Genomic DNA, 57,671 nt, shown 5'->3' on the forward strand with positions numbered 1-57,671 from the left:
ATCCCAATCATATCGCGGCCCGTATCAATCTGACCCTGCCGTTTTACCGTCCGATTCAGCAGGCGCAGCATATCCGCTGTCCGGTGCTTCTCTGTATTTGTGAACAGGATCGCATTACTTCGCCACAGGCCGCGATAAAGACCGCACGCCGTATTCCTGCCGCCGAAGTCCGCACCTACCCGGGCGACCATATTGACATCTATCACGAGCCACTTTTCTCACAGGTGCTCAATGATCAATGCGACTTTCTCAGCCGGCATGGGCTGACCACAGCGTAACAGCGAGACAAAAAGAGGCGCAGCCCCTGTTGCCGCGCCTCTCAGACCTCTATTTTTCCAAAGTACTTTTACTGTTTCTCTCGCCATCATAGGACAACAGGATACGCTTGCCATCGAACACCGTCTCCAGGTGCACAGGACGGCCCCACAGATGATAGATATGCTGCAAGGTCTTCTCCGCGTACGGCATATCGAGATCCTGTCCCTCATGCATATGCTTCAGGTAGAGCTCGCGGTTCCCTCGATAGTCCCCATCATCGACCACAATGTAGGGATACCCGAAGTTCGTCATATTGGAAACGATGGTATCGCGAACCTTGCGCCAGTCCTTTTCAACAATCACCCACTCATCGCCCTCTTTCTTGTAGAGGTAGAGGTCCAGATCCTTGACCAGATCCTCGGTCAGGTAATTGCGCAAGAACGAGACATCATTATCCAGTTCACGCACCTCGAAGAGCTTCTCACGCCCCTTGCCGGGCTGGCGACCCAGACGTTCCCGCTCCTCGCGGGTTGGATTATCCCAACGCCGTTCAATATCTTCGAGGATCTTAAAGCCAATATAATAGGGATTCAGCGACGTTCGTGAGGGTGACAGCACCGAAGAATGCAACTGAGCAAACTCGATCGTCTCCGCATCAGAAATCACGTTTTGCTCTCCCAACGCCCGCATAATGCGCGCATGCCAGAAACTATTATGGTGCAACATACCATTTGCAATGTAGCGATGCGACCGCTGTACTGTGATATCATAGACATCTGCCACGGTTCGCTCGATACGCACTACCTCATCAAATGGAGCTTCATCGGGCGCATTGCGCAGATAGGTTTGAACCTCCTGCACGTGCGTTAGCCCGATTGCCTCCGCGAACACGCGAGACGAGTTACCGGTTATGCGCAGTATCGCCCCATCACGCCACGAGAGCGCTCCATAGTTGAGCAGGATGCACTGAAGCGTGCGCGCTGCCTGCTCCGAGGGTGCCGTCAATACAAGCCCTTCAGAAATCTGCCCGGTCAGCGCGAAGCAGGCTTTCAGGAACGCGTTGACTACCAGCCGGGGAGAACGCAGAATGACCTCGGGCACCCCGTTCTGCATCTCAAGCGAGTGTACCAGTTCCAGCGCCTCAGGCGAGCGGAAGACACTATACCAGCGATTGGTCTCCGGTCCCGTGAAATGAATGGTCTCCGGATCAACCGAGAACAGCGTGGTCACCAGTTCCACATAGCGTCTGGCAACTGCTTCATCCTGACAGGTAAAGCAGACCCGCCCCGTTAGCGGATCCACCCTGCCGCCATAGCAGAGATAGCCCAGAAACTCGGCAAACCCGGCAGTAACCGTTGTCGGCAGACCGAGAACAGCGGTCTGTGTGCCTCCTTGCCGAGCGACCAGCCGGGGTGCGCTTCCCGACAGAGCCACCTCTTCCTGTGGCCAGATGTTTTCTCCCACTGCCAGAGGAACACGCTGTCCTACGCGCACCGATTGAAGCGACATCCACTGCTCGGGGCCAACACTCAGCTTATGCTCCTCAGCTCCCTCCAGCACCAGCCCACGGCGTGTATGGAGCCGAATGACCGGGGCATTGCGACGCACATGACGATCAGTGATTCGATCGCAGATGCCCTCACCGCTCGCTACCTGCACCGTTTGCCCCCGAGCGAGGAGCCGATGCAGAGCATCATAGCGCATCAGGCCATACTCTGTCTGGACCAGACTATCTGCCACAAGACAGGCCCACCCCTCATTCATAATCTTGGTCTGCATCTGTGGCACAAAGTACAACATTTCCTGCCGCACGATTTCCAGAATATCGCGCTGCCAGGGCTGCAAGTACGGTGCATGATTGATCAGGAAGAGCATAATATCTTTCTCGGGCTTCTCAGGGAATCTGGGCGGTTTTCCAGGGCGCATACTGCGCTCTTCCTCGGCCCGTTCGGCCCGCTCATCGAGGTTCCAGAGATCATCATACTCGGTAGTCCGCATTACAGCATTGCTCGGCTTTGACTCCCCCCCTTCACGGCGCAGGAGCAGGTTATAGTCAACATGCTCCTGAATCGCTAATGCCGCATCGAGGAAGCGTTCGACCTCTTCGCGTCCATGATCGAACTCATATTTCGCAATCCGTTCAGCATGAATACTGGCCTTATCAATCATGCGCCGTGAGGTATGCTGAAAGTAGACATTATTCTTGAAGAAGTCGGTATGGCCGAACACGTGTGCGGCAACAAAGGTATTTTGCAGGAGATTGTTCATCTCCATCAAGAAGGCATAACTGGGATTGGTGTTTACCACCATCTCATAGATCTTGCTCAAACCGAGGTCATACTGCATCTTCTGACGATAGTATGCCTTCCCGTGTGTCCAGTGACTGAAGCGGCCCGGCAGCCCATAGGATGCAAACTCATACATGATCGAGGCTGGAACCATCTCAAAATGAGTCGGGAACGGATCAAGTCCGAATTTGTGAGCTTGCTCCCAGGCAGCATCGATCGCATCACGCAATCGCTCAAGATCGCTATTGGAATCAAAGCCGATCATAGCATACTCTCCTTACACGATTACCGGGAAGCCTCCCGGAGAGCCAAAAGTACTCTAGCGGGAGGGAACAGGGTCACGTTGAGCAAAGAACTTACGCAAAGCGGGGTAAACATCCTTTTTATCAGAAATGGTTACAGCGATAAACTTCTTGTCGTTTATCTTGCTATAAGCCGACATGAGCGTACTGGGAGAACGATAATGGCCTTCACGAATCTCACCATAGCCAAAGATGTTGCACTGCGCCATCAGGCGCTGCACGAGCTGCACACAGCGGTCATTATCCCAGGGCAGGTTATCCCCATCAGAGAAGTGAAAGGGATAAATGTTCCAGTCCTGCGGGTTATACCGCTCCTGAATGATCTTCAGGGCCAGTTCATACGCCGAGGAAACCTGTGTGCCGCCACTCTCGCCTTTATGGAAAAACTCCTCTTCCGTCACCTCACGCGCCTCGGTATGGTGACTGATAAAGACGATCTGTACATTGTTATACTTTGTGCGCAAAAAGCGGACCATCCAGAAGTAGAAGCTCCGCGCAATGTATTTCTCAAATTCGCCCATTGAGCCCGAAACGTCCATCATCGCCAGCACGACCGCATTGGACTGATAGCGGATGGTTGGCTCCCAGACTTTAAAGCGCAGGTCTTCGGTTTTAATATCTTTAAAGCGTGGCTCGCCTTTTGCGGCATTGCGCTTGATGTTTTCCAGGATCGTGCGTTTTTTATCCAGATTGGGCATCGGGCCTTTTTTACGCACATCAGTGAAGCGAACGGCGTCGGTCTGCATTTCCTGCTGGCGCTTCTCCTCAAGGTTCGGGAGACTCAGATCCTCAAAGATAAGCTGTGCCAGTTCCTCGATAGAGATTTCCGCCTCATAATAGTCATAGCCAGGATCTTTGCCGGCATCGCCCTTTTTCCCCTTGCCCTGTTTTGGTTCCTGGGCAACCACATCGCCAACCTTACTCTTTCCGTTCCCCTGCCCGGCATGCGTCTGGCGGCCAGGATCAAAGCGAAAGCGATATTCTTCAAGGGAGCGAATAGGAATGCGAACTGTTTTCTTGCCGTCCGAGAGGATGATGCTTTCCTCGCTAACAATCTCCCCCAGATTTTTCTTGACTGCCTCGCGGATCTTCTCTTTATGGCGCTCCTGATCTACCTGCCCTTTGCGGTGCAAAGACCAATCATGCTGAGAAACAGACATCGTCTTTCTCCTTCTCAAAAACAAGGAAACGGAGATGAGATGGCATAGCAGATCCCATGCCGAGGCAACATCAGAGCGGTAGGAAATCTACCCTGCGCTACTGGAACGCAGGGCAGAACAACCGTATACGATCACAGAGATGCTATGCACCCACATCTTCGTGCAACTTATCGATTTAAGAGACTACCCACATACTGGAGAATCTCATTTGCGCACACATGACAGTAGCCGTGCTCCGTCATCAGGCGGTTAACCACCTCATTGATCTTGCGCAACTGCTCTTTATCCGGTGTGCGTGTTGATGTGGTGATCTTGACGACATCCCGTAAATCAGCAAACAGCTTTTTCTCGATAGCTTCCTTCAGGCGCTCGTGGCTGGTATAGTCAAAGGTTTGTCCTTTGCGTGCCAGCGACGAAATGCGGATCAGGATCTCTTCACGGAAGGAGCGCTTCGCGTTTTCCGAGACGCCAATCTGCTCTTCAATCGAGCGCATCAGGTGCTCATCAGGCTCCATCTCTTCATCAGTGATCGGATCGCGCAATTTGGTCTTGTTGCAGTACGCCTCGACGTTATCCAGGTAGTTGTTCAACAGCGTTCGTGCCGACTCCTCATAGGAGTAGACAAAGGCTCGCTGAACCTCTTTCTTCGCCATCTCGTCGTACTCTTTGCGTGCCTCATTGATAAAGTTCAGGTAGCGCTCCCGCTCTTCTCGTGTGATGCTGGTATGCTGATCCAGGCCGTCACGCAAGGCACGAAGGGCATCGATCGGGTTAATACAGGTGACATTCTGTTTGACCAGCGCATTTGACAGGCGGTTAATCACATAGCGCGGCGAGATGCCGTCCATGCCTTCGCGAACCGCTTCCTCCTGCAACTCGCGCACATCTTTCTGCTTGAAGTCCTCCATATCCTCGCCGTCATAGAGCTTCAGCTTCTTCATCAGGCTCATCCCGGCTTTCTTGGAAGGCTCAAGGCGGGTCAGCACGGCGAAGATACTGGCAATACGGAGCGTGTACGGTGCGATATGGACGTTCTTCAAAGCGCTTTGCTTGAGAAGCTTTTCGTAGATTTTAACCTCATCGGAGACACGCAGGTTATACGGCACTTTGACCAGAATAATGCGGTCCTGCAATGCCTCTGATTTCTTATTGCCAACAAATGCCTGATACTCATGCTCGTTGGTATGGCTGACAACGACCTCGTCCGCGTAGATCATACTGAAGCGCCCGGTTTTAATGTTCTGCTCCTGACTCAGAGTAAGCAGTACATACAGGAACTTTTCATCACAGTTATGATTGACGATACCATTCGCGATAAAGGTATGTGAACCCGGGACATGGAAATCCCAACACTCAGCTTCACCATCCTCAAGCGCAACAATCTCATCATAAAACAGCGATGGGTTCAGGAGCGCATTCAATCCGGGAGGTGTTTCCACCCATCCGTCTAGCTTCCCGAGCATTTTCCGGGCCATATCACGCGTACAGCTATTTGTACCGGTCCGGAGCATATGGAGATTCCTATAATCTTCACCCAGAATCTGTTGGGCCCCGGTATAATCTACCGCGTGAGAGCTACCAGCGGCCTGCGTTTTTGCAATCGTGACCTGCTGAAGTTCCTGCGAAATGGTAGCCCAGTATCCAGCGGTATTCGGGATCAGATCAGCTCTCCCTGAGCGAGCCACACCATTGGTACGGGTCTCATAGGCAAGCTGTTTGCTCAGCGGACGCAATGGCATCTGCTTTGCCAGCATATCAGCATCCACGCCATCAGCCGCAACCACCCAGTAAGAACCGGGCTCTTTCATCTGGGCAGAGCGAGCCTGGACACGTGTTCGGCGAGCCACCACACCCATGTTGAGCAAGACGACCTGAAGCTGCTTTGCAAGCGTTTCGGAGGCAGTTGTCCATGATAGACGCCCTTTGGCAGTCACTGTTCCGTCTCCGGCAAAGTAGCCCGAGAGGAATTCCACCATACAGGCATGAGACGATTGGAGCACACTCCAGGGAATTTCTTTGTTGCATGCTCCGCTCTGGAACCCGATATAAAGCGCAAAGTCAGCCAGTGAAACCGAATTGAGCTGAATGGTATGACGATTCCGCCGAGGAATAATACCAAAAACCTGTTCAGTCAGAGAGGCAAAATCGTCACGCAGTTCGTCTTCGGAACTGGTAAAACGAACCGTACCATCAGGCCGGATATCACCTTCTGCAACCATATAGCCGAGCCAACGAGCAAGATCAGGGGTCATGCGCTCAGGCACCCGGATCCGCTGTGCAAGTTCGGCTCTCTGAGGAGTCCAGCGCAGTTCGACATCCTGACCCCAGAGGTTCTGGCCCTTTTGCAGCACAAGCCAATCACCGGGCTGGAGTTCATCATGTCTGCGCCAGATCAGAACACCATCCTGATTCACAATCTGAACACGGTGTTCAGGCGTGCCCTCCTGCGTAAACCCTCTTCGTGTGACCAAACGCCGGGTCTTGCTCTTTCCTGCATAGAACAGCTTGGTCGCAGTCTCCACACCGACACTACTTGCCAGGGAAAGCTGAATATCACGCGACATACCAGCAGGCTGATCAGGAGATGCAAATGAGTCCAATCGGCGGATTCCGTTAGAAGTGAAGAGCAGAGTATCACCAGAGAGGCACTTCAAAATCTCAACGAATTCCATAATGCCGCGATTTGCGATATTTAATTCACCGTCGAAACGGTACGCGCGGGGGTCGCTCTCTGAGCCAACTTCACCGATAGTAGAAAGGTCAATGCCGCCGACCAGCTCGCTGATATCCTGCGTTTTGGGGTCCGAAGGCGTAAAGGTCCCGATACCAGTCCGATACTTCTCGCTAAAGGTGATACGCTTGACCGGGACGTCTTCAATTCGCCCCTCATATTTGGTATCAACCATATAGCGACAATGCGGGCAGAGCTCACCTTCTATATACAGTCCAAACTCGCGCTCGACATCTGGTCGCAACTCCATCGGGATCAGGTGGAGCGGCTCTTCATGCATCGGGCAATCCTTGATCGCGTAGACTGCGCCCACAGGTGTGCGGCTATATGCCTCCATTCCACGCTTGAGCAAGGCCACAATGGTTGATTTACCGCCGCCAACAGGTCCCATGAGCAGCAGAATACGCTTGCGCACTTCCAGACGTTGTGCAGCCGAGTGGAAGTAGTCAACGATTTGTTGAAGGGGCTTCTCTATGCCGAAGATCTCCTGACTGAAAAAGTTGTAGCGATGTTCGCCGGTGCGAGTCGTTTCAACGCCCGCATCCATAATCATATGGTAAATGCGTTCGTGCGATAGACGGGCCACTTCAGGCCGCTTCGACGCAATCTCAAAGTATTGCGCAAAGGTGCCTTCCCATAGCAGCTCTCGCTCTCTATCGCGATATTCTTCCAACCGCTTCACCAGATCCATGGCTTACCCTCTCTTTGCTGTACAGATCGATGACGTATGGACGACCTTCTGAAGCAGTCTCATGAAAGAAACTGATCCCCCTTTACTCACGTCACCGATGAGACAAAAACTACAATTGACAGCTAGGGAACCTTCGTACGCGTTCGGGCAAGGACAAAGTTCTACGTTTGTGTGTTTCAAGTTGCAACAGTCTCAATGGACCGCTACACACTCACCCTCAACGAGAGGTGAGAGAAGAGCGCAGGTTTCATCACTCGTTCATAGCCGTTCATCAGAACCCCGGAGGTTGTTGTAGCCCATGAACACGAGTAACGTCACCTTCACACCCTCCTTTCCATTCCCAAACTGCTTGTGATGCTGCGCTGGTAAAGAACGCATCACCTCTCCCCATGCCACAACCTTCGTTCCAGCAGGATACAGAAGACCGAAAGGGCCAGTTTCTCACGCTCAACAAGGCGTGTGAGAACCAGCCCTTTCCAACGTTTCTATTTTTATATGCTTGATTTTCTACTATAAATCCAGCCCTTTTTACAGGTTGGTTGTAATGGGTTAGAGTTGTCAACTGCATCCGTTTGATGCTCCTACAATATTTCAATGTGTCCTTTCTTAATCCATTGTAACCAACCACTGATGTTCTTCAGACGGTTACGAACATCTCTGCCAACTATTTTTTAACCTCATCTAGAACGTTCTTCCCTCCTATGGGGTTTATCTTCATTATAGCATATTTCTCTGCTTACTTCAATTCTAAAATGAAACGATACTGCGCCCTTTAACGCCATTCTACGTACCTTGCCAAACGATCCGGCAACCGTACGATTCGACATCCTCGCACAGGCTACTCAGCATTCTCACCATTCTCCTATAAAAAAAGCCGGTATCCAGTCGATACCGGCCATCCATTCAGTCTACACGGGGAGGTCCCTGTCTGATCCGTCGACGCAAGGTCTCGGGATCGCTCGTCGCCCAATCAGATTCCATCCACCACGTTACACCCGCCTCTTGCCAGGGCCGCACCAGCGCCGCCGCCTTCTCGGGATCATCGCCCGGAGTTGTCCCTTCCCAGACAATCTCAAATGGCGTGTCTGCCACACGATGCTGAACAACATATTCCCTGATCGCTCGCGTGTCATCGGGCGTCATCTCCGCCCGGGGTTTCGTGGGGATGACGCCATCATAGCGTAACGCCCGCTGCATTGACTTATGATATGGCCAGGCCCCGATCACCCAGATGGGAATATGGCTCAAAGGAGTAGGCCGAAAGCGCATCTCATCGAGCTGATAGTGCTTGCCCTGATAGGAAAACGGCTCCCCGCTCCACAGTCCGGTCAGAATCTCCAGACTCTCATCAAGCAGTTCCGCCCGCTCTTTCAGGTCCGTCACCTCACCCACCTTTGAAAAACCGCCATCATCAAGCGCCCCCAACCCAACAGAGAGCGTGAAACGCCCCCGGGAAAGATGATCAAGCGTGAGCGCCTCACGCGCGACCTTCCACGGACGCCGCCTTGAAAGCGGGGTGACAATCGCGCTAAGACGAATGTGCTGCGTACGCAGAGCCATTGCTGCCATCACAATCCAGGGATCATACACATGTTCCGCTTGCTCGATATAGATTCCATCCCAGTAGAAAGCGCCATCCCATCCCGCCTGTTCCGCCTCATATGCCAGCTCAGCGACCGTGTGTACATCCCCACAGGAGATGATAAAGCCGTACTTCATTCCACTCTGCTCCTCTCTAATGCCCATAACAGATTTGCGCTGTTTCCAGCATAGCAGCAGAAGGATGTCATCTCCCGTCATATTTAGCGGGAAAGTGTCAGCTTCAGGGAGGCGCCCCGCTGGATCCCCAGCGTTGCCGCCGCATTCCCATTCTGGATAGCAACCGCAACAAAACCGGAACTATCTCCGTAGATAAAGGGGTGAGCCGCACCTCCGGCCTGAGGGGCCGCAAAGGTCGGCCGATACCCTGTCACCCGTACATCGTGCTCGGTAAAGGTCAACTGAGCGGAACGATCGCCATCCAGTTCCGGGACCATCGTTAACGGGATATTTGTAATAATATTGCCAAAATGATCGATATGGACTACAGAGCCCTCGATTTCGGCTCCCGCGCGCACCGGCTCTACAAACTGCAAGCGCTGCAGGGCTTCTGGGGCCAGGGTAGGTCCGAGCTCGGTCAACGCAACGCCACAGGCAAGCGCTGCCGCAGCCGGAGCAAAGATATCGCGTCCGTGGAAGGTCGAGCTTACCTGCGTGAGCCGATAAGCGGGATTCTCCAGCACAACAGCCTGATGTATGGGCTGCTGAGCCAGGATATAGCTGAACAGTCCATTATCGGGGCCGACAAAATACCAGTCGCCGAGGTGCACCGCAATGGGGTGACGCACACTTCCCACGCCCGGATCAACCACACAGAGGAATACCGTTCCTTTCGGGAAATAGCGATAGCTGTTCGCCAGGATCCAGGCGCCGGCGGGGACATCCTGTGGCGCTATTTCATGGGTGATATCAACCATTTGTGCATGCGGCTCGGTATCAAGCATGACACCTTTCATCACGCCAACATAGCCATCAGCAGTACCGAAATCGGTCAGTAAAGCAATAATCGGTTGTTTCATGTGTATCTCATTCTCTCCTTGATGGTGATTTTCGCTAAACACACAGTATGGGCAAGTATGGCAAAGGTAGAAATAGGATACCTGAGTTTATGCCTTTCTATGACAAGCCCTTCCTACGCATTAAGAAGGGCCTTATATATCATAAGTCATACTTGCTATGACAATGCCAGATAGATGTGCTATACTAGCGGCAATGTAGCCATACTTCAAAGAAACTGCGAATAAACACGCTGTAAATCTGTTGGAAATTTATACAAGACGAGCCAGCGACCGGAGCGATACAGGTTATGAATGTCAGTACTGGTGGACCGCATATTCTACTATTTGAACGAGATCAACAACTGGCGGGATTGCTGACCAGTGAACTTCAGCTTGCAGGCTATGAGTGTCATACGGCACGCACCGCAGTTGAGGTATTTGACACCATTGCACATCAGCCAATTCGTCTGATTCTCGTGAACATATCTCAGGCGGCGGCTGCACGTCGAGAGTTCTGGGTGGCTCTGGATACGCAGCGCCGGGGCCGAGGTATTCAGGTCCTTACATTTAATTGTACAAACATCGCAGGATATGGGGCACGCGAGTTTGAAGATGGCGGTCAATCATCCACCGCAGATCTAGAAGTTGACGGCATGATCGGCATTATGAGCCTGGTCGATGCCGTGCGTTCTCGTGTTCCGAATCAGACAGTGTCTGCCCCCTCTGGTAATTCAACATTGCCACGTGTTCCGAGGGTTCCACCACCACCACCGATGTCGCCTACAACCCCCTCCTCGCCGCGCTCCGTCATGTCAGGTGCGTATACAACCAGTACCAATCAGGCTGGCGGTAATACCGCCCAACGCTTCCCGTCTTCACCAGATTATAACCCATACGCACCCCCACGGAGCAACCAGCCTTTTCCGGGGAATACAGCGGCGTCAGGCAACGATATAGAACATACTGTGCAGACGACCTCTTATACCGACAAAATACGCGCTGTTCTCTATCCCAACCAGCGCAACTGGACAACGCAACAGGGCAATGAGCCCGAAACCGAGCCTGTCGACAACAACAAACCTGCTTATGAGTACCAGACGCCTTCAAAGGCAAACGAATCAACGATTCTTCAGCGTCTGGCAAGCGGGCAGGAGCCCTCTGATCCCGCCAACGAGTCCGGTCTGGCGCAGCTCTCACGGCTGGTCCAGTCGCGTCAGCCTATTCCCAATGAGCCGCCCGTTGCACCGGAACCGAGCACCGTTACCTACAACACAAATACACCCTTCAATCAACCGGTACCACCCGCGTTCACCCAACCCGAGCCACAGCCACAAACGCCTGAAGAGTTTGTGCCATCCGGCTTCCATGCGGTGCAACAACAACAGTCACAGCTTGACCCTTACAATCCTCAGCCCATCGAGGAGCCGCAGCCTGACACCTTCGTGCAATCGGGCATTCACACCACGCTGACAGGGATGCGCATGCTTCAGTCGAGCGCCGAAGGGGTACGCACCATCAAGCCAAACGAAGATAGCATCGCCTCGCAGCCGTTACGCGCTGCCCCGATTCAGGATATTCCGGTTGAACGGCCCGGCTCACAGAATCAGCGACGTACCGAGCCACAGACTCAACCCGCACCGGCAACCAATACGCCGCTGGCTTCGATCGCCTCGGCAACCGTCGCCTCCAGCACACCGCCCCGTACAACTGCGCAATCTCTCAAGGTGGAGACAACCGTCAGAGAGGAAGAGGACAACGAGCAAGAGGAGCAGATCTTCCCGATCAGCAAAAACGAGCCCAATACCGAAACAAAGGGCAACAGCAATCAGGCCCTCGTCGAGCAGATCAAGGCCGAGATCAAAAAGGTTGCCAATGAGCCATTGAACGAGAGTGAGACGTCCAAAGGGCCCAATAATGCTGTGCTGATGAATATCATGCAGAGCCTGCCGCCCATGCCAGCACCAACCGCTCAGGCTCCCCAGCCACAGGTGCTGAACGGACATGCGACGCGCACACTCAATAGTGTGTTACTTGAAGGACATCTGGTGCCTGAGAGTCGCCTTCAGGTCGCGCAGAATATCCAGCGTATGCTTCGTGGCGTTGATCTCAACTACCAGCTTGGCGAAATCCTGTTAATGTTCAAGCTGCTCACACCGGATCAACTGCTTGCCGCTAGCCTGCTCAGTCATGGCCTGATCACCACGGCACAGATCGCTGCTCTTGGCCGCATTCGGCAAGAGCTCCATTCCATCGGCCTTGAATACGATTTGGAGAACCTGCTGATCCTGTTCAGAATCCTCACACCAGAACAGATTCGCGAAGTCAAATCAGAATGGCAGGGATAAAAAGACAGGAGGGAAAGCGCGCCTTCCCTCCCTGTCTCCCGGTTCATCAGTCCTCCGGTGCAATTCGCTCTATCTGTGCTCCAAGCTGCCGTAATTTCCAGTCGAGATGCTCATAACCTCGCTCGATATGCTCGATGCCATACACCTCGGAAACACCTTCCGCACAAAGCGCTGCCAGAATGTAGGAACAGCCCGCCCGGATATCAGGGATCAGCAGACGGGTCCCCTTGAGTGGTGTTGGACCGTTGATCACACAGCTATGCCGATGCTCTTTTGAGCGGAAACGGCAGGGCACCTCACCCAGACATTTGGTAAAGAGGCCGATCTGCGCCCCCATACCAATCAGCGCCTCGGTATAGCCAAAGCGATCTTCGTAGATCGTCTCGTGCACCACAGACATGCCTTTTGCCTGCGTCAACAGCACAGTAAAGGGCTGCTGCCAGTCGGTCATAAACCCCGGGTGCACATCGGTTTCCAGCGCGATTGCAGGCGGCGGCGTCTCACGCCCGATAAAACGAATCCCCTCGTCATCGACCTCGAAGCGAAGCCCCATTTTCGAGAGCGTATTCAGGAAGGTGAGCAGTGTGTCCTGCTGTGCGCGCCGCAAATAGACATCACCCCGCGTCAGGTAGGCAGCGATTGCCAGCGAGACGGCCTCGTTGCGATCACTGAGCAAGGTATGCACCGCGCCATGCAGCCGCTCAACGCCTTCAATGACAATACGCCGATCTACCTTGATTTCAATGATCGCGCCCATTTTTTGCAGCAGCTTGATCAGGTCGATAATCTCGGGCTCAGTCGCAGCATTCTCAATGATGGTCACCCCACGAGCCAGCGAAGCCGAGATCAGGAAGTTCTCCGTTGCCATCACGCTCGGGAAGGGGAGCTTGATTGTGGTACCGCGTAGTCCGTTGGGAGCGGAACAGAAGTAATGGCCGTCCTTCTCAATAATTACAGCCCCCATCTGGCGCAACCCATTGATATGAAAGTCAATCGGGCGTGGTCCGATCCGATCACCTCCGGGAGCCGGAATAGTGACCTCGCCGCGCCGATGGAGCAGGGGACCAAGAGTCAGGACCGCAATACGGTTCAGGCCACCCACCTCCGTTGAAATAACCGTCTTCTGCACATCTGGCGTCCGAATCGAGAGCGTATGGTCCTCTAGCGACAGCTCAGAACCGATATCCTCGCAGAGCTTCATTGTCAGGTACATATCGCCAAGCAAGGGGACATTGCGCAATATACACTGTTCGTCGGTGAGCAGAGAGGCAATAATCATTTTCGTGACGGCATTCTTTGCCCCACTGATGACAACCTCTCCTTCAAGTGCAGTTCCTCCTGTGATCCGATAATACGGCCCACGTTGAGACGATGCAGTAGTGAGTTCCATTCAACAACCTTTCTGTTTCATGCACTTTTTAATACCGACCGGAGTTCCCGGGGGCCTTATAGAGCCAGCGCAACGCATTGAGCTTTGAGCCACGCACCGCCATATGCGACCGGCGCGTACGCGCCCGCTCCCGATCAAGCGAGTCCAGCAGGTCCAGAAAATGGTTGACGCTCTGGGCCACGCCCTCAACCATCAGGTAACCCGAGGGCTTTACTGCATCGCCAACCAGATACAGTCCCTGTACGTGCGTTTTTGGTGAGACATCTTCTCCCTGTGAGAGACGATTTACCGGCCATTCACCCCGATAGGTGCCCATTGTCAGCACCCGGCAGTGCTTCTCAAATGTCTCTCCAAACAGCATGCGGAGATCAGCCAGTGCTAAAGCCTTTTCCTCTTCCACATTGTGACTTTGAATCACCTGATGCGTAATCAACAGATGTTTTCCAGGAGGCGCCAATGAAGGGTCACTGTTTGTCGGCTGCACGATCCCGGCAATACGCTTTGTATCCAGGCAATACATAATCCCACGATGCGGGATCAGCGAGACATCACTGAGCACATGTACTTTCAGGCCAACGGCTTCCCTGATCGTGGGCTCACCTCTCAGTGGCGCCTCCATTGCCGGATTTTTCAGTTCTTTTAACAATGCTGCCTGCGTGATCCGTCGGTTCTCTAGCAGGGCATCCGTGGCGCGTGGGCCAATATCACTGACAACCAGCGGAGCATAGACAGTTCGCTCTTCTCCGCTCGTCTTCTGTAAGAAACGCACCCCGGACACCTTGCCCTCTTCCTGCAGAATCTGGCGCACTTCACAGGAATGCAAGATCTCTCCCCCCTGCTTGATAACATGTTGCTCCAGCCGTTTCGATAGCGCTCCACATCCACCATCCACAATCGCTGGCGCACCAAAGCGAAACATATTCTTTGTCGTCTGGATCACTTCAGCAGTGCTGACCTGATGCAGTTCAAGGCTGAGCGCAAAGCGCGAGATACGCTCGAAAAAGGCGACCAGTTGCGGGTTACGCTTCACGTTGATATGCCGCTCCAGCCAACGATCAAAGGGCAAATCGCGCTCATCTGCGGGCAGAGGACGGAAAAACATCAACCACCCCAGACGCAGGAACCAGCCAAACTGACGCGGTCCGAGAAAGCGCGATACACCCAGGAGCCCGCGCACACGGTGTTGTTTGCCATGAACATGAAAGGAACCAAAAACATCGGCATCAAAAAAGCGATAGGGAACGCGCAACCGACTGAGCATGTGCGCCAGAACGCCACTGCTTCCAAACGGCACCATATGCACGGCCCCTGTGCTTACCTGAACACCCTGAAAGGTTTTGGCGGTAAAGCGGCCCCCACTATGATTCAGGCGTTCCAGCACGAGCACGTGCTTGTTCCGCTGAACCAGATGGGCGGCGGCAAGCAAGCCCCCCAGACCCGCGCCGATGACGATAGCATCATAGCGCTCACTGGCCGGGAGGACTGGTGCGAGATTCTGTGATAGCTGTTCTTGCATGTAACAAGTCCGAATATATATCTGAATTTCTTGATCGAAAAGAGCGTGTGGTTTGTATCTCCAGAGAGGAATTCTAATAGCAAAGAGGAGGCACCCGCAAGAGGGTGCCTCTCAAGGTTGATTGTTCTTTGTATCAGACTGGAAGAATAGAGCGTCTTCCTTAGCCCTGCGACTCATCACCGATCATCTTGCGCAACAGCGAATTGCACTCGGCCATTGTGTTCAACACGGCCTGGTGAATCTGGAAGACCTTGTTCAGCTCACGCGCTTTGCGAGCAAGCTTGGTAACATACTCGATGTCGCGAGGATTGTTCATCACATCTTCCATCAACTGCGAGAGCTCAGCCCATGCCAGCGCCTCACGGCTGCGTGCGACATCAGCAATGGTGTTATCCATCCGCTCCGAAACGCGGCGAATACCGGAACGAAGCTGATTAGCCACACTGGCAACGTCGCTCTCATGCTTGCGCATCGCGTCCTGTGTAGCAACAAACTGATCTTGCAACTCCTTAACCTGACCATCCAGCGAACTCAGGGCAGCGATCACGCTGCTCAGATCCGGCAGTTCCGGCTGAGAGATAGAAGTCAGGCGACCGAAAGTAACATTGGGATCATTATTGAGGATCGGGGTAGGCGGCACAAGATCGAGCTCAGGAGAAGAGGTCTTCTGGGTCTTCTCAACCTGCGGCGTATAAACGGGCTTTTCCGGCTCTTCTTCCTGTATAGTTGGTATGTCTTCAACAGGAACAGCAGGCTCCTCGGTTGCGGGCACCATCCCCTCCTGATCTGTAAAGGAGTAGGAGTCGGAAGACGAGCCATGCAAAGCATTCGCTTCGGGGTCAGACATCGAGAACGTGGCATACTCCTCCGCGTCCTCGGTTGTCGGGATGGTGGCATTCGCGTCGGCATTGGTGCGATACGTATGATCGATACTGGATTCATCAACGCTGACAGTCGGAAAGTCAGCGACATCATCCGCAACTGAGCCGGGAGCGCGGAAGATCAGTTCATGCTCTCCAATGCCGATATGATCGTTCTCGCGCAGCTGATGCACAGCGTTCTCCTCAAGCTGCTGTCCGTTGACAAAGGTGCCATTCGCACTGTGCTCATCTCGCAAGAAATACTGACCATTCTCAAAAGTGACCAGTGCATGCCGGCGTGAGGTCAGCTTATCTTTCGATAACAATATATCACTATTTGGTGCGCGCCCTATTGTAATTTCAGCTTTATCGAGCACGTATTCCTGAATATCGTGTCCATCCTCGGAGCGCAGAATAAAGCGAGCAGGCTCCTCAATTTTCTCCATAGTCGCATTCGCGACCGGCGCTGCCTGATAAGCGGGTTCTTGTTCGGAGTTCCCGGAAACAGTCGGGGCCATTGGATCGGACCAACCACGAGCAGGCACGGTACCCGCCTCCTGTCCAGATGGACTCCATTCATCCTGATTTGCCAGAGTGGGCTCACCTGCGCCCGCAGGGATTGACTGTTGAGGCACGGCAGGGGTTCCATGCAGGCGATTGCCGCAGTTCAAGCAAAAATTATCCTCTGGCCGCGTATCGGCCCCACAAAAGGGACACTTATCCATGATAAAAGTTCCTCCCATTCGTTGCACGCAATGATTTCGCAACGTACGCGCACAAAAACTTCTGTCATTATATCAAAAGTACAAGTTAAGAGTCGAGGGCGACGCGACTGATCCCGCATGAAAACAGCCAACATGACAGACTACAGAGTAGTTCATATCCTTCTAGAGAGTAAAACGAAACATTCGCCCTGTATCGTGAACACACCCCATGAAGGAAGTGGAGGTTCCCATCACCTCGGTCTTTATAGCACTTCTGCTTTTCACTTTCTTGTACGGGTCGACAGGGAGAAAAGAGTACCCCTCTCTTCCCTTCTTCCCACAGAAAAGATTACTATTATGAGCAATGTAGACAAAAGCAGGGAGTACTATTCTCCCCTTTTTGCAAAAAGTATACTCTTTACAAACGGGCCAAACTATGAAATAGTTCTCATCCCGTTCTGATGGCAGGGGACTTTACAGCAGCCAGATTTAATGCTACCATTACAATTCACCAACGACGAAATAGACATGAGAGCCTTTTTTACCTTTCTTGGCACATAAGTGAGGGGGGTGGCGGGGAGGACGACAATACAAACAAGCGCTCAGTTTCAGAAACAACGAGAGAGCCACCCATCTGGTGAACAACAAAGCCAGTATTTTTCTTTTCAAGAGAGATTAGTTGAAGCAAACGAGAAGAGAGGGGCCTTCTGTGCCATAGATATGAATGCAAAACAAATCTGGCAAACAGCAATAGAACGTCTACAAGCAAAAGTACCCCATAATATTTTTACGACGTGGTTTCAGGGTACCACCGGGCTTTCTTTTCAGGATGGCGTCTTTACCGTTGGTGTCTCCACCCCTTTTGCAAAATCACATCTGGAACACCGCTTTGCTGACCCCATCCGTTTCGCGCTCGGCGAAGTGATCGGGAACCCGGTCGAAGTACAAATCGTCGTAGCCAAAGAACGCCCACAGACGGAAGCTACAACCGATATCCTTTTCTCTCCTCCCCGACGGCCTCACCGCCTGGGGAAACATCGTCCGTCCCTGGTACAGCGCGAGAAACATCTTGCTGAGACGGGGGCTAACCCAAAGGGGTTCATTCTTCCGCTCCAGCGCCTGAACAAAGACTCGGTCAACCAGCCTGCTCAGGAGCAGACCTGGGACGATGAGCCGCCTGCCCGCTCGCCGATTCAGATCCCGGCAACCCCTGGACTTAAAACGGTCAAATCGTCAACACCCTATACCGGAGAAAGCCAACTGAACCCACGCTATACCTTCGACGCCTTTATTGTGGGGAAATCAAATCAGCTTGCCCATGCAGCCTCAAAGGCCGCAGCAGAGAAACCCGGGCAGATCTATAATCCACTCTTCCTGTATGGCGGAGTCGGCCTGGGCAAAACTCACCTGCTCCATGCTGTTGGACATGAGGGAGAGTCCAAAGGCCTGACTGTCCTGTATGTTACCTCTGAAAAATTTACCAATGAGATTATTAATGCCATTCGGTATCAGAAAACAGAGGAGTTCCGGGCCAAATACCGCCAGATAGATATCTTGCTGGTCGATGATATTCAGTTCATCGCAGGCAAAGAGTCTACAGAAGAGGAGTTCTTTCATACCTTTAATACCCTGCATAACGCAAACAAGCAGATTGTTGTCACCAGCGACCGTCCCCCTAAAGCGATTCACAGTTTGCAGGATCGCCTGCGCTCACGCTTTGAATGGGGTCTTCTGGCCGATGTCCAACCACCAGAATATGAGCATCGATTGGCAATTCTTCGCTCTAAAACCGAGCTTCTGCATTTCCCCGTCCCAAATGAGGTGATAGAGTATATTGCTCGGCCCGAACGCGCAAATGTGCGTGAGCTGGAGGGCGCTTTGAATCGCGTGATCGCCTACGCCACGCTGCACAACGTCGATATCACAACTCACATCGCCGAAGCTGCGCTGGAAAACCTCTATACGGAACGAAAGCATACTCCCATCAAGCTAACGGTCGAAGAGGTATTGGAGGGCGTCTGTCGCTACTATAATGTCGAGATAGAGCGGATTCGCAGTAAACAACGCGATCGCGAGATTGCCTGGCCCCGGCAGGTGGCAATGTATTTGATGCGCGAAGAGACAACCGCTTCCTTGCAGCAAATCGGCGCGGCTCTTGGCGGACGCGACCATACCACCATTATGCACGGGTGGGAAAAGGTCCAGGCTGAGATCAAAAACAATGAGCGCGTGCGCCACGAGATCGCTGCCGTGCTGGAATCCTTGCAACACAGGCCGTAAGAGCGATAGGGCCTGTGTTGCCCCCCTTTTTCAAGAAGCGCTAAAGTGCGCTGGAACTTGCCTTCCCCTTCAAGCGTAGATGGAGCAGATAGCATTCTCTACTCTTCTAAAAGCTTTCTTGCAGCGGAATACTGTAGCCTTTCCCCTCGCTGGACACTATAATAAGGCTGCAAACCATACCAAATTTTCGGGTAGGAGACTTGTATGCAACAGCAACAACAGCAGCAATATGGAGATTTTGACCTTCTGGCTGTATTTCGCGATGAGAGCCAGGCAAATACAGCCATTGAGAAATTGTATAAAGCTGGCTTCGACAAAGACGAAGTTCATCAGCTCAGTGAAGGATCATATGGAGCAGGCGAGTTTCGCGTCCACGGGCCACAGGATCGAAGCGAAATGTTTCGTCAGGTCACGGTAACACGCCCGAATCCCGTGCTTATTATCGTACTCGCCGTTATCTTTGCCGTGGTCCTCGGGGCGCTGGCCTTTGCCGCTACCTTTGCCCTGCCCTCGATTCCCGCGCCGCTTCTGATTACCATCGGTGTGGTGCTCGGTGTGGTGATTGGTGCGCTTATTGGCTTTACCCGCCGCAAAACCGTTGGCGCAATCGGACAGAAGACAGCACAACCCGCACCGTCCCCAACTCGTGCAAATGGCAAGGCGAAGAACGTCGTTGCCCTGCGCTTCCATGAGCCCGTCAATATCAGCCGCAAGTCGAAGGCCAGAGCCATCCTGTTGAACAGCGAGGGCAAAATAGACCGCAGCGTTGGCCGTCAGGAATGAGCAAACCACGACTCCCCCGCCTGAGAGCAGTCAGGCGGGACTTTTTTTGGTCCGGATAAGGCGTTCGGGCTAGTCCCGGAAAGGGGTTTCAGGGCCATTCCAGGCGCTCAAGCAGCCGCACGAAGCGAAGGAGAGCAGAAGAAAGGCAGTTGAGAGTGAATTTTCCACACTTCTCCTAAGAAAGGGGCCTGCCCACTGGCAAAATAAAAAAGACTTGTTTACAATAGTCTATAGCATGCTTAGTGTTCCAGCTACGTGTTAATCGAGGAAAACGGAGAGTTGTAGCATGCCCCAGGATGTGGGTTTTTCACCCCTCAACTCGCTCAATCCAGAAGAGATAGTGCGGGAAAGAGTACAACTGCTTCCCCCGTACAAGGTTATCCTGTTCAATGATGACCATAACGATATGATGCACGTCGTGTATGCGCTGCTCGAAACCGTCAACTCGTTGACGATGAAAGAGGCAACGCATATTATGCTCACTGCGCATCTCACCGGGCAAGCGGTTGTTGTTGTCTGTCCGAAGGAATTAGCTGAGTTTTATCAAGAACGCTTGATCGATTACGGCTTAACCGCAACGATTGAGCCAGATTAGCTGTAGTGTTCCAGGCGGCCTCTATCGGTCGCCTTTTGCTTTGTACCGATTGCGACGGGCAGTAACGGGAAAGATGTACAACATCTCCATACTTCGAGCGTATAAATAAAGAGGAGAGACGATTAAGACGCTGTAGTCTGGAACAGAGAGGAAAATAATACAGGTGGACTGCTCCATTGACTCAGAGAAGCGCCGGTATTACAATCCTGTAGGACACAAACCCGACAAGCGAGCTTGCTGACATTGCAGGAACTCACTCTACCGGGTAGTCAATGATGCTGTTTTATCATGCTCCACCAGGAGGAAATCTATTATGGTTCACTTATGGGGTTCCCGCGCCAAAGAAGAGACGGTGATGAGCAAATCTGCTCTAGGTGAGGGTGCCACCGGGGATATAGAAGTTGTAATCTGCGGCGATAAACTCGATTACAACCTTGTCTACCTGGCCTGTCAAATGGCGAAAGGAGCCAAACGTAAGGTCCATCTTGTTCATGTGATTGAGGTTCCACGAGCACTGCCCCTGAAAGCTGTTCTCACTGAGGAGTCTGAACGAGCTGACAAACTACTCAATTCTGCAATGGAGATCGCCCAACGCGTGGGATGTGAAGCAATACCCGAGATAGTCCAGGCTCGCGATGCGGGACCGGCTATTGTTGATGAGGCCAGAGACCATCACTGTGCACTGATCCTGATTGGACTGGTACGTAACAGTAATCGTACAGATCTGGGCAAAACGGTTCCCTATGTACTGGCAAATGCGCCCTGCCGCGTCTGGCTGGTGCAGGACCCGGCACCGCAAAAGGTGATGGCTCAGGTCTGATCTCTACATCAAAAAGAGAGGCTCCCCCTCTCTTTTCCCACAATAAAAAAAATGGTAAGAATGGCTCTATGAGCGTTACCACAGAGTCGCTCTTTGTGGTATATTGCATGCTTTTCTTCCCGGACTGAATACGTGTGCTACAATAAAAGCGTGTTACTAGTATCATCGCGCTATTGTTTTCTTGAAAGACACACTTTTCTCAGTCGTCCGGGGAGAGATTGTATGCACACTGACGCCAATACAACTAATGTTCCGCGCCGCTCACATAAAGATTATTACACTGCGCTCTATCAGGCCGCACTGACCTTTACTTCCAGCCTTGAGCTTGATCAAGTGCTGCAAAGTGTTGTGACCAGCATTACTGAAGCCATGCAGGTTGATGCCTGTGTCCTTCGCCTATTTGATCAGGAAACTGGTCAACTGCACTTGAGCGCCGTTTATGGCCTGAGCGGCCAATACCTTGCAAAAGGCCCTGTAGATATCACCCATAGTGCGATTGACAGTGAAGCGCTTGCCGGAGCCCCCGTCTGCATCACTGATGTTCGTGTAGATAAACGCTTCCAGTATCAGCATGCCGCCAGAGACGAAGGGCTTGTCTCGCTCCTCTGCGTTCCCCTGGAGGTTCATGGAGAGGCGATCGGTGTCTTGCGCGTGTATACAAAACACGAGACCGACTTTAATGAGGATGATATCCAGTTCCTTTCTGTCCTGGGCAGTCTGGCCGCGTTGGCTATCGAAAATGCCCGCTTATATGAAGGCGTCAGGAGTTCCTATCAGGGCGTGATCGGTGCCCTCTGGGGAACACCTTTTACCTCTATGTAGTGACATACAGGTATATATGCTATCAGGAAAAGCAATGAGGGGAGCGCTGGCTGTTTCAGTGCTCCCCTCATTGTAAGCCTCACCGAAGCAGCAATTGCGCCGCCTGCTGTCCCTGATTATGCAGGGCAACAATCTGTTCTATCTCGGCAGGCGTACAGGCGAGCAACAGCTTGATCTCGCTATCTCGTTTCAACATATCTACACAACAGAGGAGCGCCGTCACATGTCGCTCCTCCAGACTTCCCACCCAGACGTCAACACCCTGCCCATCACCCGATGTGGTGCCCGCCAGATATCCATAGTCCAGCGGATAGACCATAGAAGCATAGCGCGGATGCTTGCTCCCCTTTGGCCTGTCAATGACCAGTTCCGTTGTCGAAACCAGCTCATCCAGATAGTGCCAGAAACGTTCTTCGCTCATCACTTCTCCTTATATCAGGGCAGTCGTGAGATGGGGCGAACTGAAGCAGGCGCGCTCACCGCGTTGCTTCCCGGGAACAGGAAACAGACGCGCCGAGAGTTGTTTCCGCCAGCGCAGTGCCAGAGCCGCGACATCAAGCAGAATATGCGCGATCTCTTCCTGCGTACAATCACCCGGCAAGGGCACGGTATCAAGCCCGGTTCCACAGACGCTTGAGTAGAGTAACAACGAATGCAGGTGCACTTTCCGCTCGCTCCAACGCCGCCCCAGAAGCGTATCTTCCAGTACCGGCAACATCAGTCCGTTATATCCACATAGCGGCAACTCGATCGATTGCAATGCAGTAGTCATGGCCGCCGTGACCGCCAGCGACCCGGCAGACCCAAGCTCGCCATAGCCACACGCCTCAATCGCCTCCGCAATACTCTCGTCGGCCATCGGCGCTGGTGAAAGGTCAATGCCACCAAAGCGAACACCAGCCTCCTGTGCCAGCTCCTGACCAAGTGTCACCATTGGAGCCGCTGCCGCATAGCAGCTATTGCGTACCAGCTCTGTGATCTGTACAGGAGTCAGCACCCCCTTCGTTTCGGCCTGCGCTCGCTTAATGGCATCCCTGACCAGACCGGCCCCCTGAACGCCAAGCGTGATGTTTGTCGGCCCCGCATGATAGGCCGCAGGAAAGAACGGTCCTCCCGGTTTTACGCAGGCAAGCAACGCAAAGCGGAAGTTCCCAAAACCCTCGTCGGTCTCAAGCGCCAGCCGCCGCATCACATGCGCCGTCAGCATCGCTGCCTGATAGGATAACTCCCGTTCGACAAGCACCGTAGCACTGAGCGCCGTAGTCGTGATCAGCATATCAGCCAGTGTATCAAAGCTGGCGGTCGCTGCTTCCTCGGCACGGAGAGGCCCAATCGAGCAATACTCAATTCCCTCTTTCTCTAACAACCGCTGTAGCTCCTGTGCATACGCTTGAATCTGTGCAATTGACCAGCCTGTAAGATCATCAAAGAGCGGGCGCGTTGAGAACCGCAGCGTCTGTACTGTATAGCCCTGCTCCTGAAACTGTTGCCCGATACGCCGGACTAGCGCCGCGGCACGCTGAATCTGCTGCTCCTTGAGCGGATGAGCCTCTGAAATACCAAGCGTAATAGCACGAATAGGTGGGTATGGCATTGCTTTTTCCTCTTTTCTTTGCTTGCTCTTGAATTACAAGATAGGTACTTACACGCCCTTTGCACGCGATAGGGAAGTCTCCCTTTATCTGCCCAGTATACAGAGGCAGGATTGACGGGCGCAAGCATACCGACTACACTTGAGCTAGAATGCGATGGAGGGGAGTTTTGCTTGAACGTTATGCACACGAATGAACACCTTGCCGATGGACAGCCTGATTGCTTCCTTTGTACCCTGGATAGAAGCAGCCATGCGTTCCATGAAACCCAGATTGAAGGACGGATACTCAGCGCACAGGAAACAAGCTATCAGGGAGAACGTTTCGCAACATTTTTTCTGGACACCGGGAGCCGCTACATTGCCCTTCATCTCTCCCACAGCTACTATCGCAGTCTTGTACAGGCACTGCGTGAGCGACGTGAGGCCATCCGAAAAGCACCACTCAATCTACGTGCCTATCATCTCCCCGCAGAGCCCGAGCCGATAGAACAACAGGGTGTGAGCTGGTATCATTACTTCGGGAATCAATACTCACTGGCGATTCTGGAACCGGACACACTGCTGAACATCACCGACCTGAATCAGGCAGAATATTGCCCACGTCAATATCTTCTGCAACGGCTGCTCCCCTCTCCCTCCTCCATCGAGGCCATACGCGGAAATCTGGTGCATTATTGCTTTAAAGAGCTGCTGAAAGAGCATGACCGCAACCCGGACCCGGGACCGGCCCTGGATATTCTGCAACAGCACCTGGAAGAGGCACTGAAGCTTTACAGTATTGATATCGCTCTGGCACAGTTCACGCCGGATGCGCTCCGTGCCGAGGTACAGCCGCATCTGGAAAGCCTTGCCCGCTGGTATGAGAGTGAACGCACCACCCTGTGGGATCTGGCAACACCCTCCAACGGGCAACAGGTACGCGCTGAAACCTTCCTGCTGGCGCCCGAGATCGGGCTGCGCGGTCGGTTGGACCTGTTCTGGCAACAGGGAGAGCGGCAGCGCCTGCTTGAGTTAAAAACTGGCGGAGCGAATGGAAAGCTCCCGAAGACAGCGCATCGCTGGCAGGTGCTTGGCTATCATGCCCTGCTGGCAGTTCGCCGCGACTCCAAAATGAAGCGCGCTCTCGGTACCCTGCTCTACAGCGGCACACCGGGCCAGGCTCAGACTTTTGGCATTCCCTCAACAATTCGCGAGTTGCAACGCGTTGTAGAGACGCGCAACATCCTTGTCCTGCATCAGATCAGCGCCATTCCCTCACCACCACCCGAGCGCCGCTGCCCGCGCTGTAGCCTGCGCCACGAATGCAACACGATCTCTTCTTTGCTGCAATGGGAACCACCAGATCTCACCGATGATCCGCTTGACGCTGAATCTCCTTTTCCCAACGTTCGAATCAATGAGGAGCGTCCCTTCTTTGCGCACTATTATCACCTGCTCCAACTGGAAGGTAGAGAGGCGGAGAAACAGCAGGCGCAACTCTGGCAGGCTCCCGTTCTGGAACGGATCGAGCGCGGTGTGGCCCTCAGGGGACTGGAACCGCTGGGCGAAGCCAGGGCCGAAAAAGACGGCTGGGAACAGACCTTCCGCTGCATCAATACCTCTGAACTACGCGAGGGCGACGAAATCCTGCTCAGTGACGGCGACCCGATTCGCGGTGAGGTGGTCAGCGGCACGATCCTGAGAATCAGCGCCGAAGAGGTCACGGTCTGGACTCGTGAGCTGATCGCGCATCCGCACCTGATCGACCGCTACTCAAGTGATCTCGTCCATACTCGCACCCTGCAAAATCTAACCCGCTGGCTTCAGGTCGAGCCGCATCTGCGCGATCTGGTTGCCGGAAAGGTTCGGCCCCGCTTCTATGAGCGCCACGTTGAAGGTCGTCCTGAATTCAACATCGAGCAGAACCTTGCGGTGACCCGTGCCCTGCAAATGCGCGACTATCTACTTGTGCATGGTCCTCCAGGAACCGGCAAAACCAGTGTTATTGCGGAGATCGTCAGACGCCTCTGTGCTGAGGGCAAGCGCGTGCTCCTGGCAGCATTTACCAATCAGGCCGTTGACAACATCCTCAAGCGCCTCGAAAAAGAGGGCTTCACCGATTACATTCGCCTGGGGCACGAACGGAGCATCGATCCACAGGTGCAGCATCGCCTGTTGCAAACGCTGGTCGACGATCCTGCAAGCGTACATGAGGTGTTGCAACGCATGCCCGTTATCGCTTCAACCACCGCCACATGGTCATCAGACAAGTATGGTGAAAATGGCCTGCACTTTGATGTGGCCGTCATTGATGAGGCCGGACAACTGACGATTCCCGCAATTCTGGGAGCGCTTCGCTTCGCCAAACGCTTTATCCTTGTTGGGGATGAAAAGCAGCTCCCGCCGCTGGTCCAGAGTCAGGAAGCAGCCGAGCTTGGTTTGAGCGAATCGCTCTTCAGCCAGCTCAAGCGGCTGGATGACGAGTATATGCAACAGGCGCCACAGGCGATCAGCGCTTGCGTGCCGTTACGGGTGCAGTATCGTATGAACAAATGGATCTCTCACTTCGCCTCGCGGGTCTTCTATCAGGACCAGCTTGTAGCAGCACCAGAGATCGCAAACCAGCGCCTCCGCTTCACCAGAAAGCCCGAAAAGCTGTCCGAACCAGAACCAGCCTTTGTCGTCCCGATGCTCGTTCCCGGTCATCCGCTCGTTTTTCTGGATGTGCCGGGCAACGAAGACGAGCACAAAATCAGTACGACAGAGGCACAGGCAGTTAGAGCATTGGTGGGTGGGCTGCTGGCCCGAGGCGTTGCGCCGCAGGATATTGGCATTATCGCCCCCTACCGCGCTCAGGTAGCGCTGCTCAGGCGAACCCTGCTTCAGCCAGATATCAGCTACGAATGGGAGGGAACACCAGACATCAGCATAGATACCGTCGATCGCTTTCAGGGAGGAGAGCGCCCGGTCATTATTATCTCGTTTGCGACCGCACGAGAACCGGCCCGCGACACCCTCCGCCGCGATTTCCTGGTTGATCCGCACCGTCTGAATGTCGCTCTAACCCGGGCACAACAGAAGCTGATGCTGGTTGGCAGCGTAGCAGCACTGGAAAACCTGCCCATTTTCAACCGCCTGATAACCTATTGCCGCAGCATGAAAACGATCACACCCTATCATCCTTCCTGATCTGCAAGCGTTATTGCAAAGATCTATTGCAGCCTGCTACAACTATAGTGTATGCTCAAGAGTATCTACAGAAATGGAGTGTGCGAGCAGAAGATCAAGGGTAAAAGGAGCAGCTCAAACAGAGGAGGATAGAATGAAGCAGGGCTCAATTCTTGTTGCTGGTAGCTTGAATATGGATCAGGTAGTACGCGTTCCTCGCATCCCCGCGCCAGGCGAAACATTGCTCGGGGCCGGTTCCTTGAAACTCATCCCGGGCGGTAAGGGGGCCAATCAGGCTGTTGCAATGGCCCGACTGGGAGGCTCAGTCAGCATGGCCGGACGAGTAGGGAGCGATCCCTTTGGCAAGCAATTGGTAGCAGAGCTTCACAAACACTCGATTGACACTGAATTGATCGTCACAGATCCTATAGAATCAAGCGGCGTTGCGTTCATCTTTCTATTGCCCGAAGGCGAAAATTCGATTGTTGTTGCAGGCGGGGCCAATATGCAGGTCGGACGAGATGAACAGCACTTTGCAGCAATTCAAGAGGCACTTCCTCAGGCAAAGGCCCTCGTACTACAAATGGAAATCCCTATCGAGACGGTCACCCGCCTGATCGAAGCTGCCCATAAGGTTCACGTTCCCGTTATTCTCAATCTGGCCCCGGCGCATTCCCTGCCACGAGAGGTCTTACAAAAGGTCTCTGTGCTGATCCTCAACGAAACCGAGGCCAGCCACCTCAGCGGCCAGCAAGTGAACACGACGGAGGATGCACAGGTTGTCGCCACGGTCCTACAGGGATATGGCATTCAGACGGTTGTTATCACCCTGGGAGGCAGAGGAGCTGTGTTGGTCACCCGAAACGAGGAGCACAAACCACGCTGCGTCTATCAGGCGGCCCCCCGCATCCAGATTGTGGACACAACAGCCGCCGGGGACTGCTTTGTAGGCGCATTGACCGTTGCCCTTGCCGAAGGGAAGCAGGCAGAGGAGGCGCTGCGCTTCGCAGTCTATGCCGGCTCGCTCAAAGTAACGCGGTTTGGCGCTCAATCGGGCATGCCAACACTGGAAGAAGTGCTTGCCTCATATCCCTCACACTGAGCGTCGGTGAGTAGTCTCCAGATCTTCGCACTGGAAACTACTCATGCTCCCTTTGCTAGCGGACCGCCCGATGCAAGAGCTGCACAAAGCGCTCATGGGATGCGGTCAGAACAACCTCTACGTTTGGCTCACGCTGAAGAACATTCCCGATATCCACAATAGTCTGGCCACGAGTTAACGAATCGGTCGCGACATCGACAAAGAAGCGGCCCGTCTCGGTTGCCGTTTCTGGCTCAAGCGCGATCGCCATTGTCAGCGGATCAGCCAGCACAATGCCCCGTTGTAGATTCTTCTGACTGACTTCCCGCGCCACCCGCTGAATATCGACACAGAACGTGGCCAGCGACGTGCCTTGTGCCTGAAGCTGACCTTCTTCCTCGGGAGTCAACATACCATAGCGACTTGAAAGCTGCCAGTCAACCAGCTTGATTGGCATACCCGAAGCGAACACGATTTTCGCTGCCTCAGGATCGACCCAGGCATTATATTCCGCAACCGGGGTTACATTACCACCAGAGACTGAGCCCCCCATCACAATACACTCTCGAACCAGAGACGCCAGTTCCGGTTCAAGCGTGAGAGCAAGCGCTAGATTGGTCAGCGGCCCCAGGGCCACCAGCGTGATCTCAGAGGGATAGCGCCGAATCGTTTCACGCAACACATCAACCGCATGGCGCTCCGCGGGCACTCTTCCGCTCAAGGGCAACCCGATATCTCCCAGACCATCCTGTCCATGATAATCGTGAGCTGCCTCCAATGGCCGCAATAACGGTGCAACCGCCCCGGGATAGACCGGCACCTGCTTGCCACACAACTCAACCGTGTAGAGCGCGTTCTGTACCCCCTGCTCAAGTGGCATATTTCCGCATACCACCGTGATCGCCTCAATCGTCACATCAGGATATGTCAGCGCCATGACCAGCGCGACTGCATCATCACTGGCTGTATCTGTATCGATAATAAAACGCCGCATAGAATACTCCTTACAAAAGCCTTATTATCTATCACCCATATTGATAGTAACAGAATAGAATACTCCTTACAAAAGCCTTATTATCTATCACCCATATTGATAGTAACAGATATAATAAGAGGACGATGCAAGTCGCTTTTGACAATTGCCCGGAAATACAGTATATTACAAGAGTATATTCCGACCTTTTTACTCGGATTAAACAGGAGCAAAATCAAGGAGCCGATGAATGGCACAGATTAACGAAGCAGAAGTACTGGACGCCTTACGCGAATGCTATGATCCAGAGATACCGGTCAATATCGTCGATCTCGGGCTGGTGTACGGCCTTAACATAAACCAGGAAGAAGGGCACGTAGATGTCACCATTACCCTGACAGCTATTGGTTGTCCGATGGCCGGAGAGGTGATGGAGGAGATCGACATGCGTGTACGTCAGGTCGAAAACGTGAAAAGCTGCAAAGTCGACCTCACCTTCGATCCTCCCTGGTCTCCTGAGCGGATGACAGAAGACGCACGGTGGGAACTGGGTCTTGTCTAAGCAGAAAACACAATGGGTGGGCTGGTTCCATGACAGAGCCAGTTCATCCATATTTTCCACCTCTCTTTCTCCTTTCCTCATCCCTCACTCTCTTCTCCACTTTTCCTTCTGAATTTACCCTATCACCTGAGTAAAGTCAATCATAGCAAAGCACTTCCATCCCTCGCTATCGAGCCTCTCGCATGGTATGATAGGGTGCGAGAAGTACTGCGAGACTGCCAACTTGGCACAACCGAGAAAGAATGGTATGCTAGTAGGACCTTATCCTGTACGGCACTTTCTTGCGTTCTATCTGTACTTATCTGGAGTTCTCGGAGTTTTTGCATGCAATATTGTATTAACTGCGGCCAGCCTTTGCGACCAGGGGCCTCGTTCTGCACCAATTGTGGCTATCAGAACCCTGGTACGCCGAGCACACCGGGCTTTAGCAGCAATGACTACTCGGCACAAACGGTAGCCAGCCCGCCGCCGGTTGCTCAGCAAGATTTTCCGGCTCCTCCTCCCCTCTCACAACCGCCTTCTTCTCAGGGCTCAGGAGCCAACCATCAGCCGCTACACGAAACCTATTCAACAATCCCTGCGCCGATTGATTCCAATCAGGCGTATCAGGAAACGGCCTCTTCCTATGCGACCGAGGCAGCATACGGGAGCTCACCCAATTACCCGAATGTTCAGGCTCCCAATCAGTTTGGCTCTGCCGCAAACTACCCGCAGCAGACTCCCAATCACCCTGGCTCTGCCGCGAACTATCCACAGCCAACACCCAGTCAATTTGGCCCTGTCGCCAGCTACCCGCACCATACCCCCGGGCAATTTGGTTCTGCCGCGAACTATCCGCCGCAACAGTTTTCCGGTTCCAGCCCCTACAACGCGCCATCGCAGGGTAGCTTTCCTACCCCCCCACAACCGCCAAAGAAGAAGAGAACCGCACTGATCGCTATTTCAGCAGCGCTTGCTCTGCTACTCATTCTCGGCGCAATTGTAACGTTTGGCGTCATTATTCCGAACCAGGTTCAGGCCGACCAGACCGCGACAGCCCAAAAAACGGTGACAGCCCAGAATCAGGCCACGGGAACTGCAAACGCACAGGTGACAGGAACATCCGTCGCGCAAGCACATGCAACTTCGACTGCTCAAGCACAGGCGACAGCGAACGCTGTTGCCACACAAACGACACTTCAGAGTCTCTATACGCAGGCCACAGGAGGGAAGCCCGTTCTCTCGTCGCCACTGGCAGCAAACGATAGCGCGAACTGGAACGTGGGTAAAACCAATGATGGAGGCGGATGCAACTTTAGCGATGGCCAGTATCATTCGACGCTGAACAAAGAGAAATATTTCCTGACCTGCTATGCCCAGAAAACCGACTACGCCAACTTCGCCATTGAGGTCGAGATGACGATTGTAAAAGGCGATGCAGGTGGTCTGGTTCTGCGCGGCGATGCAAAAGGCGGGAATGCCTATCTCTTCTCGTTTAAGAGCGACGGCACCTATGCAGTCCATGTCGAGAAGAACAGCAGCTTTAAAGGTTCAATCCTGACTAACCATACCGATATGATGCGCACTGGCTCCGGCGAGACAAACACAATCACTGTTATCGCTCAGGGTGACACCATGTATCTCTACATCAACAAACGTTATGTTGATAGCGTGGTCGATAGTACCTACAGCAGCGGACAGGTCGGGGTATTCTGCGACGCGGAGTCACAGCCTACAGACGTTGCGTTCAAAAACTTCAAAGTCTGGAATCTCTAAGCAGCAAAGAGCAGTCTCCCGGGAGGCTGCTCTTCCCCTTTTACCTCATAAGGGTTGACAAAGCGCAAACCCAGTGTTATTCTCGATATATCAGTTCAGCACAACAAAATATCAAGCGATGAACGGGATAAGTACCTGTTGGGTGATCTCAGAGAGCTGCGGGATGGTGCAACGCAGCGATACACCTTCAGCGAAATCCACCCGGGAGCCTGCGCGAACAGCGTTTACGGTTCGTCCCCGTTACCGGACAACAACGAGGTTCACTTACAGGTGAATAAAACAAGGTGGCACCACGATAGAGCATATTCTGCGTCGTCGTCCTGAAAGAAAAGGACACGGCGTTTTTTTATTGTCTGAAAAGAGGAGTTTGACAGATGTTAGATCTTACCTTTATCCGAAACAATCCGGATCTCGTGAAAGAGGCGGCACGACTGAAAAACAACCCGATCGATATCGACGCGCTGCTTGAGCTTGACCGGCAGGTTATCAATATGCAGCAGGAAGTTGACCAGACCCGCGCTCAGCAGAAGCAGCTCTCGAAGCAGATTCAGCAAGCTGCGAAAGAGAAGAATGTGGAGCTGCGCACTCAACTTATTGCCGAAGGGAAACAGCTCTCGGAGCGCCTGAAAGCACTGGAGCCAGAACTGACCCGCTTACAGGACGAGCGCTATCAGATGCTCCTGCTGGTCCCCAATATTCCCGATCCAAGCGCCCCGATTGGCAAAGATGAGGATGACAATGTGCCCATTAAGTACTGGGGCGAAAAACCACAGTTCGACTTCGAGATGCGCGATCATTATGAGCTCATGCAGCATCTTGATCTGATCGATATCGAGCGCGCGGTCAAGGTTGCCGGAACCCGCAGCTACGCCTTGCGGGGCGACGCAGCCCGCCTGGAACTTGCCCTGATTCACTTCGCTCTCGATCGTCTGGCCAAAGAAGGTTTCATGCCGCTTATCGTGCCCTCAATGGCCCGCGATTTCGCCTTTATTGGCAATGGACAATTCCCAAAAGGACGCGATCAGGTATACGAGGTTGAGGACGAGGATCTGTTCCTTGTTGGCACTGCCGAGGTCTCGATCACCGGCATGTATAAAGATGAGATCCTCAAGGCCGAAGAGCTGCCACTGCGCTTTGTTGGCTATAGCCCCTGCTACCGTAAGGAAGCGGGAACGTACGGCAAGGATACACGCGGCGTCTTCCGTGTCCACCAGTTCAATAAGGTCGAGCAGTACATTATCTGCAAAAACGACCATGAGGAATCGGTTCGCTGGCATGAGCAGCTTCTGAGAAACGCGGAAGAGCTGGTGCAGGCGCTTGAGCTCCCCTATCGCGTGGTCAACGTCTGTACCGGAGACATGGGTGATGGCAAGGTCGGCATGTATGATCTTGAATGTTGGGTGCCGAGCGAGAACCGCTACCGAGAGACCCATTCGTGCTCATACCTGCATGACTGGCAAGCCCGTCGCGCTAATATCCGCTATCGCGACGAAGATGGGAAGCTGAAGTTCGTTCACACACTGAATAACACTGCCATTGCCTCGCCACGCATCCTGATCCCGCTGCTGGAAAATCACCAGCAGGCGGACGGAAGCGTACGGATTCCCGAGGCACTCCGCCCGTATATGGGTGGTCAGGAGTACATTCACCCGAAACAATAAAACCCCTGTGCGCGTCTGCCGGGAAGCAGCAGACGCGCCTTTTCTTTGAGTATGGAAGGAGCAAAGACCCCTTATGGACCCCATCAACGTCTTTGATTACGAGAAGCTGGCCCGCGAGAAACTGGATCAGTTAGCCTGGGACTACTACAATGGCGGCAGCGACGACGAAGTGACCCTGCGCGCCAATCGTAGCGCCTTTGAGCGTATTCGCATCCGTCCGCGCATGCTCGTTGATACGAAGAATCTCGATATGCGTACCACCGCACTTGGCACGCCGATCAGCATGCCCGTCATTGTCGCACCTACCGCAGCCCACTCAATGGCTCATCCCGACGCTGAAATTGCCACAGTGCAGGCCACAGGCAACTGTGATACCATTTTTACCGCCAGCACCGCGGCCTCACGAAATGTGGTTGAAATTGCACAAGCCGCTACCGGGCCAATCTGGTTTCAGTTATATACGCATCGCAACCTCGACTTCAGCCGGACGCTGGTTCAGCGGGCCGAGCAGGCAGGCTATCGCGCGATTGTGTTTACCGTCGATATGCCACAACTTGGACATCGCGAACGTGACCTGCGCAACAACTTTGACCAGCTTCAGCAGCTTCCTACCGCAAATTTCCAGCTCTCCGAAGGCTTTCTCAATCCAACCGAACGCCATAAGATTGATACATGGGAAACGGTCGACTGGCTCAAAAGCGTGACCAGCCTGCCCATTCTGTTGAAGGGCATTCTGACCGCTGAAGATGCGCTGCTGGCCCTGGAACATCACGTCGATGGAATCATTGTTTCCAATCATGGCGGTCGTCAGCTTGATGGGGTTATGGCCGGCATTGAGGCACTGCCAGAAGTGGTTGAAGCTGTCGCAGGCCGCTGTGAGGTCTACATGGATGGTGGTATCCGACGCGGCACCGATATCCTCAAGGCGCTGGCGCTTGGCGCTCGCGCTGTACTGGTAGGTCGTCCTGTGCTGTGGGGACTAGCCGCAAACGGAGCTCAAGGTGTACGCGGCGTGCTGGAAATCTTGCGTTCTGAACTGGCACTGGCGATGACACTGGCTGGTTGCCCGAACCTTGCCAGCATCACGCCCTCATTGGTGAAGATTCTATGAGGCAAGCGGAATAATTTCTCCGCGCACCGACAGCGCTTCATCATCGATATACAACATGCCGATACTACAGGTTGGCTGGCGACGACGATCTGTAGCGCTTCCAGGATTAAAGAGCAGCAGCCCATCCTGCTCTTTATTGTAGGGTACATGGCTATGTCCGAAAACGACCACCCGGGCCCGGGGAAATTCTACTAGAGCATTACGTGCATAATATTTTGAATCACCCAGAATATGCACAATGCCAATACGACAAAAGCCAACCTGTATCTCTCGCTTGATGGGAAGCGCCTCTACCACCTCATCATATTCGACATTCCCCTGCACTGCGACAACAGGTGCGATCGTTTCCAACTCCGAGAGCACCGAGAGTACCGAGAGATCACCCGCATGGATAATCTGCTCTACATCAGCAAAATGCTCCCAGAGAGCCTCTGGAAGCCGCTTAAACCTGGGAAGGTGAGTATCAGAAAGAACTCCTACTTTATGGACCATACTATTTCGCTTCCTCCCTGGATGTGCTATTACGCTAGTGGTACGTTGCCGGGCTATACTGAAGAAAGAGCCCCTTTCAATGAGTCCGAGACCGGTACCAAAAAAAACGATGAGAAAACCTACTTCCAGGATACATAACATTTATGCGTATCGCTATTATATCCGACATTCATGGGAATCAGGTAGCGCTTGAAGCAGTGCTGCACGATCTTTCCCAACAGGCGCCAGTCGATCATCTGGTGATTGCTGGTGATCTCTGCCTGAACGGGCCTCGACCCAAAGAGGTCCTGCAACTGATCCAGAGCCTTCAGTGTCCGGTCATCCAGGGAAATGTGGACGTTGACACCATCACAGGAGCTCCCACGAAAAGTCCGAAGAAACGCCGCATCATCGCCTGGACACAGGAACAGATCGGGCAGGAAGGCATCGACTACCTGTCCGCTCTGCCCTTCTCACACCTGATTACCAACCCGCATGGGAGTAACGCCTTGATTGTCCATGCAAGCCCCCGGACACAGAACGAGGCCATTTTCCCCACAGCCTCAGATGAGACGCTGGAAGAGCAACTCGGCTCGCTTAATGCCACTATTGGAGCGCTCGCCTTTGGACACCTCCATATTCCGTATGTTCGACACTGGCGACAGCTCCTGTTAGTCGATGTCGGCAGTTGTGGTCTGCCCCGAGACGAAGATGCACGTGCTTCCTATGGCCTGTTAACATGGCAGGATGGAAGCTGGCATGCCGAGATCCGACGCGTTTCCTATGATATCGAGCAGGTAGTCAGGCAATTGCGCGAGTGTGGCATTCCTCATGCCCGCAGCCGCATCAAGATCCTGACGACCGCGAAATATTGATCTGTTGGCAGACAAAAAAGAAGAAGCCCCGCCGAAGAAGCGGGACTTCTTCCCTCAGCACCCTATCACCAGGACATACAGTTATAATGCTGCATGTTCAAATGGCAGGGACATTCGTACAATGTATCTGCAAGCAGCGGTGACTGAGAGGCTCCGGCCTTCTCCGAAAGCTCGCCAGTCGGCCCGGTTAATTGTTCCAGCGCTGGAAAATCGTCCTCACCATAGAGTTCCTCACCAAAGTAACTGACAGCGTCCCCGATGTCTACTAACTCCAATTCCTCAATAATTGCACGTAATTCGCTTGTAGAAGTCATAGTAGAACCCCCAATAAAAAAACGAAGCGGTCAAATCAGTCCTCCTCCACCTTGCCCCTCGGCCCCAGACCTTGCCTGGACGCCCTGTACAGGATCACTGATCCCCTTTTTCAAAGCGGGTCCGCGTACTGCGCTCAGCCTCCCTTGCAAGACGCCTCACGCAATCTGAGTAAGTGTTAGCAGGACAAAAACAAAAGCATAATGAAAACATAGCTCTATCAGTAGAAACGCCTCACCGGGGCAAGTCGAGCCAGAAAAAGCTTTCAATAGGCCAAAAAGGCCAGTCCTTGTGGATGAGTCTATGATGATAACAGGTAGCGCTGCAACCCCTTCAACCGAAAACTCGACCGCATAGCCCTTGCCTGCTCAAACGTGATATACTGACATGGACAAAAAAGGCTTCCAGCGAGGCGGAGCGTTCAAGCTGCTCTCTCTTACGCTTGAGGAGTACCCGGCAGACAAGTGTACAAGCAGGTCAAACACGCTCCCGTTTACGACTGGCTGACACGAGGAAAGCAATCGAAGCTGTCAGCACACATGCAAATAGATTATTCACTTGCAGGAGTTTTCTTTATGGCAAGCAAAAACTATGATGTAGCAGTGATTGGTGCAGGACCAGGCGGCTACGTCGCCGCTATCCGTGCCGCACAACTTGGTGCCAGTGTCGCGATCGTGGAAAAACAATATCTGGGCGGAACCTGCCTCAATGTCGGTTGTATCCCTTCAAAAGCCATGCTCCACATCGCAGAAGTACTGCACAACATGGAGTCACTGGATGATCTGGGTATTAGCCTTCCCGAGCAACCTACCCTCGATATGCGCAAGGCGGTTGCCTATAAAGATAAAGTGGTAAAGCGCATGACCAGCGGCGTCGGCCAACTGATGAAAGCAAATAAAATCGATGTCTTTGAAGGCAAGGCAAGCGTTGACGCCTCCCGCTCTATCAGCATCGAAAAGAATGATGGCTCTCAGGAAACCATCAGCGCGGACAAGATCATTCTGGCAAATGGCTCCGTCCCCTTGATGCCGCCTATGCCGGGTATCGACGGGCGCAATGTGATCAACAGCGATACCTGCTGGAATCTGCCCGCTGTTCCAAAGAGCCTGATCTGTGTCGGCGGTGGCGTAATCGGCGTCGAGCTGGCCTGCATGTTTAACGCGATCGGCACAAAAGTGACCATTCTGGAAATGCTACCGAATATCCTGGCTCCCGTCGATGACGAGGTACGCAAGCTGCTGGTCCGTATCCTGAACAAGCGTGGAATCGAGATTGTGACCGGCGCAAAGGTTGAGGCAATCGAGGATGATGGCGACCAGAAGAAGGTTATTACCACCACCGACAAGGGTGAACAGTCCTTCAATAGCGAGTACGTACTGATGGCTGTCAGTCGCCGTGCCAATACCACCGGCCTTGAGCAACTGATTGAACAGGGCCTTGATATGGATCGTGGCCGCGTTCGTGTCAACGAGAAGATGGAAACCAACCTCCCCGGCATTTATGCGATTGGTGACCTGACGAAAGGTGCCGGTCTCGCTCACGTAGCCTCAACCGAGGGTGAGGTTGCCGCTGAGAACGCGATGGGCCATCAGACAACAATGGAATACGATGTTGTCCCCAATCCTATCTTCACATTCCCGGAAATTGCCTTCGTCGGCCTGACCGAGGCACAGGCCAAAGAGAAATACGACGAGGTTCATGTGGAGCGCTTCCCCTGGGCAGCAATTGGGAAAGCAGTCGCTATCGGCGAGATGGATGGCTTCACCAAGATTATCACAGGCAAGTATGGTGAGATTCTGGGTGCCCATATTATCGGCCCCGATGCCACAAACCTGATCAGCGAGTTCTCGATTGCTATGCGCGGCGAACTGACAGTTGATGAGATCATCGACACGATTCACCCGCACCCAACCCTGAGCGAGGGCATTCACGAAGCCGCTCTTGCGGTCGAAGGTCGCCCCCTTCATATTGGGCCCAAACGCCAGCCCGTTCGCGCTTAAAAACGCATCGAGCATATCTGAATATCAATCCCCTGGGTCGTTCCGTCAGTATGGGACGGCCCTTCTTCTTTTGAAACGCCTGGTCCCCCCTTTTTTCCTAGCAGAGCTTCTTCCCGCTACAGAAGCCCACCCACTACGTCTCTATATCCAGAAGCTGTAAACACTAGAGAGGTAAGCCACTTATCAGTATACCGTAGCAGTATGCTAAAAGTATACCCATTCTCTTTTGCATTCAGGCTATCAATGCACCTGCTTTTTTTCCAAATATCGACGTGCTTTTCAATCACGTGCAAGTCAGCAAACCAGAAAGAGCACTTCCATGATGTATGACCACAAGACCAGTTTTGAAAGCGCGGGCAGGCAAACCGGTATAGAGAATACTCCGTTCCCGACGGCCTTCCCGGAACTACCAGGACAGAACGAAGAGCTAATACAGGACTTTGTTGCCTATTCGCGTCAGCAACCATTCCAGGTAGAAAGAGCACCTGAAGTTGCTTCCAGGCAACCTGATCCGCCTCCATTCACTCGGCCGACAATACCTCCCGTCATGCACTCACGCAGACGTCCGCTCTGGCTTCCCCTGGTGATCTCATTGATCGCGCTTGTTGTCGTCTTCGGCGGCGTCCTGGGTTATACTGCGACTCTCTCTAATAAAGGAGGGTCAGCCTCCCCGAACACACCACAACTCACCGCACAACAACAGGCGCATAAGGTTGCAGAACAATTTATGACGGCCTTCAAGGCAAAGGACTATCAAAAGCTCTGGTCTCTGCTTCATCCCGAGATTCAAAAACAATGGAAGAATCAGGCGGCCTATGTTGCCTTCCAGCAAGCTCGCTACAATGCCTATACCTTTCATAGCTATACGTTCGGCAAGGAGGAGCAACGAAAAACCTGGATCAATCCCGAAACCATGCAGAGCTACTCGAACGTGTTGCACATACCCGTCTCGCTCAAGCTCGATCTGACCGAGCCACCAGCCGATACAACGCTGCTTGCCGATGACGTTCTGCATCCTTCCCGGATCTTCCAGAATCTGCCTTTGATCATCCAGGAAATGACGCTCAAAGGGAAAGAAAAGCAGTGGCGCGTGCTGGCAGGAGGCCCCGCGGATCCAGAGGCACCTGTACTGCCCCCGTTACAGCCACCAGCACAACAACTCGCAGTGCCAATTCTGATGTATCATCACATTCTTGAGCTTCCCGCAAGCGCAAGCGCTCTTGATCTCAGTCTGGCCGTCTCGCCACAGCAGTTTGAAGAGCAATTGAAATATCTCAAGCAGCGAGGCTACCATGCAATCACCTTCAATCAGCTATTTAACGCGCTCTATTTCGGCGCTTCACTGCCAGAGCACCCGGTGATTCTGACGTTTGACGATGGCTACACAGATGCATACACAAACGCCTATACACTGCTCAAAAAATATGGCTACACAGGAATGTTCTATATTATTACAGAAAAGATTGGCTGGGAGGGTCAGGCAACCTGGAATCAGCTCCGTGAGATGCTCGCCAATGGCATGCAGATAGGCTCTCACAGCGTCCACCATGTCGATATGGGAGTCACCTATCTCTCCTCGCCCGATCAGGCATTCAGGGAGCTTCAGGAATCCCGTGCGACACTAGAAAAGAATCTCAAGGTACCAATTCAGCAGTTCTGTTATCCTGCCGGCGAGCCGTTCCGAAGCGGAGCGCTGAGTACACAGCAGGCCGTCGTCGCACAACTGAACAAGGCTGGCTATGTCGGCTCGACGATTGCCCCGGGTGAAACCGGCATCATTCAGGACAGCCAGCAACCGCAAAAGCTCTTCCGTATTCGGGTAGATGGCCGGTACGGGCTTGATGTCTTTACTGCCAGCATTCCCTGAGCAAAGGCAGAGGTGACGAGAGCGCGTCCCGTCACCTCACTCTGCCCCACTTTTCCCCGGAAAATGGCGAATTTTCAAAAATCCTGGCAAAAGGTCTTTACAACTTCCACAGAGTATGGTATTATCTAATCCGCAAGGGGGTGTAGCTCAGTTGGGAGAGCGCGACAATCGCACTGTCGAGGCCAGGGGTTCGAATCCCCTCATCTCCACCAGGAAGATTGGTTGAATTGATGAGAAAAAGGCTTGCAAATCGCTGACGGATGTGGTATAGTAAATACCGCCAAAGAGGAAGCGATGAGCAGGAGTAGTAGGTTTCTCGTCCAGAGAGTAGCCGGGTGGTGCGAGGCTACATCAGTAAACCGAACTCGCCTGGGAGCTACAAGTGTCAACAGGATATCCTGGTAGCGCTTGTCGGGACGCCCGTTATAGCGTAAAATGAGAGTAAGTTCAAGGTAAGTGTACCAACACGATTTACAGAACATGGGCCTGTAGCGCAGTTGGGAGAGCGTCTCCATGGCATGGAGAAGGTCAGGGGTTCGAGTCCCCTCAGGTCCACCAACAAATTTGCTTACCTGAACTGAAAAATCAGGGTGGTACCACGGAAAGCCTTTCGTCCCTCGCGGATGGAAGGTTTTTTTGTTGTTCCCTTCCCTGCTCTTCGTCATTCCTCGGTTCACGTTTGAGCCAGGAAGCTCAGGCCGTTTCCGCCAGAAACGGCCCTTTTCAGCAGTGTGGCGATGCTCAGAGCTTTTCCTGATTGCTTGAAGTTCTTGTAATTCTGGACCTTATCGCTGTATCCCAGATATGTTTGAGGTTGGTTTCATAAAAGTCTTCACATGCTTTCATGGATTACTCAGCCCGGGGCACTGACGATTATCCATGATAAGAACAATGAAAGCTACAGCCACTGCTCACCTACGCTGGTGAGCCTTACAGCAGTCCTTTGAACTGCTGCGGAAAGAAAGAATTTCGGGGAGGACCGTACATGATTACGCGCACAAAATACGACCCCAAAGAAATAGAACAGCGCTGGCAGGCCAAATGGGAAGCAGATCAAATCTATCATGCGCCGGATGAGTCGCCAAAAGAGAACTTCTATCATCTGGTCATGTTCCCATATCCTTCCGGTGATCTGCATATGGGGCACTGGTACAACTACTCTGCACATGACGCCTTTGGTCGACTCAAACGCATGCAGGGCTATAATGTGATGCAGCCCATTGGCTTCGATGCCTTTGGCCTGCCCGCCGAAAATGCCGCGATCAAGCGCGGCATCCAGGCCCGGGACTGGACACTCGCCAACATTGAACGCATGCGTGATCAGCTCAAAGCAATGGGCGCAGGCTGGGACTGGCAACGCGAAGTAGTCACCTGTCTGCCAGAATACTATAAATGGACACAGTGGCTCTTCCTGCAATTCTACAAGCATAATCTGGCTTATCGCACGAAAGCGCCCGCGAACTGGTGTCCGAGCTGTAACACCACGCTGGCAAATGAGCAGGTGCTGGCTGATGGCACCTGTGAGCGCTGTGGCAGCATCGTCGAACGCCGCGAGATCGACCAATGGCTGCTGAAGATCTCTGCCTACGCCGAGGAGCTGCTAAAGTTCGAGGATATTGACTGGCCTGAAAAAACGGTCACCATGCAGACTAACTGGATCGGTCGCAGTGAGGGCGCAGAGGTCCGTTTCACCGCTGAGATCGAGGGCAAAACCGAAGCAATCTCCGTCTTTACAACACGCCCGGACACGATCTATGGCGTGACCTTCTTCGTTCTGGCACCAGAACACCCCTGGGTTGAGAAGCTCACTACTCCCGACCGGCGCGCCGACGTCGAGGCCTACATTGAACAGGCTCGCCGCGAAAGCGAGATCGAGCGCATGAACACCGAGAAAGAGAAAACCGGTGTCTTCACCGGCGGCTATGTCACCAACCCCGTCAGTGGCGAACCGGTTCCCGTCTGGATTGCCGATTATGTGTTGATGGGCTATGGTACTGGCGCGGTTATGGGCGTGCCCGCTCACGATCAACGCGACTTCGAGTTCGCACGGAAATTCGGTCTGCCTATTCGTCAGGTCATTTGTGCCGAAGACGAAGAGCCCTCCGATCCCGCGACCTGGGATTCAGCAAAGGCAGCCCTGGGCACAATGATCAATTCCGGACCGTTCAACGGAACCCCCGCCAGCGAGTCTAAAGCGCGTGTCATCCGCTACCTGGAGGAAAAGGGAATCGGGAAGGCAACCGTGAGCTACCGCCTGCGCGATTGGCTCATCAGTCGTCAGCGTTACTGGGGTTGTCCGATCCCGATTGTGTACTGTGACTCCTGTGGCATGGTGCCGGTTCCTGAAGATCAACTGCCTGTGCGCCTGCCCGAATATGTCCAGTTCAAGGCAACCGGTGAGTCTCCGTTGCGCTACGAGAAGGATTTCCTGAACACCACCTGCCCGAGCTGTGGCGGCCCGGCAACCCGCGAAGCAGATACAATGGACACCTTTATCTGCTCATCCTGGTACTACATGCGCTATACCGATCCGCACAACAACGAGGAAGCATGGAGCCAGAAACGCATCAAAGAATGGATGCCGGTCGATCAATATGTAGGCGGTATCGAGCATGCGATCCTGCATCTGCTCTACTCGCGCTTCTTTACGAAAGCGCTGCGCGATATGGGTCATCTGCCCTTCGGTGAGCCGTTCAAGCGCCTGTTCCATCAGGGCATGGTCCTCGGTCCCGACGGCCAGAAGATGTCAAAATCACGTGGCAACGTCGAGGCGCCAGACCGTTATGTTGAAAAGTACGGTGCCGATACGGTCCGTAGCTACCTGATGTTCCTCGGACCGTTCGATGCTGGCGGCTCCTTTAAAGCGGAGAATCTGGAAGGCGTCTGGCGCTTCCTGAATCGCTTCTGGACACTGGTCACAGAGAGCTGGAACGATAATCCAACCAATGAACAGAACGCGGAAACCCGCGCGATCGAGCGTCTGCGCCATAAGACAATCAAGCGCGTCACAGAAGATCTGGAGAATTTCCACTTCAATACGGCCCTGGCCGCGCTGATGGAGTGTAACAATGCGCTGATCAAGCAGCAGAAGAGCCCGGTTGCCAATAGCGCCGAGTATCGCAAGGCGTTAGAGACGATGATGCAGCTACTGGCCCCGATGGCCCCTCATATCACTGAGGAGCTCTGGCACCTGACCGGCCATCAAGGAAGCATCCACCTGAGCGAGTGGCCACACTATGATGAGGCCAAGACCCAGGATGAAACCTTTACGTTGGTCATTCAGGTCAACGGCAAAGTCCGTGAGCGCCTTGAGGTTCCCGCTAACATCAATGAAGGCGAGGTTCGCCAACTGGTGCTGGCAACGCCAAAGGTACAATCATTCATCGGCGATGCCACCATTCAGAAGTTCATCTATGTTCCCGGTCGCCTTGCAAACGTTGTTGTTCGCAAGGGATAACAAAACGCGCTTGAAACTACGTGAAAAAAGAGTTCACAAAAACGGCATCCTGGTGTACAATAAACATCGGGATGCTGTTTTGTATGTTTTCTCGTAGTTGCGTTCAGTGTAAAAAAAGACAGGGAAGCCTGTCATACTGTGTGTTACCAACCAAAGCGTTAAACCACCTGCCATAAGCTTTTTTTGATAGTCTGGGATGGAAGAAAAAGGGCAATCTCCTTGTTGTAATTGAGGAATCCCGCAAGCTCGCGCAACAGTATGATGCGATGTGGCGTTGTGGAGAAGAAAGGGTTCGGTTGTGTGTGGGAAAGAGCGGAATTATGTTCGCGACGAGTCATAACCCCGTAGGACGATGGGGGCTCGAAGCCGCCGGAAAAGCCCCATCACACTGGACTAATGGTCCTGGGAACGGAACGTTTTCGCATTCTCAACCGTATATAATCTTAGAGAGCTCATACAGGTCGCTTGCTCTCCCGTATGGAGAAGGGCCTTTTGAGCGGATTTCGCGTAGTCTCTTTCTGGAAAAGTGTGAACTACTTCACAAGAAAAGTGTCAGACTGACTATAGTAACTACGCCGATTTCCGCTTATCCTTAAACTATCAGGAAATATGTAGCAGGGGAGGTGTTAAAGGAGGTGCGTTTTCCAGAAAAATTTGTATTTGAAAAAGTGTTGTGGCGGACGTCTAAATCAATAGAAGACTGATTGGGTCGATTCTTCTTCATTGGTTTGTCCAGAGCAGCACATGAGATTGAGGATGAGTGCAGTGGCGGCTCGCCATAAATCGGCGTAGGTGGAAGGATATACACATGAATACGAATACACGACCTTTGGAAGCGTATAGCGGCGTCGATCATGCAACCTCTGAAACAGACGAATTAACCAGATGCGGCTTCTCAACTGATGAGATTATTTCCCTGCACTGGTTGCGCCAGTGGTATCAGAATGGTGGAAGTGATAGGGTTGAGGTAATTCGTCACCTGGAGTTTCTTAAACTCCTCTATATGAATGGGAAGTTGAATTCGTAGGTATTTTGAGAACTCGTAGTGCAAGAAGGTATGACGATTCATACCTGTGTGCAATGTAGATATATCTTTTGCGAGGAGCCCACTCTCTGGTGGGCTCCTTCGTTTTTCTATGCTCCAACCTTTTTCAAACCAGGGCGGCTTTTCCTACGTACATGTAAGTAAATCAGATCAAGAACTCGACTCTTAAGAGCTAGAGACTGCAAAATAAAGGACTTCTATGCGCATTATTCTTTATCTTGGCAAAGGCGGCGTCGGCAAAACCACCATCTCAGCCGCAACAGCCGCACGCTCTGCCGCTCTGGGAAAACGCACCCTGGTAGTCAGTACAGATCTCGCCCATAGCCTGGCAGACTGTTTTCAAACCACACTGACCAATGAACCCCAGCAGCTAGCGCCCAATCTCTACGCCCAGGAAGTAAACGTGCTCGATGAGATGCGGCGCGGTTGGGGCAAGCTTCAGGAGAAGATGGCAAATGCCCTTCGCAAACAGGGCATGGATGACGTGATCGCTGAAGAACTGGCACTGGTTCCCGGCATGGACGAGATTGTCAGCCTGGTGAACATCTATCGCAATGCCCAACAGGGCAACTTCGAGGTTGTGGTCATCGATGCCGCCCCTACTGGTGAGACGGTTCGCCTGCTCAGTATGCCCGATACATTCCAGTGGTACGTGAACCGTATCTCCGGCCTACAAAGTGTGCAGAATGCATTGAGCTTTGCGCGTCCCTTTATCAAGAAAGTGCTCCCCTCCACCGAAATTATGACCGAGGTACAGCGCCTCAGTGAGCGCGTTCAGATCCTACGCGAGGTACTGAGCAACCCGGACATAAGCTCGTATCGACCCGTCGTCAACCCGGAAAGAATGGTCATCAAAGAAGCGTTACGTGCCGAGACCTATCTTGCGCTCTTTGGCTATCCGATTGATAGCGTGATGTGCAACCGTGTACTTCAGCCTGGCACGTACCAGGACGCCTTCATGCAGGAGATGTTCCAGAGTCAGGAGAAGCTTCGCACGTTTATCCACGATACCTTCTCGCCGCTGCCCGTCTGGGAGGCCCCCTACTACCCACGCGAGATTCTGGGTGTTGACGCACTGACCCAACTGGCACAGGAGATCTTTGGCGAAGAGGATCCCACCCGAGTCTTTCATCGAGGACCAGTTCAGGAGATCGTCCGTCAGGGTGAAAGCTATGTGCTGCGATTGCCCCTCCCTCATATTGAAATGAACAAGGTGGTCATGACAAAGAAGGGCGACGAGATCATTATTGAGATTGGCAACTTCAAACGCGAAATCACGCTCCCGTCCGTCCTTGCTCATCAGGAAGCGACTCGCGCCCGGCTGGCAAACAATGCTCTTGAGATTCACTTCACTGCCCCGGCAGAAGCAAGCGACAAATCAGCGTAAGGAGTTTTCTGAGAGCAGAAGTAGCTCTTTCTGCTCTCATGCTACTCCTGGATGCTTGCCAGACAACGCAACGTTTTCGGCTCAAAGAAAAAGAGCAACTTGCTTGCACTCTTCTGATCGGTCAGGCAGAAACGCAGCGCTGGCAGCCCGTTATACACAACCAGACGCGGCTCGAAACACGAAAAGGGATGATTCAACCAAAACGCGATAATCTCCTGAACAAGGAGCCCAGATATATCGTAGAAGAATTTGCCTTCCGTCGACACACATACTGCAAACAGAGATTCCGACAGATGCCGCTTAACCACGCCTCAAAACGCTCAGGATCTCGAAGCTGATGCAGCCTTCCAGGCCGCAATCAGTGTTTCCTGTACCACATCCTCTGCCTGTTCATCAATTATCCCGAAGGCACGCGTCTGACGCAGCAACCAGGGTCTACTTCTCTGTAACGCCGTATCCAGTTCAGCTTCAGGAACGCATAATATATTCTTTCTTACCATATGATTTGTCTCCTCTTTTCTTACTCTACACCACAGGCTTTCTCTTCTGTAACATGTCGTACCTCTTCGGCAGTATGCAGTGAAACATCACACAGGAAGTATGGAGCAAGCAAGGTGGCAGAGATAAGCACCAATACAGATAGCAGCAGCGCAGGCACGATTCCGAACCTCTCACCGCACCAGCTTCCGTTAACCAGGCTGAGTACATAGACAGCGATTGATGCAACGTTCCCTGCAGCAAAGACTCTCCCTTACTGCTCACCACGTACCCGTTGCTGGATCAAAGTAGAAGAGATAATACCGTGAACAGGGTTAAATAGCCCTTGAATCGTCATCAAACCGACAACAAGAGGCAGAAACGGAAAACAGCATATCAGCACAGTGCAGAACGCCAGACAGAGCGTTGCAGCGGCCATCCAGCTTCCCGGCTTAAGCCAGCCACTGACCTTCGGCATAAATAGCGAACCGATGAGTGCGCCAATGCCAAGCGCGTTCATGATCCAGCCAACCACCAGCGTATCACCATGCAACACTTGCAGCACAAAAGGCAACAGCAAGACATTCTATGCTCCGCTCCCAAGCCGCACCAGCATCAATACAATGATCAAGCCTATAAGCACTCGATCCTCCCGAATCAGGCGTACACCTTGCAGCAACTCTCCGGCTAGCTTCTGGCCTCGCTCAACAGGGACACGCTCGCTCACGGGCACTCGGAACAGTAACAGCATCAAGGCCGAAAAGAGATACCCACCTGACTCAAGCAGCAACACAGGTTGCAAGCCAAGCAGGACAAATAGTGCTCCTCCTACCACTGGATCAATAATACGGATCAGTGCCTCACTGGTCGATACCAGCGAGTTCATTGCCACAAGCTGTTCATTCTCAACCAGTTGCGGGATAAACGCACGTGAGGCGGGGTTAAAAAACAGGCCAGAGAAGGACTGCACCAGATAAACGCCACAGATCAGCCAGATCATTGCACCACCTTGCAGGAACAACAACGACAGCACCGCAGCAGCACTACAGAGCTCACAGCCGATCAGCACTTTTCATCTGTCCAGCCGATCAACCAGTAGGCCTGCCACAGTGCCGACAAGTATTTCAGGTAAGAAGCTGATCAGCATCATCTATCCCATCGACAGCACCGAACCAGTAAGCTGCAAGACCAGAAGGGGCAAAACAATGCCTGAGGTTGAACCTGCCAGATTGGCAACAAAGCGCCCCAGACGAAACAGCAAGACATCACGTCGAAATAAGAGTGAGAACATACTATCTCCTTCGCTCGTTTTCTCACTCTCTAGTGACTCTTATTCGCTTCAGGTTACATAAAAAAATGTGGCTACCATCAGCGACTGGCAGCCACACCTCATTCAGAGTAGAAGACAAACGGGGAAGTTATTCAACGACAGGGACCCTCTCGGCTCCGGATAGAGTTGCCTCCTCTGAGAAACGCGCAGAGCGCAGCAACCACAGCGACACAAGCGCGGCAATAACCGCCAGTGCTCCGTTTGCCGCAATAAGCGGTGCTGGCCCGACCCGATCACCAATGCCACTCGAAGCCAGCAGACCAACCAGCATCGTTAGAGAAATGATCGTTTCAAAAGAGCTAAACACTCTTCCCCGATATCGCTCATCCACGGATATCTGAAGCAAGGTCTGAATCGAAACCATACAACCAGCCAGCAAAACCCCTATAATCGCGATGGCCCCAAGCGCAAGCCATAGATTCGGAAAGAATGCTAACAGCAGCATCGTACAACCAGTTGAGATCAGCCCTAGAGAGACGAGGATAACCGGCTTCACCTTCTTCGTAAGCGTACTCACCAGGAGGGCCCCGAGCAGCGTTCCAGCTCCCTGAGCAGTGAGAAGCCAGCTAAACGCCATCGCATCAGCATGGAGCATCTGTTCAATAAAGGGAACCAACATCACATTCATCAACCCCTGACCAACCATCATAATGCCCATAATCACAAAGATACCCACCACAACCTTACTTTGTTTAATCGCAACCAGCCCCTCAAGCAACTCGCTCCAGAGCCGCTTTAGCGCATTGCCAGAAGCAACAACCGCCTCCTGTCCTTTCGAGGTGCTCTGCACTGCCATCAGCATAATACAGCATGCGGAAAACAGGTAGGTCACGCTATCAGCAATCACGACGCCACTCAGGCCAAGTAAGGCCAGCATCGCCCCACCCAGCGGAGGACCGATGAGCCGCGTCACCGACTCACTAAAGGATGAAAGGGCATTTGCTCCAATCAGTTGCTCTTTTTCGACCAGCATAGGGATAAGCGCCATTGAAGCTGGAACAAACAGTTGCGCCATCACCGCCTGCAAGATAGTCACAACATAAATGATCCAGACGAAATCAGCCGAGCGCACCAGTAACATCAACAGCAGAATAACCGCTCGCAGCAGATCGGTGATCATCATTATTTTGCGCTTATCCCAGCGGTCGAGAAATACGCCGACAACTGGCCCGAGTAGCACCCGCGGTAACAATTCAACAATATACATAATGCCAGTCTGAAGCACCGAACCAGTCAACTGATAAATGTAGAATGGCAGGGCAACGACAAGAAACCAGTCTCCTATCATCGAGACAACCTGACCTAACCACAAGAGTGTATAATTCTTTTTCGCTAAGGCGGCAAACATACGTTCTCTTCCTCCATTAAAAAGTAACTTTTCTCGGTAGAATTTTTCCATCTTTATAGAGAAATTTTTTGCTTCATCGGAAGGATACCATAGATATCAGCAAAAATCAACATGAATTCGCCTGTAAATTGCAAATTAATTGCCAAAATTCTCCAAAAGAAAAACATTTCTTTCTGGCTTCCCCAAAACAGGTCACTGAATCCCGGGTTGGAAACACCTGTTCCGCATCATTCGTACTAGAAAAAGGAGAGTATTCACGCTTCTTTCTGGTGGGCAGGGCCAGGGAACGAAGAGAAGCAAAACACAGGGACATTCCAACCTGCACGAAAGGAACACACATGAAAATAGGCATTGCAGGCTCAACCGGCGTCCTCGGTCGTGCATTACTTCCTCTTCTGCTCCAAAAAGGATACATTGTACGTACAGTGGCACGAACTCCTGAACAAGTTCGCGCCCTTGAATTAGCGGGTGCAGAGGTCATGCAAGGCGACTTACTGGACCCGGGAACCATTGCCAGATTGCCCCAATTGCTGAAAGGGTGTGATGTCGTCATCCATATCGCGGGCGCGGTCCCCCCTGACCCGGGCGCCACTCAGGATCAGATCCAGGTCAGACGCGTGTTAACCGAGAGCACGCGTGCCCTTCTTGAGATCTCGCTTGCGGTCGGAGTTAAGCGCTATTTACAGCAGAGTATAGTGATGGGGTATCAGGACAGTGGGGACAACTGGATTTATGAGGGTGCGCCGTTCGATACTACACCACAACGGCTCTTTATCAGTCAGCCAATCAGTGAAATGGAGGAACGGATTCGCGCCATCCCTCCCGAGAAACTGCACTGGTGCACCCTGCGTGGTGGACAGTTTGTCGGCCCAGAAACAGATCAAGAACAACAGCTCACTCTACTTCGTCAGGGAAGGTTGGCGGTTCCCTGCACAGGACGCCACTTTCTCTCGCCAGTGCACGTCCATGATATGGCAACAGCATTTGTTGCCGCGCTGGAAGCTGCACCAGCCGGCTCAACGTTCAACATTGTTGATGAGCCTATACGATGTGGTGAATACTTTGATCGCCTGGCAGACCTGTTAGAGGTCCCGCATCCGCCCCGACAGCCGATGAAGCCCTGTCCGCCCTCACAACGGTGCAGCAATCTTGCCGCCAGAAAGCTCCTGCACTGGCAGCCAGTCTGTGGCATCTGGCCCACAGAAAGTATGCTCTTACAGGAAAGATAGCCATTATGCGTATCGGCTTCACCCCGATATTACTGATCGGAGCCGCGCTCCTGCTTATCGGGATCCTTGCGACAATCTATATACAGAGCCGCCAGGGAAATCAGCAGGCGATTGCCCTGGCGAATCGTATTCTCGTCCCGATACTGGGCACACTCGGGCTGTTCGTCAACGTTCTCTGGATGGCCCGGCGCGAAGAAACACAATGCCCGGGCCCGGCAGGATACACCCCCTATATCGGCCTGGGCCTTGCGCTCCTCCTGGTTCTCGTTGGCTTGCTTCGCTACTTTTTTCAAGCGCCGCCGCGAGACCGCCGTGTCATCGTTCAGCCTATCTTGCTCGCCCTGATCTTGCTCACGATCGTGTTTCTGATCATCTATCTGGGCGGTTGCCTGACATTTCTCAAATAACAGACAAACGCCGCCACTCAGGCCAGAGCCTGCTCAAGATCAAACAACAAATCATGAATATCTTCAATGCCAACCGAGAGACGAAGCAGCGTATCAACCACGCCACGCGCCTCCCGAATCTCTTGCGGGATGGAGCCATGTGTCATCGTCGCGGGATGACAGACCAGCGACTCCACACCTCCCAGACTCTCCGCCAGCGTAAAGACCTTCAGCCGTCGCAACACGTTATCAACATCGGCCCGTGTTCCCTTCAACTGGAACGAAACCATACCGCCAAAGCCTCGCATCTGCCGCTTTGCCAGCGCATGATCTGGATGTGAAGGCAGGCCGGGATAATAGACACGCTCGACCCGTGCATGTTCATCAAGGAAGCGGGCAACCGAGATCGCGTTCTCTTCATGCTGCTTCATTCGTACCGCCAGCGTCTTAATGCCCCGAAGTGTAAGCCAGACATCAAACGGCCCGGGAACAGCTCCGACTGCATTCTGGTGGAATTTCAGTTCCTCGTAAACCTCCTGATTACTGGTAACCACAACCCCACCGATCACATCGCTATGGCCGTTGATATACTTGGTCGTACTATGCAGCACAATGTCCGCGCCAAGATCCAGCGGATTTTGAAAGTACGGACTGGCAAACGTGTTATCAACGACCAGAAGCAGTCCGTGCTGATGGGCAAGGCGAGCCACCGCCTGAATATCAACCAGATTTAACAACGGATTCGTCGGGGTTTCCAGCCAGATCAGGCGCGTATTCGGGCGGATTGCCTTTTCATACTCCACAAGATTACTGGCAGTCACATAGCTGGCCGAAACGCCATAGCGGCCCATGACACGCTCAAAGAGGCGATACGTTCCCCCATAGAGATCGTCACAGGCTATCAGATGGTCCCCGGCGCGCAGCAGGTTCAGAATCGCATGTTCAGCAGCCAGCCCGGACGCAAAGGCCAGGCCATATTGACCATTTTCCAGCGCCGCAACACATGCTTCCAGCGCGGTACGCGTGGGATTGCCCGTTCGCGCATATTCGTAGCCCTTATGCTCTCCGAGGCCAGTCTGAGCATAGGTTGACGTCTGATAGATCGGGGTCATAACCGCACCGGTCGTCGGGTCCGGCTCCTGCCCCGCGTGAATCACTTTTGTTGAAAACTTCATACAACAAACTCCTCACACAACACAATCAAATCTGACACAGACTGCTTACATATAAACCGACTATATCATCATACGCGGGTAAGCACAATATATCGGTTCTTCTTCCCTATCCCGGTAGGACAAAATTCAAACCAGAACAATACTTTCCCGTATTACCACTATACAGAGCACTTATCAGGAGATGAAAACATGACGGAAGCGCGTAAACCGATCGGAGTTCTCTTTGTGCATGGTCTGAATGGCGGCGTGAACGATTTTGCAGAACTCCCCACCCTGCTGGAGCAACCGAATTGGCTCGTCCGGCTGGTGCTCCTTCCCGGGCATGGTCCAGATGTGCGTTGGCGAGAGCAGATTCGCTACGGCTGGCAAGAATGGGCTGCAAGCGTGCGCGAGGAGCTATATCAGCTTCAACAACACTGCTCAGCCGTCTTTCTCATCGGGCACTCACTCGGTGGAGCGCTTTGCCTGCATATAGCAGCACACAAAACAGTCGCCGGAGTCGTTTCGATGTGTGCGCCTCTCTTTATGCGGCCCTGGATGCTACCGGCAGTACGCTTGAGCAAATATGTTGCACCGCTGCTGCCCTCGCTGCGTGAAGATATCTGTGATCCCGAGGCGCGTAAGCGCTACCCCGGTGATGGCTACCGCTGGACACCAATGAAGCCGGTAGAAAGTATGCTGCTCTATCTCCCTCAATTACGGCAGGAGCTCCCGCGCATCACAGTTCCTACGCTGGTAATCGCTGCCTCACAGGATCATGTTGTCCCGGTGCGGGATGGTTACGAGATCTACAGGCGTCTGGGCTCCCGAGAAAAACATCTGTTGATTGTACGACATTCCTATCATGTGGTTATGAAAGATCATGATCGCGAGGAGGTTTTTGCACGGACCCTTGCCTTCTTACATCGCCACATACCCGGTCAGAAATAGGCAGAATTACAGACCATCTTGCCTGTTTCCTCACCCGTCCAGCCTATAGGAACTATCACCCTTTTCAATAAGAGCTAGCTTCGTGTATACTGATAATCGATTTGTATAATGCGGGGTTGTAGATCACATTGACACAAAAATTAGATAACGTAGCTGATCAAGCACAGAAACCAGACAAGCAATCGCCGCCTGACAAAAGAGCACGCGTCTCACGTCTCAGTATTTACTCGTTTATCACACTTATTGGTTTGATCCTTGTTCTATTTACCGGCCTTTTGTTCGGCAATCTGGTACAAAAAGCGAATACAAAGGAAGCGGCGACGCCCACGACGCTCGCGTCAGCAACGCCGACCGCAACACCTGATCTGGCTTCTGCCTTTCAAATGGCAAAGAATCCCTCGGTTGAGCCACTGACACTACCGAATGGACTCTATGTCCTCTATGCCGGACAGGATAAGATCTACCGTGTTCCAGTCGCTGGCGGAACTCCAGAGGCACTGAATACACCCGGGTATCACTATAATCGAGCGGTACCGCCTGTACTTACTCCTTCTGGCACACTACTCTATACGACGAACACAGGTGTATGGTCCATACCCGCCTTTGATGGTCAGGCCAAACAGCTTGCCTCCCTCAAAGCAGGGGAGACCATTACCTCACTGGTACTCAGCCAGGACGGCTCCCACATCGCCTGGAGCATTGCCCCGGCCAGAGGCACAGGCACAATTCGTATCTATGCGGGCTCGCTTGACGCCCCCGAACTGGTGTACCAAAGCACAAATAAGCAGTGTCCCTGTTTCCGCGCCTTCGCGTTCCTGCATGGGACAGAGCCCACGCTGCTTATCACCGATAACCGGGGCGACAATCGCGCCAACCTGTATGGTTTATGGGCCCTTTCGCTCTCCAAACAGGCCAAAAAGGAGCCTATCAAGCTTCTTGACGCGGAAACGCCAGAGATGCCAATGGGACTCGCCCCCGATATGAATACACTACTCTATTCAGACCATATCGGCATGGCTCCCATTCCAGAGGATAAAAATATCCCCGACGATATTACCGCGCTCAATAACGCCAATAGCCTCTCATTGATGGCTATTGACGGGGCAGCGCTCAAGCCGGGAAGCCCACAGGTTCTTCTCCCGGAGCAGCGGAACATGCCGAATAAGGCAAGTTATCACTGGGTGCATTCCTTCCAGTTCTCGCCTGACGGGAAAAAGCTTACCTATGTGGTCTTCTCAAGCGACGACCGTCCGCCGTTCTTCCGCCATAGCTCGCTCTATACGGTCGAAATAAGCGGTCAGGGCACGCAAATGCATCTCGGGCAGCCACAGCTTCAGGCAACCAGCAATGCCCATCATGTCGAAGTAGGCCCGTGGCTCAACGATCAAGTCGTCACCTGTTATGCAGATGGCGCACTCTACGCCCTTGATCTGCAACATGGCACCAAGACCAGAATCGTGCAGACAGGCCAGTATGCCAGCATCATCGCGATACTCAAACATTAAACACGACAATATCTATGGCCCGGTATCCTGTTACCGGGTCACTCTTTTTCTCAGCACCACGAAGCCGCCGCAGAAAAACAGTCAGCCAGCGAATGCCTTCCCTTTAGATCTTGAGGGCCGGTATCTGTAAAGAAGGAAGAGAGAGCCGAGCAGGGGGGTAAAGGGCATGGATAGGATCAATCCACCTCCAGTGTATCCTGGTGGAACTTTGGAGCATGGACAAGATCTTTTGTGACTCAGCCGGGTCACAGCGAGATTGCAAGCTCGACTCTCTACATTCAGTGTACTGTGGCTTCCAACAAGCAGAGGGTATAAAAAAAGAGAGCCTTGATATTGCAACTAATATCAGGCTCTCCTCAATAATAAGAATTTTATATTCTTCTACTCCGTTGCACTCCCGGCAACAGGATCAACGCAAGCACAAATCCGACGATCAGGCCACCGATATGGGCCATTACAGCAATATTGGAGCCCGGCATAAAGCCAAACAACAGGTTCAAGCCAAGCCAGAAGATCCAGTTTGAGAACGCGGCCCGTCCAAGTTCACCCATTGCTCGGCGATTTGTCAGCAAGAATGCCCCAAGCGCCCCAAAGACGCCGAAGATCGCACCTGAAGCGCCCAGAACCACGACATTAGCGTCACCCGGCATCAGAATGAACAGCAGCCCACCACCCAGACCAGCCAGGAAGTAGATCAGCAAGAAGCGCCATTTCCCGAAGAGGATCTCAACATCACGCCCCATAAACAGCAGAGAAAGCATATTCAGCCCGATATGCAGGATCCCCGAGGGGGGAGGCGCATGCAAGAACATCGACGTGATCAGACGCCAGATCTCACCATCTTGCAAAGATGTAGGGGCAAGCACACCATACCCATAAATGAGTGACGCCAGATCAGGAGCCACAATCATCAAAATGCTGATAAGCAGATAGATCAGGACATTAATACCAATAATCGTATAGGTGACAACAGGAATATAGCGGAGCAAAAAGTTTGTGCGTAGCATTTGCCGCTGCATCTGATTCGGACGCGTCCAGGCAGGAATAGACTCCTGTTGCGGCTTGCGGCTCGGCTCGGTCGTTCCCTGATAGCCTCCGGTATAGGTCGTCGATCGCTCTATTGGTGCAGGAGACGGCTTTGTCATTGGTGGGAAACAATCCTCAAAGCGTCCTCCGAACGAGAGTCGAGCAGCCCGCGCCCGCGCCAGATTCGCATCATAATCCTGACCTTGAATCCGCAGGAGATACGAGCGCAGTGCATGCGCATACGCAATGCCAGGATCTTCACTCAGCACCTTATCCACATTGCTGAGAGCACGTTCATAGCGGCGATCAAGCAGGTCGAGTAGCGCCTGAGCAAGCGTCGCCTCTAACCCGCCCTGCGGCTGTAACTCCTGAACACGGCGGCAGGCCATACGCACAATATCATAGCTTCTTAACGCAAGGTTTGCCTCTGCCAGCCCCAGATGGACCATCGGGTTCTCTGGCTCAGCCTGTGCGGCATGGGCATATGCTAACGCGGCCTCGCGCCCCTGCCCTTGAGCCAGGGCCTGCCTTCCCTGTTCCATATATAGCTGTATATTTGTTTGTGCTTCCACAAGTTTCCTCCAGTAGCACCAGGAAAACGCCACACCGGCAACCTGGCTTCCGCTTTCTATCCCGATAAGAGACAGGGACATAATTGCAAGTAACAGTGTACCCAGGATTGTCAATAGCGTCGCGTGTCAGGCCTTGCCGATCGATCATGATAACGGCGCAGAGGTATGCCTGTTGTGCGGCAAAGACAACCACTGACTAATGCATAATAATCGACTCCTGGTACCAATAAGCCAATACTGAAAATAGAGAATGAACCTCTACCAATCACAAACAGGAAACCGCGCACTCATCCGCAAAGCGAGACGGCTCCTCGCACTGCTCTCCCGGGTCAATCAAATAAAGACGCGCCGATGACCCTGCCAATACCCGAGAACACCAGTTTCTTCAGGAAGCAGATACCTATTGCAGCAAGGGTGGAATCAGACAGCGCCGAACCATCTCCTGCATGCCGGGAATAATCCACTACAACCGCTTCTTCTCAAGAAGATTTTGCCAGTAGAGAACTTCTCTCTATCTGGTAATACGATTGAGGCGCGCGAGAGTCGCAAAGAGAGAAATGCAGAAAGCAAAAAGCAGAGGCCATCTTTTTTAATGCAGGAAGCCAGTCTCCAACGCAAAAGAATGCAGCCCATCCAGCATAAACTGAATAGCCAGCGCCGCCAGCAAAATACCTAAAATACGGGAGACAACCATAATTCCAGTACGGCCCACTTTCTGCATCAGCCAGGAACTTCCGCGCATCGCCAGCCAGGCTAAGAAGAGCGCACAGAGAATAGAGAGCGAGACCGCCAGCAGCTCAAGCGGATGAAACATCGCCCGACCAACATAGAGAATCGTGGTCGCAATAGTTCCCGGACCTGCGATCATCGGGATTGCCAGCGGAAAGACACTGATATCCTCACGGGTCATCGCCTCGTCTTCCTCTTCCTTGGTCTCGCGCGCGCCAGACGGACGCCCGAAGAGCATATCGATTGCGACCAGAAAAAGCAGCACGCCCCCGGCAATATTAAATGCATAGAGAGAGATGCCTAACCTGTCCAGAATAAAGCGTCCAACTACAGCAAAGAACGCAATAATACCCGCGCTGATCACAATCGAGCGCGTGATAATGGTTTTTCGCTGTTCATTGCTCATATGGGAAGTCAACCCAACAACCACAGGAGCCAGCCCAACTGGATCTATAATGGTAATAAAGGTGACAAAAGCACTGATAGTAAACGTCAGAATAGCAGGCACAAAAAAAAACCTCACAAGAGCTTTTTCGACCTCATTATAGCATACAAAGCAGGCAAGCGCTCGGGGGCCAACCTCATCAATTGTGCGTACCGAGATCTTCCTTCGCAACGTGTTACAGTAGGAAGGGACCGGTATTCTCTAGCCATTGCAGTTCATTCAGGAGAGAATGCTTACACGGCCTCTACTCATACGTTATAATGAAACAGAATTACCGAGAAATTGTATTGGAGGCAAATCATGCGGGGAGCAACGAGAACACTGGCGATTACCGCAGGGGTTGTAGTCGTCCTTCTCATCGTCGGCATCGTCCTTGCGGCAGTGTTTCATGTTTTGTTAGAAGCGCTCTACATATTCTTAATGATCTTAGCAGCCCTCTTAGTTCTATCAACACTCCTTCTTGTCTATTGGATTATCATGCTTATTCGCACCATCCAGACAGTGCGCAACGAGGTCACGCCACTGGCAGACTCGATACAGGAGACCATCGGCATTGTCAAAGATACTGCCCAGACGGCGGGAAATACCGTCGGCTCGGTCAGCTCGCTCTCGCGACTGGTCTCTGAAATTATTCTGGCTCCGGGCATTCGCATCGCCGCAGGCCTTGTCGCCGGACAACATATGTTGCGCGTGCTACTTGGTAAAGGGGCAAACAGAAGCCGCTATGAAGAACGCATGCAACAACAAATGGAGCAAATACAGGCGAATGCGGGAGGTGACTGAGCATGGAATTAGCCGTCATTAATCCAATTATTGAGGCTGGAGGACAGATAGCAGCGATCATTATCTGTCTGTTCGCGCTGATCCTGATTATTCTGGCGCTCGCGCTGAACATCGGGTTCTTTTATGCCTTTACCTGGGTTCGCCAAAAAACCGAACTGATCAAAGTGTTGCGCCCCCACGTTGAGAGCATCAATAAAACAACCATGCTTGTCAAGCAGGGAAGCGAACCGGACGAGAGTCAAAACGCCATCGTGCGCACCGTAGCAAAAGTGCCCGCCGGCGTCGATAAGGTTGAT

At 52.9% G+C, this 57,671-nt stretch carries 47 protein-coding genes, 2 tRNA genes and 1 other annotated feature (2 of these 50 cut by a window edge); of the genes, 27 read left to right on the forward strand and 22 right to left on the reverse strand.

The features are described 5' to 3' along the window. Positions 1 to 278, forward strand: the end of a protein-coding gene (locus EI42_RS03575; protein ID WP_111318878.1) for an alpha/beta hydrolase. 613 nt of this gene lie to the left of the window's left edge; the window shows 278 of its 891 coding nt (coding positions 614-891); its start codon lies beyond the left edge, outside the window; the stop codon is at positions 276 to 278. A 49-nt stretch (positions 279 to 327) separates the two neighbouring features. Here EI42_RS03575 and EI42_RS33065 read toward each other — a convergent pair whose 3' ends face one another. The 5 genes from EI42_RS33065 to EI42_RS03605 form a co-directional block, all read right to left on the reverse strand. Next, on the reverse strand, positions 328 to 2,811 hold the full coding sequence (locus EI42_RS33065; protein ID WP_111318880.1) for a SpoVR family protein: 2,484 nt from the start codon (positions 2,809 to 2,811) through the stop codon (positions 328 to 330). A gap of 54 nt (positions 2,812 to 2,865) precedes the next feature. Continuing rightward, positions 2,866 to 4,008: a sporulation protein YhbH gene (yhbH, locus tag EI42_RS03585; protein ID WP_111318882.1), complete on the reverse strand. Its 1,143-nt coding sequence runs from the start codon at positions 4,006 to 4,008 to the stop codon at positions 2,866 to 2,868. 167 nt (positions 4,009 to 4,175) lie between these two features. Next, entirely contained in the window at positions 4,176 to 7,430 is a 3,255-nt protein-coding gene (locus EI42_RS33735) for an LAGLIDADG family homing endonuclease (RefSeq protein WP_170142323.1), read from the reverse strand. A gap of 903 nt (positions 7,431 to 8,333) precedes the next feature. Then, entirely contained in the window at positions 8,334 to 9,149 is an 816-nt protein-coding gene (locus EI42_RS03600) for an LLM class flavin-dependent oxidoreductase (RefSeq protein WP_111318884.1), read from the reverse strand. A gap of 83 nt (positions 9,150 to 9,232) precedes the next feature. Next, complete coding sequence (locus tag EI42_RS03605) at positions 9,233 to 10,048, reverse strand: SAM hydrolase/SAM-dependent halogenase family protein (RefSeq protein ID WP_111318886.1); 816 nt, start codon at positions 10,046 to 10,048, stop codon at positions 9,233 to 9,235. A gap of 287 nt (positions 10,049 to 10,335) precedes the next feature. Between EI42_RS03605 and EI42_RS03610 the strand changes: the two genes are divergently transcribed. Next, positions 10,336 to 12,372, forward strand: coding sequence for a hypothetical protein (locus EI42_RS03610; protein WP_111318888.1), 2,037 nt, complete (start codon positions 10,336 to 10,338; stop codon positions 12,370 to 12,372). A gap of 46 nt (positions 12,373 to 12,418) precedes the next feature. On the opposite strand, the gene murA is transcribed toward EI42_RS03610, so the two are convergent. The 3 genes from murA to EI42_RS03625 all read right to left on the reverse strand — a co-directional run bounded on the left by murA (position 12,419) and on the right by EI42_RS03625 (position 16,863). Then, a complete protein-coding gene (gene murA, locus EI42_RS03615; RefSeq protein WP_111318890.1) occupies positions 12,419 to 13,762 on the reverse strand; it encodes a UDP-N-acetylglucosamine 1-carboxyvinyltransferase in 1,344 nt (447 codons plus the stop codon). Between the two features lie 28 nt (positions 13,763 to 13,790). Next, complete coding sequence (locus EI42_RS03620; protein ID WP_111318892.1) at positions 13,791 to 15,278, reverse strand: phytoene desaturase family protein; 1,488 nt, start codon at positions 15,276 to 15,278, stop codon at positions 13,791 to 13,793. A 160-nt stretch (positions 15,279 to 15,438) separates the two neighbouring features. Beyond that, positions 15,439 to 16,863, reverse strand: coding sequence for an FHA domain-containing protein (locus EI42_RS03625; protein ID WP_170142324.1), 1,425 nt, complete (start codon positions 16,861 to 16,863; stop codon positions 15,439 to 15,441). A gap of 699 nt (positions 16,864 to 17,562) precedes the next feature. On the opposite strand from EI42_RS03625, the gene dnaA reads away from it, so the two are divergent. The 5 genes from dnaA to EI42_RS03650 all read left to right on the forward strand — a co-directional run bounded on the left by dnaA (position 17,563) and on the right by EI42_RS03650 (position 22,142). After that, a complete protein-coding gene (gene dnaA / locus EI42_RS03630) occupies positions 17,563 to 19,122 on the forward strand; it encodes a chromosomal replication initiator protein DnaA (RefSeq protein WP_111318896.1) in 1,560 nt (519 codons plus the stop codon). A 204-nt stretch (positions 19,123 to 19,326) separates the two neighbouring features. Further along, positions 19,327 to 19,905 carry a hypothetical protein gene (locus EI42_RS03635; protein ID WP_111318898.1) on the forward strand — a complete coding sequence of 193 codons (579 nt, stop codon included), beginning with the start codon at positions 19,327 to 19,329 and terminating at the stop codon, positions 19,903 to 19,905. Between the two features lie 286 nt (positions 19,906 to 20,191). Next, on the forward strand, positions 20,192 to 20,500 hold the full coding sequence (locus EI42_RS03640) for an ATP-dependent Clp protease adaptor ClpS (protein WP_111318900.1): 309 nt from the start codon (positions 20,192 to 20,194) through the stop codon (positions 20,498 to 20,500). 313 nt (positions 20,501 to 20,813) lie between these two features. Beyond that, positions 20,814 to 21,320 carry a universal stress protein gene (locus tag EI42_RS03645; RefSeq protein WP_111318902.1) on the forward strand — a complete coding sequence of 169 codons (507 nt, stop codon included), beginning with the start codon at positions 20,814 to 20,816 and terminating at the stop codon, positions 21,318 to 21,320. A 222-nt stretch (positions 21,321 to 21,542) separates the two neighbouring features. After that, positions 21,543 to 22,142, forward strand: a complete 600-nt coding sequence (locus tag EI42_RS03650) for a GAF domain-containing protein (RefSeq protein WP_111318904.1) — start codon at positions 21,543 to 21,545, stop codon at positions 22,140 to 22,142. 79 nt (positions 22,143 to 22,221) lie between these two features. Here the strand turns inward: EI42_RS03650 and EI42_RS03655 are convergent, their stop codons facing one another. Together EI42_RS03655 and EI42_RS03660 are read right to left on the reverse strand one after the other, a co-directional pair. Then, complete coding sequence (locus tag EI42_RS03655) at positions 22,222 to 22,563, reverse strand: inorganic pyrophosphatase (RefSeq protein WP_170142325.1); 342 nt, start codon at positions 22,561 to 22,563, stop codon at positions 22,222 to 22,224. Between the two features lie 9 nt (positions 22,564 to 22,572). After that, complete coding sequence (locus EI42_RS03660) at positions 22,573 to 23,736, reverse strand: DUF711 family protein (RefSeq protein ID WP_111318908.1); 1,164 nt, start codon at positions 23,734 to 23,736, stop codon at positions 22,573 to 22,575. 180 nt (positions 23,737 to 23,916) lie between these two features. On the opposite strand from EI42_RS03660, the gene EI42_RS03665 reads away from it, so the two are divergent. Together EI42_RS03665 and rbsK are read left to right on the forward strand one after the other, a co-directional pair. Beyond that, positions 23,917 to 26,904, forward strand: coding sequence for an AAA domain-containing protein (locus EI42_RS03665; protein WP_111318910.1), 2,988 nt, complete (start codon positions 23,917 to 23,919; stop codon positions 26,902 to 26,904). A gap of 133 nt (positions 26,905 to 27,037) precedes the next feature. Further along, positions 27,038 to 27,985, forward strand: a complete 948-nt coding sequence (gene rbsK, locus EI42_RS03670; protein WP_170142326.1) for a ribokinase — start codon at positions 27,038 to 27,040, stop codon at positions 27,983 to 27,985. A 55-nt stretch (positions 27,986 to 28,040) separates the two neighbouring features. Here the strand turns inward: rbsK and EI42_RS03675 are convergent, their stop codons facing one another. Continuing rightward, the gene (locus EI42_RS03675; RefSeq protein ID WP_111318914.1) at positions 28,041 to 28,958 is read right to left on the reverse strand and encodes a nucleoside hydrolase; all 918 of its coding nucleotides are present in this window, start codon (positions 28,956 to 28,958) and stop codon (positions 28,041 to 28,043) included. 229 nt (positions 28,959 to 29,187) lie between these two features. Between EI42_RS03675 and EI42_RS03680 the strand changes: the two genes are divergently transcribed. The 4 genes from EI42_RS03680 (at position 29,188) to EI42_RS03695 (ending at position 34,026) form a co-directional block, all read left to right on the forward strand. After that, positions 29,188 to 29,499: a metal-sulfur cluster assembly factor gene (locus EI42_RS03680; RefSeq protein WP_111318916.1), complete on the forward strand. Its 312-nt coding sequence runs from the start codon at positions 29,188 to 29,190 to the stop codon at positions 29,497 to 29,499. A 324-nt stretch (positions 29,500 to 29,823) separates the two neighbouring features. Then, the gene (locus tag EI42_RS03685) at positions 29,824 to 31,254 is read left to right on the forward strand and encodes a zinc-ribbon domain-containing protein (protein ID WP_111318918.1); all 1,431 of its coding nucleotides are present in this window, start codon (positions 29,824 to 29,826) and stop codon (positions 31,252 to 31,254) included. A 109-nt stretch (positions 31,255 to 31,363) separates the two neighbouring features. Continuing rightward, positions 31,364 to 31,580 (forward strand) — a binding site (T-box leader). A gap of 48 nt (positions 31,581 to 31,628) precedes the next feature. Continuing rightward, positions 31,629 to 32,915: a serine--tRNA ligase gene (serS, locus tag EI42_RS03690; RefSeq protein WP_111318920.1), complete on the forward strand. Its 1,287-nt coding sequence runs from the start codon at positions 31,629 to 31,631 to the stop codon at positions 32,913 to 32,915. 73 nt (positions 32,916 to 32,988) lie between these two features. Next, entirely contained in the window at positions 32,989 to 34,026 is a 1,038-nt protein-coding gene (locus EI42_RS03695; protein ID WP_111318922.1) for an alpha-hydroxy acid oxidase, read from the forward strand. On the opposite strand, the gene EI42_RS03700 is transcribed toward EI42_RS03695, so the two are convergent. Further along, positions 34,021 to 34,518, reverse strand: a complete 498-nt coding sequence (locus EI42_RS03700; RefSeq protein WP_170142327.1) for a metallophosphoesterase family protein — start codon at positions 34,516 to 34,518, stop codon at positions 34,021 to 34,023. The two genes, EI42_RS03695 and EI42_RS03700, sit on opposite strands and share 6 nt — an antisense overlap. 143 nt (positions 34,519 to 34,661) lie before the next feature. Here EI42_RS03700 and EI42_RS03705 point away from each other — a divergent pair, with 143 nt between their 5' ends. Then, positions 34,662 to 35,372 (forward strand): metallophosphoesterase family protein, encoded by a 711-nt coding sequence (locus EI42_RS03705; protein WP_111318926.1) that lies wholly within the window; start codon positions 34,662 to 34,664, stop codon positions 35,370 to 35,372. A gap of 65 nt (positions 35,373 to 35,437) precedes the next feature. Here the strand turns inward: EI42_RS03705 and EI42_RS03710 are convergent, their stop codons facing one another. Further along, positions 35,438 to 35,686 carry a hypothetical protein gene (locus EI42_RS03710; RefSeq protein ID WP_111318928.1) on the reverse strand — a complete coding sequence of 83 codons (249 nt, stop codon included), beginning with the start codon at positions 35,684 to 35,686 and terminating at the stop codon, positions 35,438 to 35,440. 573 nt (positions 35,687 to 36,259) lie between these two features. On the opposite strand from EI42_RS03710, the gene lpdA reads away from it, so the two are divergent. The 7 genes from lpdA (at position 36,260) to EI42_RS03745 (ending at position 45,440) form a co-directional block, all read left to right on the forward strand. Then, positions 36,260 to 37,684, forward strand: coding sequence for a dihydrolipoyl dehydrogenase (gene lpdA / locus EI42_RS03715; protein WP_111318930.1), 1,425 nt, complete (start codon positions 36,260 to 36,262; stop codon positions 37,682 to 37,684). Between the two features lie 319 nt (positions 37,685 to 38,003). Next, on the forward strand, positions 38,004 to 39,551 hold the full coding sequence (locus EI42_RS03720; RefSeq protein WP_111318932.1) for a polysaccharide deacetylase family protein: 1,548 nt from the start codon (positions 38,004 to 38,006) through the stop codon (positions 39,549 to 39,551). A 136-nt stretch (positions 39,552 to 39,687) separates the two neighbouring features. After that, a tRNA-Ala gene (locus tag EI42_RS03725) sits at positions 39,688 to 39,763 on the forward strand. Between the two features lie 270 nt (positions 39,764 to 40,033). Further along, positions 40,034 to 40,109 (forward strand) — tRNA-Ala (locus EI42_RS03730). A 427-nt stretch (positions 40,110 to 40,536) separates the two neighbouring features. Beyond that, positions 40,537 to 43,008, forward strand: coding sequence for a leucine--tRNA ligase (gene leuS, locus EI42_RS03735; protein ID WP_111318934.1), 2,472 nt, complete (start codon positions 40,537 to 40,539; stop codon positions 43,006 to 43,008). Positions 43,009 to 43,816: 808 nt separating this feature from the next. Next, positions 43,817 to 44,035 (forward strand): hypothetical protein, encoded by a 219-nt coding sequence (locus tag EI42_RS03740; protein ID WP_111318936.1) that lies wholly within the window; start codon positions 43,817 to 43,819, stop codon positions 44,033 to 44,035. 217 nt (positions 44,036 to 44,252) lie between these two features. Continuing rightward, positions 44,253 to 45,440 carry an ArsA family ATPase gene (locus EI42_RS03745; protein ID WP_111318938.1) on the forward strand — a complete coding sequence of 396 codons (1,188 nt, stop codon included), beginning with the start codon at positions 44,253 to 44,255 and terminating at the stop codon, positions 45,438 to 45,440. 41 nt (positions 45,441 to 45,481) lie between these two features. On the opposite strand, the gene EI42_RS31845 is transcribed toward EI42_RS03745, so the two are convergent. From EI42_RS31845 to EI42_RS03770, 6 genes are all read right to left on the reverse strand, one after another. Beyond that, positions 45,482 to 45,706, reverse strand: coding sequence for a hypothetical protein (locus tag EI42_RS31845; protein WP_137686110.1), 225 nt, complete (start codon positions 45,704 to 45,706; stop codon positions 45,482 to 45,484). A gap of 54 nt (positions 45,707 to 45,760) precedes the next feature. Further along, positions 45,761 to 45,940 carry a sigma factor gene (locus tag EI42_RS03755; protein ID WP_111318942.1) on the reverse strand — a complete coding sequence of 60 codons (180 nt, stop codon included), beginning with the start codon at positions 45,938 to 45,940 and terminating at the stop codon, positions 45,761 to 45,763. 251 nt (positions 45,941 to 46,191) lie between these two features. Then, positions 46,192 to 46,497, reverse strand: a complete 306-nt coding sequence (locus EI42_RS34610; RefSeq protein WP_111318944.1) for an MFS transporter — start codon at positions 46,495 to 46,497, stop codon at positions 46,192 to 46,194. Between the two features lie 6 nt (positions 46,498 to 46,503). Further along, complete coding sequence (locus tag EI42_RS34615) at positions 46,504 to 46,986, reverse strand: MFS transporter (RefSeq protein ID WP_111318946.1); 483 nt, start codon at positions 46,984 to 46,986, stop codon at positions 46,504 to 46,506. A gap of 81 nt (positions 46,987 to 47,067) precedes the next feature. Next, positions 47,068 to 47,208, reverse strand: a complete 141-nt coding sequence (locus tag EI42_RS32280; RefSeq protein WP_170142328.1) for a hypothetical protein — start codon at positions 47,206 to 47,208, stop codon at positions 47,068 to 47,070. Between the two features lie 127 nt (positions 47,209 to 47,335). Continuing rightward, positions 47,336 to 48,595 carry an MFS transporter gene (locus tag EI42_RS03770; RefSeq protein ID WP_170142329.1) on the reverse strand — a complete coding sequence of 420 codons (1,260 nt, stop codon included), beginning with the start codon at positions 48,593 to 48,595 and terminating at the stop codon, positions 47,336 to 47,338. Between the two features lie 338 nt (positions 48,596 to 48,933). Here EI42_RS03770 and EI42_RS03775 point away from each other — a divergent pair, with 338 nt between their 5' ends. Together EI42_RS03775 and EI42_RS03780 are read left to right on the forward strand one after the other, a co-directional pair. Continuing rightward, positions 48,934 to 49,824 carry an NAD-dependent epimerase/dehydratase family protein gene (locus EI42_RS03775; RefSeq protein WP_111318950.1) on the forward strand — a complete coding sequence of 297 codons (891 nt, stop codon included), beginning with the start codon at positions 48,934 to 48,936 and terminating at the stop codon, positions 49,822 to 49,824. Positions 49,825 to 49,829: 5 nt separating this feature from the next. Beyond that, entirely contained in the window at positions 49,830 to 50,231 is a 402-nt protein-coding gene (locus EI42_RS03780; RefSeq protein WP_111318952.1) for a hypothetical protein, read from the forward strand. A gap of 17 nt (positions 50,232 to 50,248) precedes the next feature. Here the strand turns inward: EI42_RS03780 and EI42_RS03785 are convergent, their stop codons facing one another. Continuing rightward, entirely contained in the window at positions 50,249 to 51,385 is a 1,137-nt protein-coding gene (locus tag EI42_RS03785) for a cystathionine gamma-synthase (protein ID WP_111318954.1), read from the reverse strand. Positions 51,386 to 51,574: 189 nt separating this feature from the next. On the opposite strand from EI42_RS03785, the gene EI42_RS03790 reads away from it, so the two are divergent. Both EI42_RS03790 and EI42_RS03795 read left to right on the forward strand, forming a co-directional pair. Next, on the forward strand, positions 51,575 to 52,315 hold the full coding sequence (locus tag EI42_RS03790) for an alpha/beta hydrolase (protein WP_111318956.1): 741 nt from the start codon (positions 51,575 to 51,577) through the stop codon (positions 52,313 to 52,315). A gap of 128 nt (positions 52,316 to 52,443) precedes the next feature. Further along, positions 52,444 to 53,820: a TolB family protein gene (locus EI42_RS03795; protein ID WP_111318958.1), complete on the forward strand. Its 1,377-nt coding sequence runs from the start codon at positions 52,444 to 52,446 to the stop codon at positions 53,818 to 53,820. A gap of 371 nt (positions 53,821 to 54,191) precedes the next feature. Here EI42_RS03795 and EI42_RS03800 read toward each other — a convergent pair whose 3' ends face one another. Then, positions 54,192 to 55,388, reverse strand: coding sequence for a rhomboid family intramembrane serine protease (locus EI42_RS03800; protein WP_249033443.1), 1,197 nt, complete (start codon positions 55,386 to 55,388; stop codon positions 54,192 to 54,194). 619 nt (positions 55,389 to 56,007) lie between these two features. Further along, positions 56,008 to 56,655: a MarC family protein gene (locus EI42_RS03805; protein ID WP_111319565.1), complete on the reverse strand. Its 648-nt coding sequence runs from the start codon at positions 56,653 to 56,655 to the stop codon at positions 56,008 to 56,010. Between the two features lie 237 nt (positions 56,656 to 56,892). On the opposite strand from EI42_RS03805, the gene EI42_RS03810 reads away from it, so the two are divergent. Next, positions 56,893 to 57,375, forward strand: coding sequence for a hypothetical protein (locus tag EI42_RS03810; RefSeq protein WP_111318962.1), 483 nt, complete (start codon positions 56,893 to 56,895; stop codon positions 57,373 to 57,375). A gap of 2 nt (positions 57,376 to 57,377) precedes the next feature. Continuing rightward, positions 57,378 to 57,671, forward strand: partial view of a hypothetical protein gene (locus EI42_RS03815; protein ID WP_111318964.1) — the 5' portion only. It continues 279 nt past the right edge of the window; 294 of the gene's 573 nt are visible here — the first part of the coding sequence; the start codon lies at positions 57,378 to 57,380; its stop codon lies beyond the right edge, outside the window.

Source organism: Thermosporothrix hazakensis (genome assembly GCF_003253565.1).
Taxonomy (GTDB): Bacteria; Chloroflexota; Ktedonobacteria; order Ktedonobacterales; family Ktedonobacteraceae; genus Thermosporothrix; species Thermosporothrix hazakensis.

What these genes read in the sequence shown, in the direction of transcription:
- leuS (WP_111318934.1), top strand. Translation starts at nt 40,537, where the DNA reads ATGATTACGCGCACAAAATACGACCCCAAAGAAATAGAACAGCGCTGG.
- EI42_RS03665 (WP_111318910.1), top strand. Translation starts at nt 23,917, where the DNA reads ATGCACACGAATGAACACCTTGCCGATGGACAGCCTGATTGCTTCCTT.
- EI42_RS03610 (WP_111318888.1), top strand. Translation starts at nt 10,336, where the DNA reads ATGAATGTCAGTACTGGTGGACCGCATATTCTACTATTTGAACGAGAT.
- EI42_RS03755 (WP_111318942.1), bottom strand. Translation starts at nt 45,940, where the DNA reads ATGGTAAGAAAGAATATATTATGCGTTCCTGAAGCTGAACTGGATACG.
- EI42_RS03720 (WP_111318932.1), top strand. Translation starts at nt 38,004, where the DNA reads ATGATGTATGACCACAAGACCAGTTTTGAAAGCGCGGGCAGGCAAACC.
- EI42_RS32280 (WP_170142328.1), bottom strand. Translation starts at nt 47,208, where the DNA reads ATGTTCTCACTCTTATTTCGACGTGATGTCTTGCTGTTTCGTCTGGGG.
- EI42_RS03685 (WP_111318918.1), top strand. Translation starts at nt 29,824, where the DNA reads ATGCAATATTGTATTAACTGCGGCCAGCCTTTGCGACCAGGGGCCTCG.
- EI42_RS03680 (WP_111318916.1), top strand. Translation starts at nt 29,188, where the DNA reads ATGGCACAGATTAACGAAGCAGAAGTACTGGACGCCTTACGCGAATGC.
- EI42_RS03705 (WP_111318926.1), top strand. Translation starts at nt 34,662, where the DNA reads ATGCGTATCGCTATTATATCCGACATTCATGGGAATCAGGTAGCGCTT.
- murA (WP_111318890.1), bottom strand. Translation starts at nt 13,762, where the DNA reads ATGGAACTCACTACTGCATCGTCTCAACGTGGGCCGTATTATCGGATC.
- EI42_RS03800 (WP_249033443.1), bottom strand. Translation starts at nt 55,388, where the DNA reads ATGGAACAGGGAAGGCAGGCCCTGGCTCAAGGGCAGGGGCGCGAGGCC.
- EI42_RS03810 (WP_111318962.1), top strand. Translation starts at nt 56,893, where the DNA reads ATGCGGGGAGCAACGAGAACACTGGCGATTACCGCAGGGGTTGTAGTC.
- EI42_RS03775 (WP_111318950.1), top strand. Translation starts at nt 48,934, where the DNA reads ATGAAAATAGGCATTGCAGGCTCAACCGGCGTCCTCGGTCGTGCATTA.
- EI42_RS03745 (WP_111318938.1), top strand. Translation starts at nt 44,253, where the DNA reads ATGCGCATTATTCTTTATCTTGGCAAAGGCGGCGTCGGCAAAACCACC.
- dnaA (WP_111318896.1), top strand. Translation starts at nt 17,563, where the DNA reads ATGAATGCAAAACAAATCTGGCAAACAGCAATAGAACGTCTACAAGCA.
- serS (WP_111318920.1), top strand. Translation starts at nt 31,629, where the DNA reads ATGTTAGATCTTACCTTTATCCGAAACAATCCGGATCTCGTGAAAGAG.
- rbsK (WP_170142326.1), top strand. Translation starts at nt 27,038, where the DNA reads ATGAAGCAGGGCTCAATTCTTGTTGCTGGTAGCTTGAATATGGATCAG.
- EI42_RS03640 (WP_111318900.1), top strand. Translation starts at nt 20,192, where the DNA reads ATGCCCCAGGATGTGGGTTTTTCACCCCTCAACTCGCTCAATCCAGAA.
- EI42_RS03740 (WP_111318936.1), top strand. Translation starts at nt 43,817, where the DNA reads ATGAATACGAATACACGACCTTTGGAAGCGTATAGCGGCGTCGATCAT.
- EI42_RS03625 (WP_170142324.1), bottom strand. Translation starts at nt 16,863, where the DNA reads ATGGATAAGTGTCCCTTTTGTGGGGCCGATACGCGGCCAGAGGATAAT.
- EI42_RS03710 (WP_111318928.1), bottom strand. Translation starts at nt 35,686, where the DNA reads ATGACTTCTACAAGCGAATTACGTGCAATTATTGAGGAATTGGAGTTA.
- EI42_RS03605 (WP_111318886.1), bottom strand. Translation starts at nt 10,048, where the DNA reads ATGAAACAACCGATTATTGCTTTACTGACCGATTTCGGTACTGCTGAT.
- yhbH (WP_111318882.1), bottom strand. Translation starts at nt 4,008, where the DNA reads ATGTCTGTTTCTCAGCATGATTGGTCTTTGCACCGCAAAGGGCAGGTA.
- EI42_RS03675 (WP_111318914.1), bottom strand. Translation starts at nt 28,958, where the DNA reads ATGCGGCGTTTTATTATCGATACAGATACAGCCAGTGATGATGCAGTC.
- EI42_RS03695 (WP_111318922.1), top strand. Translation starts at nt 32,989, where the DNA reads ATGGACCCCATCAACGTCTTTGATTACGAGAAGCTGGCCCGCGAGAAA.
- EI42_RS03780 (WP_111318952.1), top strand. Translation starts at nt 49,830, where the DNA reads ATGCGTATCGGCTTCACCCCGATATTACTGATCGGAGCCGCGCTCCTG.
- EI42_RS33065 (WP_111318880.1), bottom strand. Translation starts at nt 2,811, where the DNA reads ATGATCGGCTTTGATTCCAATAGCGATCTTGAGCGATTGCGTGATGCG.
- EI42_RS03645 (WP_111318902.1), top strand. Translation starts at nt 20,814, where the DNA reads ATGGTTCACTTATGGGGTTCCCGCGCCAAAGAAGAGACGGTGATGAGC.
- EI42_RS33735 (WP_170142323.1), bottom strand. Translation starts at nt 7,430, where the DNA reads ATGGATCTGGTGAAGCGGTTGGAAGAATATCGCGATAGAGAGCGAGAG.
- EI42_RS03650 (WP_111318904.1), top strand. Translation starts at nt 21,543, where the DNA reads ATGCACACTGACGCCAATACAACTAATGTTCCGCGCCGCTCACATAAA.
- EI42_RS03660 (WP_111318908.1), bottom strand. Translation starts at nt 23,736, where the DNA reads ATGCCATACCCACCTATTCGTGCTATTACGCTTGGTATTTCAGAGGCT.
- lpdA (WP_111318930.1), top strand. Translation starts at nt 36,260, where the DNA reads ATGGCAAGCAAAAACTATGATGTAGCAGTGATTGGTGCAGGACCAGGC.
- EI42_RS03785 (WP_111318954.1), bottom strand. Translation starts at nt 51,385, where the DNA reads ATGAAGTTTTCAACAAAAGTGATTCACGCGGGGCAGGAGCCGGACCCG.
- EI42_RS03600 (WP_111318884.1), bottom strand. Translation starts at nt 9,149, where the DNA reads ATGAAGTACGGCTTTATCATCTCCTGTGGGGATGTACACACGGTCGCT.
- EI42_RS03620 (WP_111318892.1), bottom strand. Translation starts at nt 15,278, where the DNA reads ATGCAAGAACAGCTATCACAGAATCTCGCACCAGTCCTCCCGGCCAGT.
- EI42_RS03770 (WP_170142329.1), bottom strand. Translation starts at nt 48,595, where the DNA reads ATGTTTGCCGCCTTAGCGAAAAAGAATTATACACTCTTGTGGTTAGGT.
- EI42_RS03635 (WP_111318898.1), top strand. Translation starts at nt 19,327, where the DNA reads ATGCAACAGCAACAACAGCAGCAATATGGAGATTTTGACCTTCTGGCT.
- EI42_RS03790 (WP_111318956.1), top strand. Translation starts at nt 51,575, where the DNA reads ATGACGGAAGCGCGTAAACCGATCGGAGTTCTCTTTGTGCATGGTCTG.
- EI42_RS03655 (WP_170142325.1), bottom strand. Translation starts at nt 22,563, where the DNA reads ATGAGCGAAGAACGTTTCTGGCACTATCTGGATGAGCTGGTTTCGACA.
- EI42_RS03700 (WP_170142327.1), bottom strand. Translation starts at nt 34,518, where the DNA reads ATGGTCCATAAAGTAGGAGTTCTTTCTGATACTCACCTTCCCAGGTTT.